The sequence below is a fragment of the Streptomyces sp. NPDC058086 genome, assembly GCF_042885015.1.
In the GTDB taxonomy this organism is placed as follows: domain Bacteria; phylum Actinomycetota; class Actinomycetes; order Streptomycetales; family Streptomycetaceae; genus Streptomyces.
On sequence record NZ_JBHVST010000007.1, the window covers coordinates 56,362 to 111,971 of the forward strand.

Annotated in this window: 49 protein-coding genes and 3 tRNA genes; 21 read left to right on the plus strand and 31 right to left on the minus strand. The window is 71.4% G+C overall.

Annotated elements, in window-relative coordinates; genetic code table 11:
- Positions 1–261: 261 nt before the first annotated feature.
- On the plus strand, positions 262–1,434 hold the full coding sequence (locus ACFVWD_RS07595) for a saccharopine dehydrogenase family protein (protein ID WP_389594410.1): 1,173 nt from the start codon (positions 262–264) through the stop codon (positions 1,432–1,434).
- A 19-nt stretch (positions 1,435–1,453) separates the two neighbouring features.
- Here ACFVWD_RS07595 and mmpA read toward each other — a convergent pair whose 3' ends face one another.
- From mmpA to ACFVWD_RS07615, 4 genes are all read right to left on the minus strand, one after another.
- Positions 1,454–1,600: a morphogenic membrane protein MmpA gene (gene mmpA, locus ACFVWD_RS07600; RefSeq protein ID WP_162489330.1), complete on the minus strand. Its 147-nt coding sequence runs from the start codon at positions 1,598–1,600 to the stop codon at positions 1,454–1,456.
- 88 nt (positions 1,601–1,688) lie between these two features.
- Entirely contained in the window at positions 1,689–2,423 is a 735-nt protein-coding gene (locus ACFVWD_RS07605) for an endonuclease V (protein WP_389594411.1), read from the minus strand.
- Between the two features lie 49 nt (positions 2,424–2,472).
- Positions 2,473–2,799, minus strand: coding sequence for a plasmid stabilization protein (locus ACFVWD_RS07610; RefSeq protein ID WP_389594412.1), 327 nt, complete (start codon positions 2,797–2,799; stop codon positions 2,473–2,475).
- An 86-nt stretch (positions 2,800–2,885) separates the two neighbouring features.
- Positions 2,886–3,974, minus strand: a complete 1,089-nt coding sequence (locus ACFVWD_RS07615; protein WP_389594413.1) for a WD40/YVTN/BNR-like repeat-containing protein — start codon at positions 3,972–3,974, stop codon at positions 2,886–2,888.
- Positions 3,975–4,232: 258 nt separating this feature from the next.
- Here ACFVWD_RS07615 and ACFVWD_RS07620 point away from each other — a divergent pair, with 258 nt between their 5' ends.
- Positions 4,233–4,649: an SsgA family sporulation/cell division regulator gene (locus ACFVWD_RS07620; protein WP_384914978.1), complete on the plus strand. Its 417-nt coding sequence runs from the start codon at positions 4,233–4,235 to the stop codon at positions 4,647–4,649.
- A 15-nt stretch (positions 4,650–4,664) separates the two neighbouring features.
- Here the strand turns inward: ACFVWD_RS07620 and ACFVWD_RS07625 are convergent, their stop codons facing one another.
- Together ACFVWD_RS07625 and ACFVWD_RS07630 are read right to left on the minus strand one after the other, a co-directional pair.
- Positions 4,665–5,525, minus strand: a complete 861-nt coding sequence (locus ACFVWD_RS07625; protein ID WP_389594414.1) for an isocitrate lyase/phosphoenolpyruvate mutase family protein — start codon at positions 5,523–5,525, stop codon at positions 4,665–4,667.
- Positions 5,526–5,659: 134 nt separating this feature from the next.
- Positions 5,660–6,340: a GPP34 family phosphoprotein gene (locus ACFVWD_RS07630; protein WP_075030391.1), complete on the minus strand. Its 681-nt coding sequence runs from the start codon at positions 6,338–6,340 to the stop codon at positions 5,660–5,662.
- A 303-nt stretch (positions 6,341–6,643) separates the two neighbouring features.
- Here ACFVWD_RS07630 and ACFVWD_RS07635 point away from each other — a divergent pair, with 303 nt between their 5' ends.
- From ACFVWD_RS07635 to ACFVWD_RS07645, 3 genes are all read left to right on the plus strand, one after another.
- Positions 6,644–8,278: an ABC-F family ATP-binding cassette domain-containing protein gene (locus tag ACFVWD_RS07635; protein WP_389594415.1), complete on the plus strand. Its 1,635-nt coding sequence runs from the start codon at positions 6,644–6,646 to the stop codon at positions 8,276–8,278.
- Positions 8,279–8,449: 171 nt separating this feature from the next.
- Positions 8,450–9,226 (plus strand): dimethylargininase, encoded by a 777-nt coding sequence (gene ddaH / locus ACFVWD_RS07640; protein WP_389594416.1) that lies wholly within the window; start codon positions 8,450–8,452, stop codon positions 9,224–9,226.
- Between the two features lie 235 nt (positions 9,227–9,461).
- A complete protein-coding gene (locus ACFVWD_RS07645) occupies positions 9,462–10,439 on the plus strand; it encodes an acyl-ACP desaturase (RefSeq protein ID WP_389594417.1) in 978 nt (325 codons plus the stop codon).
- A 21-nt stretch (positions 10,440–10,460) separates the two neighbouring features.
- On the opposite strand, the gene ACFVWD_RS07650 is transcribed toward ACFVWD_RS07645, so the two are convergent.
- The 7 genes from ACFVWD_RS07650 to ACFVWD_RS07680 all read right to left on the minus strand — a co-directional run bounded on the left by ACFVWD_RS07650 (position 10,461) and on the right by ACFVWD_RS07680 (position 17,163).
- The gene (locus ACFVWD_RS07650; RefSeq protein ID WP_389594418.1) at positions 10,461–13,829 is read right to left on the minus strand and encodes a hypothetical protein; all 3,369 of its coding nucleotides are present in this window, start codon (positions 13,827–13,829) and stop codon (positions 10,461–10,463) included.
- 94 nt (positions 13,830–13,923) lie between these two features.
- Positions 13,924–14,000: transfer RNA gene (locus tag ACFVWD_RS07655), tRNA-Trp, on the minus strand.
- A gap of 9 nt (positions 14,001–14,009) precedes the next feature.
- The gene (locus ACFVWD_RS07660; RefSeq protein WP_389594419.1) at positions 14,010–15,212 is read right to left on the minus strand and encodes a ribonuclease inhibitor; all 1,203 of its coding nucleotides are present in this window, start codon (positions 15,210–15,212) and stop codon (positions 14,010–14,012) included.
- Positions 15,206–16,540 (minus strand): SDR family NAD(P)-dependent oxidoreductase, encoded by a 1,335-nt coding sequence (locus ACFVWD_RS07665; protein ID WP_389594420.1) that lies wholly within the window; start codon positions 16,538–16,540, stop codon positions 15,206–15,208. The genes ACFVWD_RS07660 and ACFVWD_RS07665 overlap by 7 nt, the downstream gene beginning before the upstream one ends.
- A 28-nt stretch (positions 16,541–16,568) precedes the next feature.
- Positions 16,569–16,640: transfer RNA gene (locus ACFVWD_RS07670), tRNA-Glu, on the minus strand.
- 31 nt (positions 16,641–16,671) lie between these two features.
- Positions 16,672–16,743, minus strand: a tRNA-Ala gene (locus ACFVWD_RS07675).
- A 171-nt stretch (positions 16,744–16,914) separates the two neighbouring features.
- Positions 16,915–17,163 (minus strand): WhiB family transcriptional regulator, encoded by a 249-nt coding sequence (locus ACFVWD_RS07680; RefSeq protein WP_179436804.1) that lies wholly within the window; start codon positions 17,161–17,163, stop codon positions 16,915–16,917.
- A 233-nt stretch (positions 17,164–17,396) separates the two neighbouring features.
- Between ACFVWD_RS07680 and ACFVWD_RS07685 the strand changes: the two genes are divergently transcribed.
- Together ACFVWD_RS07685 and ACFVWD_RS07690 are read left to right on the plus strand one after the other, a co-directional pair.
- On the plus strand, positions 17,397–18,188 hold the full coding sequence (locus tag ACFVWD_RS07685; protein ID WP_389594421.1) for a VOC family protein: 792 nt from the start codon (positions 17,397–17,399) through the stop codon (positions 18,186–18,188).
- A 222-nt stretch (positions 18,189–18,410) separates the two neighbouring features.
- Positions 18,411–19,079 carry a TetR/AcrR family transcriptional regulator gene (locus ACFVWD_RS07690; protein WP_389594422.1) on the plus strand — a complete coding sequence of 223 codons (669 nt, stop codon included), beginning with the start codon at positions 18,411–18,413 and terminating at the stop codon, positions 19,077–19,079.
- 52 nt (positions 19,080–19,131) lie between these two features.
- On the opposite strand, the gene ACFVWD_RS07695 is transcribed toward ACFVWD_RS07690, so the two are convergent.
- A complete protein-coding gene (locus ACFVWD_RS07695; RefSeq protein WP_389594423.1) occupies positions 19,132–20,169 on the minus strand; it encodes a LacI family DNA-binding transcriptional regulator in 1,038 nt (345 codons plus the stop codon).
- A gap of 156 nt (positions 20,170–20,325) precedes the next feature.
- Positions 20,326–21,348 carry a non-homologous end-joining DNA ligase gene (gene ligD, locus ACFVWD_RS07700; RefSeq protein ID WP_389594424.1) on the minus strand — a complete coding sequence of 341 codons (1,023 nt, stop codon included), beginning with the start codon at positions 21,346–21,348 and terminating at the stop codon, positions 20,326–20,328.
- A gap of 74 nt (positions 21,349–21,422) precedes the next feature.
- On the opposite strand from ligD, the gene ACFVWD_RS07705 reads away from it, so the two are divergent.
- Together ACFVWD_RS07705 and ACFVWD_RS07710 are read left to right on the plus strand one after the other, a co-directional pair.
- Positions 21,423–22,493: an ATP-dependent DNA ligase gene (locus ACFVWD_RS07705; RefSeq protein WP_385380970.1), complete on the plus strand. Its 1,071-nt coding sequence runs from the start codon at positions 21,423–21,425 to the stop codon at positions 22,491–22,493.
- 155 nt (positions 22,494–22,648) lie between these two features.
- Positions 22,649–23,650 (plus strand): DUF3048 domain-containing protein, encoded by a 1,002-nt coding sequence (locus ACFVWD_RS07710; RefSeq protein WP_389594541.1) that lies wholly within the window; start codon positions 22,649–22,651, stop codon positions 23,648–23,650.
- Between the two features lie 86 nt (positions 23,651–23,736).
- On the opposite strand, the gene ACFVWD_RS07715 is transcribed toward ACFVWD_RS07710, so the two are convergent.
- The 4 genes from ACFVWD_RS07715 to ACFVWD_RS07730 form a co-directional block, all read right to left on the minus strand.
- On the minus strand, positions 23,737–24,981 hold the full coding sequence (locus ACFVWD_RS07715) for a VWA-like domain-containing protein (protein WP_389594425.1): 1,245 nt from the start codon (positions 24,979–24,981) through the stop codon (positions 23,737–23,739).
- Positions 24,978–26,240, minus strand: coding sequence for an AAA family ATPase (locus ACFVWD_RS07720; protein WP_389594426.1), 1,263 nt, complete (start codon positions 26,238–26,240; stop codon positions 24,978–24,980). Before ACFVWD_RS07720 ends, ACFVWD_RS07715 begins: the two co-directional genes overlap by 4 nt.
- Positions 26,241–26,347: 107 nt before the next feature.
- A complete protein-coding gene (locus ACFVWD_RS07725; RefSeq protein ID WP_389594427.1) occupies positions 26,348–27,862 on the minus strand; it encodes a hypothetical protein in 1,515 nt (504 codons plus the stop codon).
- Positions 27,863–27,990: 128 nt separating this feature from the next.
- The gene (locus tag ACFVWD_RS07730) at positions 27,991–28,455 is read right to left on the minus strand and encodes a MarR family winged helix-turn-helix transcriptional regulator (protein WP_389594428.1); all 465 of its coding nucleotides are present in this window, start codon (positions 28,453–28,455) and stop codon (positions 27,991–27,993) included.
- Positions 28,456–28,676: 221 nt separating this feature from the next.
- Here ACFVWD_RS07730 and ACFVWD_RS07735 point away from each other — a divergent pair, with 221 nt between their 5' ends.
- The 7 genes from ACFVWD_RS07735 to pcaD are packed head-to-tail and all read left to right on the plus strand — an operon-like array spanning position 28,677 to position 35,101.
- Positions 28,677–29,432 carry a CoA transferase subunit A gene (locus ACFVWD_RS07735; RefSeq protein WP_389594429.1) on the plus strand — a complete coding sequence of 252 codons (756 nt, stop codon included), beginning with the start codon at positions 28,677–28,679 and terminating at the stop codon, positions 29,430–29,432.
- The gene (locus ACFVWD_RS07740; RefSeq protein ID WP_389594430.1) at positions 29,432–30,076 is read left to right on the plus strand and encodes a CoA transferase subunit B; all 645 of its coding nucleotides are present in this window, start codon (positions 29,432–29,434) and stop codon (positions 30,074–30,076) included. The genes ACFVWD_RS07735 and ACFVWD_RS07740 overlap by 1 nt, the downstream gene beginning before the upstream one ends.
- Positions 30,073–31,275 (plus strand): thiolase family protein, encoded by a 1,203-nt coding sequence (locus tag ACFVWD_RS07745; protein WP_389594431.1) that lies wholly within the window; start codon positions 30,073–30,075, stop codon positions 31,273–31,275. The genes ACFVWD_RS07740 and ACFVWD_RS07745 overlap by 4 nt, the downstream gene beginning before the upstream one ends.
- 10 nt (positions 31,276–31,285) lie before the next feature.
- Complete coding sequence (pcaH, locus tag ACFVWD_RS07750; protein ID WP_389594432.1) at positions 31,286–32,056, plus strand: protocatechuate 3,4-dioxygenase subunit beta; 771 nt, start codon at positions 31,286–31,288, stop codon at positions 32,054–32,056.
- Between the two features lie 2 nt (positions 32,057–32,058).
- The gene (pcaG, locus tag ACFVWD_RS07755) at positions 32,059–32,622 is read left to right on the plus strand and encodes a protocatechuate 3,4-dioxygenase subunit alpha (protein WP_385380990.1); all 564 of its coding nucleotides are present in this window, start codon (positions 32,059–32,061) and stop codon (positions 32,620–32,622) included.
- Positions 32,619–33,968, plus strand: a complete 1,350-nt coding sequence (gene pcaB / locus ACFVWD_RS07760) for a 3-carboxy-cis,cis-muconate cycloisomerase (RefSeq protein WP_389594433.1) — start codon at positions 32,619–32,621, stop codon at positions 33,966–33,968. The genes pcaG and pcaB overlap by 4 nt, the downstream gene beginning before the upstream one ends.
- Positions 33,965–35,101 carry a 3-oxoadipate enol-lactonase gene (pcaD, locus tag ACFVWD_RS07765; protein WP_389594434.1) on the plus strand — a complete coding sequence of 379 codons (1,137 nt, stop codon included), beginning with the start codon at positions 33,965–33,967 and terminating at the stop codon, positions 35,099–35,101. Before pcaB ends, pcaD begins: the two co-directional genes overlap by 4 nt.
- Positions 35,102–35,149: 48 nt before the next feature.
- Here pcaD and ACFVWD_RS07770 read toward each other — a convergent pair whose 3' ends face one another.
- Complete coding sequence (locus ACFVWD_RS07770) at positions 35,150–37,831, minus strand: ATP-binding protein (RefSeq protein ID WP_389594435.1); 2,682 nt, start codon at positions 37,829–37,831, stop codon at positions 35,150–35,152.
- A gap of 222 nt (positions 37,832–38,053) precedes the next feature.
- On the opposite strand from ACFVWD_RS07770, the gene ACFVWD_RS07775 reads away from it, so the two are divergent.
- From ACFVWD_RS07775 to ACFVWD_RS07785, 3 genes are all read left to right on the plus strand, one after another.
- Entirely contained in the window at positions 38,054–39,346 is a 1,293-nt protein-coding gene (locus ACFVWD_RS07775) for an MFS transporter (protein WP_389594436.1), read from the plus strand.
- A gap of 4 nt (positions 39,347–39,350) precedes the next feature.
- Complete coding sequence (locus tag ACFVWD_RS07780) at positions 39,351–40,505, plus strand: anhydro-N-acetylmuramic acid kinase (RefSeq protein WP_385381005.1); 1,155 nt, start codon at positions 39,351–39,353, stop codon at positions 40,503–40,505.
- Positions 40,506–40,614: 109 nt separating this feature from the next.
- On the plus strand, positions 40,615–41,628 hold the full coding sequence (locus tag ACFVWD_RS07785; protein ID WP_389594437.1) for a DUF2510 domain-containing protein: 1,014 nt from the start codon (positions 40,615–40,617) through the stop codon (positions 41,626–41,628).
- Positions 41,629–41,782: 154 nt separating this feature from the next.
- On the opposite strand, the gene ACFVWD_RS07790 is transcribed toward ACFVWD_RS07785, so the two are convergent.
- Entirely contained in the window at positions 41,783–42,397 is a 615-nt protein-coding gene (locus tag ACFVWD_RS07790) for a TetR/AcrR family transcriptional regulator (protein ID WP_054236092.1), read from the minus strand.
- Positions 42,398–42,656: 259 nt separating this feature from the next.
- Between ACFVWD_RS07790 and ACFVWD_RS07795 the strand changes: the two genes are divergently transcribed.
- Together ACFVWD_RS07795 and ACFVWD_RS07800 are read left to right on the plus strand one after the other, a co-directional pair.
- Positions 42,657–43,553 carry a phosphatase PAP2 family protein gene (locus tag ACFVWD_RS07795; RefSeq protein ID WP_389594438.1) on the plus strand — a complete coding sequence of 299 codons (897 nt, stop codon included), beginning with the start codon at positions 42,657–42,659 and terminating at the stop codon, positions 43,551–43,553.
- A complete protein-coding gene (locus ACFVWD_RS07800) occupies positions 43,550–44,503 on the plus strand; it encodes a DMT family transporter (RefSeq protein WP_389594439.1) in 954 nt (317 codons plus the stop codon). Before ACFVWD_RS07795 ends, ACFVWD_RS07800 begins: the two co-directional genes overlap by 4 nt.
- An 85-nt stretch (positions 44,504–44,588) precedes the next feature.
- On the opposite strand, the gene ACFVWD_RS07805 is transcribed toward ACFVWD_RS07800, so the two are convergent.
- From ACFVWD_RS07805 to ACFVWD_RS07850, 10 genes are all read right to left on the minus strand, one after another.
- Positions 44,589–45,434 carry a phospholipid scramblase-related protein gene (locus tag ACFVWD_RS07805; RefSeq protein ID WP_385367709.1) on the minus strand — a complete coding sequence of 282 codons (846 nt, stop codon included), beginning with the start codon at positions 45,432–45,434 and terminating at the stop codon, positions 44,589–44,591.
- A gap of 52 nt (positions 45,435–45,486) precedes the next feature.
- Positions 45,487–47,538: a phosphocholine-specific phospholipase C gene (locus tag ACFVWD_RS07810; protein WP_389594440.1), complete on the minus strand. Its 2,052-nt coding sequence runs from the start codon at positions 47,536–47,538 to the stop codon at positions 45,487–45,489.
- Positions 47,539–47,803: 265 nt separating this feature from the next.
- On the minus strand, positions 47,804–48,232 hold the full coding sequence (locus tag ACFVWD_RS07815) for a hypothetical protein (RefSeq protein ID WP_389594441.1): 429 nt from the start codon (positions 48,230–48,232) through the stop codon (positions 47,804–47,806).
- 79 nt (positions 48,233–48,311) lie between these two features.
- Positions 48,312–49,130, minus strand: a complete 819-nt coding sequence (locus tag ACFVWD_RS07820) for an ABC transporter permease (protein WP_389594442.1) — start codon at positions 49,128–49,130, stop codon at positions 48,312–48,314.
- Complete coding sequence (locus ACFVWD_RS07825; RefSeq protein ID WP_385367726.1) at positions 49,127–49,873, minus strand: ABC transporter ATP-binding protein; 747 nt, start codon at positions 49,871–49,873, stop codon at positions 49,127–49,129. The genes ACFVWD_RS07820 and ACFVWD_RS07825 overlap by 4 nt, the downstream gene beginning before the upstream one ends.
- A complete protein-coding gene (locus ACFVWD_RS07830; protein WP_389594443.1) occupies positions 49,866–51,221 on the minus strand; it encodes an LLM class flavin-dependent oxidoreductase in 1,356 nt (451 codons plus the stop codon). The genes ACFVWD_RS07825 and ACFVWD_RS07830 overlap by 8 nt, the downstream gene beginning before the upstream one ends.
- 33 nt (positions 51,222–51,254) lie before the next feature.
- Positions 51,255–52,307 carry an aliphatic sulfonate ABC transporter substrate-binding protein gene (locus ACFVWD_RS07835; protein WP_389594444.1) on the minus strand — a complete coding sequence of 351 codons (1,053 nt, stop codon included), beginning with the start codon at positions 52,305–52,307 and terminating at the stop codon, positions 51,255–51,257.
- Positions 52,308–52,393: 86 nt separating this feature from the next.
- Complete coding sequence (locus ACFVWD_RS07840; protein WP_389594445.1) at positions 52,394–53,134, minus strand: ABC transporter ATP-binding protein; 741 nt, start codon at positions 53,132–53,134, stop codon at positions 52,394–52,396.
- Complete coding sequence (locus ACFVWD_RS07845) at positions 53,131–54,021, minus strand: ABC transporter permease (RefSeq protein ID WP_389594446.1); 891 nt, start codon at positions 54,019–54,021, stop codon at positions 53,131–53,133. The genes ACFVWD_RS07840 and ACFVWD_RS07845 overlap by 4 nt, the downstream gene beginning before the upstream one ends.
- Complete coding sequence (locus ACFVWD_RS07850) at positions 54,018–54,917, minus strand: TauD/TfdA dioxygenase family protein (protein ID WP_389594447.1); 900 nt, start codon at positions 54,915–54,917, stop codon at positions 54,018–54,020. Before ACFVWD_RS07850 ends, ACFVWD_RS07845 begins: the two co-directional genes overlap by 4 nt.
- Positions 54,918–55,610: the final 693 nt, after the last annotated feature.

Consider the following 55,610-nt stretch of genomic DNA (forward strand, 5'->3'; position numbering starts at 1 on the left):
TCAGTGATGTTATGAACGTGTTCCACGCCGGGCAAGCCCCCAGCGAGCAAGCGCTTAGTTAAATCCCGGGTGGCGGATCAAGCCAAAAGGCCATGAAGCAGGGCACGTCAGCGGCGTATGCCGCCGCATGGCCGACGCGCGTTCCCCTGCACGGCCACGGCCACCTCCGGCCTCTATGTCGACCTCGTCGTTCGGCCGCTCGGACCTCACGCTAGCCTCAGCCACCGACAACGGCGCTTCGCGCACGACAGATGGGGTGTCATGAGCAGGCTGAACGGGACGGGTCGCACGTACGACATCGTGCTCTTCGGAGCCACTGGGTTCGTCGGGACCCTCACCGCGGAGTACCTCGCCGCACACGCGCCCGAGGGGCTGCGCTGGGCGATCGCGGGCCGCGACGAGGGGAAGCTGGCGCGGCTGCGGGAGCGGCTGTCCGGCGCTCCCGACGTGCTCTTGGCGGATGTCGCCGATCCGGCGTCGCTGCGCGAACTCGCCCGCGGCGCACGCGTGGTGGCGACGACCGTCGGGCCGTACATCCTGCACGGCGAGGAACTGGTCGCCGCCTGCGCCGACGCGGGCACCGACTATCTGGACCTCACCGGCGAGCCCGAGTTCGTGGACCTGATGTACGTCCGGCACGACGCACGCGCGCGGGAGACCGGGGCTCGCCTGGTGCACGCCTGCGGTTTCGACTCGATTCCGCACGACCTGGGCGCCTACTTCACGGTGCGGCAACTGCCCGAGGACGTGCCGCTGCGGGTCGACGGTTTCGTCCGCGCCCAGGCGATGTTCTCGGGCGGCACCTTCGCCTCCGCGCTCACCCAGTTCGCGCGCGGGCGGCACATCCTGGCCGCGGCGCGGGATCGCGGGCGGCACGAACCACGGCTGGTCGGGCGGCGGGCACACGCGCCGCTGAGCACGCCGCGGTTCGCCAAGGAGGTCGGGGCATGGGCGCTGCCGCTGCCCACCATCGACGCCCAGATCGTGCAGCGTTCGGCGCGGGTGCTGGAGCGCTACGGGCCCGACTTCCGCTACCGCCACTACGCGGCCGTCGAACGACTGCCGATCGCGCTGGGCGGGGTCACTGCCGTCGGCGCGGTGTTCGCGGCGGCCCAGGTGCCGCCCGCGCGGCGCTGGCTGTCCGACCGGATCAAGCCGGGCGAGGGGCCCAGTGCCTCGCGGCGGGCGAAGAGCTGGTTCTCGGTGCGGTTCGTGGGCGAGGGCGGCGGGCGCCGCGTGTTCACGGAGGTCTCGGGCGGCGACCCCGGCTACGGCGAGACCGCCAAGATGTTCGCGGAGTCCGCGCTGTCGCTCGCCTTCGACGACCTGCCGGAAACGGCCGGACAGGTCACGACGGCGGTGGCGATGGGCGACGCGCTCATAGACCGGCTGCGCGGGGCGGGGATCACCTTCCGGGTGGCCGCGTCCCGGTAGGACCCGTCCGGAAGGTCCCCTAGAGCGGCCAGCCCAGCACCGTGTAGATCATCCCGCCGATCCAGCCGACCCCGGCGAGGACGGAGAGGACCAGCGCGGCCATCACGGTGCGCTCGACGGGCTGGGTGGCGCCGGTGGCGGGCTTCGGGGAACGGTGCGTCGTCATGGGACACAGCCTGCCGATCATGACGGCGCCCCCACATCCGTACAGGTACTCAGAACACGTACTCAGGGCACTTACTCAGGGCATTTATTCAGTCAACGGGCGAGGCTCCTGAGGGCGTTGTCTCCTTCAGGGCCCGTCGGCACAGGGAGTCCGCGCTTCGGGTGGTCTCCGGGAGGCGGTACTTCGGGGTGAGCGCGAGGGTGTGCGCGCAGGCGTTGTCGAGGCTCACCCGGTGGCCGACCGAGACGAAGACAGGCTTGACACCGTCCTGGGTGCGCAGTGCCCGACCGACCTCCTCCGGGCCCGTCGGTTCGCCCACGAGCAGCGGGGAGGCGCTGCCGCGCCGGACGCCGGGCTCCTCGTAGGAGAAGGTGAACGGGTTCTTGGCCACCCCGATCGTGGGGAGCCCGGTGAGTACTCCGAGGTGGCTGGCGAGGCCGAAACGGCGGGGGTGGGCGAGCCCATAGCCGTCGCAGACCACAAGACCCGGCGCGCACGGCAGCGCGTCGAGCACGGCCAGCACGGTCGGGATCTCGCGGAAGGCGAGCAGCCCGGGGACGTAGGGGAAGGAGACCTGTCCGACGGCGGTGGCCTCGGCGACGACGGCGAGGGTCGCCGCGTCGAGCACGACGGCCGCGGCCACGACGACGTCCCGCTCGTCGTCGTACGCCACGTCCACGCCCGTCACCCTGCCGGTGCCGGGCGGCGGCCCGGGCTCGTCGAGCACCACGCGCCCTCGCAGTTCGTCCTGCACGGCGCGGGCCTGCTCCTCGGTCGCGGGCCAACCCGCGGGAATCGGTACGGTGTTCAACGAGGTGTTCATGGTGCCGACGAGCCTAAGCCCACAGCGCCGGAGGAAGTCCTGAGGGCGGTCACTTGCCGCCCAGCGCGTGCCTCAGCTCCTCCTTGTTCATGTCCGAACGGCCGTGGATGTCACGGCGCTTGGCCTCCTCGTACAGCTGGTCGTACGTGGGTCCCTGAGCGCCCTGGTGGGACCGCAGGCCGCCGCGCCTGCCGGAGGAGATGTCCTGGGTGGACGTGCGGCTCGCGGTCTTCGACTCGCCGGACCGGGCCCGCTCCTTGTTCACGGTGCGCGCGGCGATCTCCTCGGCGCGCTCCCTGCTCTCTCCCCGGTCGAGAGCGCTCTCCTTGATGTGCTCGTACTGGCGCTCGCGCTTGGGGCTGGAGCCACGGGGCATGGCGGCTCACTTCCTTCCGTGTCGCCGATCGCTTGCTTGCGCGTCGGCGACACGGGTACCCCACTCGCCACGGGGCACGCGGCGAGTCAACGCTCCAGACGTGCCACCCGGCCCTTCTCCCCGGACGCCCAGCAGCCCAGGTCGGGGGTGCAGTCCACGGTGTCGTACGAGCCGGTGTCCAGGGTGCGCCAGGTGCGGCCGCCGTCGGTCGTGAGGTCGGTGCCGGTCGGGCCGACCGCGAGCGCGGAGGTACGGCTGTGCGGGAGCCAGGCGACACCGGAGCGGTAGGCGGGCGGCGGCTGGGCGGCGGGGGTCCAGGTGCGCCCGCCGTCGGGGGTGGCCGCGGCCGCCTGGGGCGATGCCTGGTCGGCGCGGTAGTCGCCGCCGACCGCGAGGCCGTGGGCGCGGTCCCGGAAGGCTAGGGCGAAGACGCCACGCGCCGGGTCGCCCGCGGGGATCGGCGTCTCAGCCGCCTTCCAGGTCAGTCCGCGGTCGGTGGAATGCAGCACACGCGCGTGTGCGCCCCCGCCGGTGGCCAGCCACGCATCGTGCGATCCCGCGCTCACGAGGCACTGTCCACTTGCGGCGAAGCCCGCCTCGCCGTCCTGCGCGGCGGGCATGCCGTCGCTGGGCAGCACCTTCCAGGACCGTCCGCCGTCGCTGGTGGACAGGATGCGGAACCTGCCGTCCACGGGGTCGCTCATCGCGAGGCCGTGGCGCCGGTCGAAGAAGGTCAGGCAGTCGTAGAAGGCCTTCGCGTCGGTGTTGCGGAAGGACTCGGTCCAGGTCGCGCCGCCGTCGTCGGTCCTGAAGACCCGGGAGGCCTCGCCCTCACCGATGGCGAGGACCACCGCGCGCCGCGCATCGAACGCCTCGATGTCGCGGAACTCCAGGTCGGCGACGCCGGGCGGCGAGACGTTCTGCCAGCTCGCGCCGCCGTCGGTGGTCCGCAGGACGGTGCCCTTGGCGCCGGCCACCCAGGCGGTGTCCCGGCTGACGGCCGACAGTCCGCGGAAGCGAACGTCGCTGCCGCTGTCCTTGAGCGCCCAGTGGGCCGCCTTCCCCGCCTCGTGTGCCTGCGCGGGCGCAGCCGTCAGCGCGGCGGCGAACGCCGCCGCGCACAGTCCCACGGTGACCGCCCGACTCGTACGTCTCGACTTCCCCAAGCCCCTCATGGCGGGCGAAGCTAGCCCACTCCCCCGGCGCCGTCCAGATGGCCTCGGCGGGAACCCGGGGGCCGCGGTTGGTGTCCTCTCCGGTATCGCGGGCATGTCGGAACGAGAAATGGATCACTACGCGTCACCGAGGTGAATGAACTCGGTGACAGAGGTCACTTGGGCTTCAGGTGCACTGAATGGCTCATTCCGTCGTCTCATACATTGCCCGGCCTCATCCGCCCGGAGTTCGTCCAGCCGTCACAAGGGAGCAAGGCGTTGTCCACCGTCATCGAGCAGCCCGTAGAGGCCCGCCTCGTCGCCGCCGCCCCGCGGATGCCGAGCATTCCCGCAACGCTCCACTACGACCGGAGCGACCCCTTCGCCGTCCGTATGACCTTCCCCGCCCCGGCCACGCTGGAGGGCGTGGAGGTCTGCTGGACGTTCGCGCGCGAGCTGCTCACGTCCGGCATGGAAGACTCCGTGGGGTACGGCGACGTACGGGTGCGACCGTACGGCTACGACCGCACCGTTCTGGAGTTCCACGCCCCCGAGGGCACCGCCGTGGTGCATGTGCGCTCGGGCGAGGTGCGGAAGTTCCTCCAGCGCACGACCGAGCTCGTGCCCGTCGGACTCGAGCATCTCCAGGTCGACCTGGACCATGACCTGGAGGAGCTGATGCGGGGCACCTGCTGAGCGGCGCCCCCGCCCTCAGCGAGCGCCGCCCAGCACGGAGTTGAGCTCGGCGTAGTCGAGCCCACCGGTCAGCGAGTCGTAGGTCCCCGCGCTCAGCAGTTCCCGCGCGGCACGGCGGACCACCGCGTGTGCGGCCTGCGCGATGCTCGAGCCCGCGCTGATCCGGGCGACCCCGAGCGCGGCCAGCTCGGCGACGGACGGTGCGCCGGGACCGACCAGCACATTGAGCGGGCCCTCGACACCCGCCACGAGCGACTTCACCGTCCCCGGGTCGACGGCCCCGGGAACGAAGATCCCGTCGGCTCCGGCGGCGAGGAAGGCGGCGGCTCGCTCCAGGGTCTCCCCGACCCCTCCCGCGCCCCTCAGAACGGTGTCGATACGCGCGTTGATGAACAGCGGGACACCTTCCCGATCGGCTGCGGCACGGGCCGCGGCGATGCGTTCCGCCTGCTCGGCGACCGGGCGCAGCGGGCCACGGCCGCCGTCGTCCCCCTCGCCCCCTTCGCCGTCGTAGAGCGCGTCCTCGATGTTCACGCCCACGGCGCCGGCCGCGAGCACCGCGCGGATCGTGTCCCCGACGCCCGCGGCGTCCTTCGCGTAGCCGCTCTCGATGTCCGCGCTCACCGGGACCCGGACCGCGGCGGCGACGCGTGCGACCGCGCCGAGGGCCCGGTCCCTGTCCAGCCGGTCCCCGTCGGCCGTTCCCAGGTCCCAGGCGAGCCCCGCGCTGGTCGTCGCCACGGCGCTGGCGCCCGCCTCCTCGACCAGGCGCGCACTCGCCGTGTTCCAGGCGTTCGGGAGGACGAGTGGGCGGCCGGGGGTGTGCAGGGCGCGGAAGGCGAGGGCGGTTTCGTGGGTGGGGTTCTGGTTCGTCATGGGGACGATCCCATCACCGGGGGCGGGGTGGAGGCTGGCAGGAATGCGACATGTGCGTGGGGGCCGGGAAGCACCACCGGGTGCGGGCTGCCGGGGGTTGCTCGCGGAGTTCCCCGCGCCCCTTCCTGGGCGCGTCAGCCCCCCGTTGCCGCGCCCGAGGTCGATGCCGCCGTGGCCGCCACGACGATCGCGGTGCGCACCTCCTGGATGACCTTCTTCAGCGCCGGGGCCGCCGCTCCGCTGCGGTCGGTCAGCTCCTCGATGCGCTGCTTGTACAGCTTGCGGTCCTTGCCGGACGCCAGCGTGCGCAGTTCGGCCGCGGCGGCGAGGGCGACGAGCGCCGCGTCGCGGTCGGAGACGTCCTCGACGGGCACGGGCCCTTGCAACACGGTCCGTGCCTCCTCCCGCAGCGCCTCCACCGCGGACACCCGCTCCAGCTCGTACTCCACGGACGGGAAGAGCCCGAGCACCCGTTTCTTCTCGGCCCGCAGGTATCCCTCGGCGGCGAGCTGGGCGCGGACCGCGTCCAGGGTGACGCGCGCCCGCAGGGTCACCCACGCCTTCCACTTCCGGGGCCGGGACTCCTCCACCAGTTCCAGGAGCCCGTCGAGGACGAGGTCCCCCGTATGGGCGTCGGCGTCGACCGGTGTGGCGATGCCGTCCACGTCGGCGAGCAGTCCGCGCTGGGCGAGCTCCGTGAGGGCGCCGGCGCGCACCAGGTGGTGGAGGTGGGTCGCCCCCGTGACCTTGAGCCTCGTGGTGTCCCAGGCCAGCAGATAGAGCCGGGCGGGCAGCGACAGCGAGCCGTTGGGCACGGCGTCTCCTTCGGGGTCGAGGTCGGGGCCACGTTAATGCGTTGACAGCGTTCAGGGCTGTTCCTACGGTGTACAGCGGTTCTGTTGCCGTCGATCGGAGAAGGACGTTGCTCGTCTGAGGTCTGAGACACCGCGTCACACAGTGGGCTCTCGTCGCCCCCGTGTGCGCAGCGTGCGACCTCGGCGTATGAGCCGTCCTCCGGTTTCACGGGGCCTTCTTTCCGCCCTCCTGACTGGATCGTCGTCACCTCGCGGTGTCCCGAACGCGTGCCCCTGACCGCACCCAGTAATCGCGAGGCCCTCATGTCTACTTTCCCCACCTCCCTCAGCTGTACCTCCCTCTCCTTCGCCTGGCCGGACGGGACCACCGTCTTCGACGACCTCCAGGTCGCCTTCGGCCCCGGCAGGACCGGGCTCGTCGGCGTCAACGGATCAGGGAAGTCCACCCTGTTGAAGCTGATCGCGGGTGAACTGACCCCGACGGACGGCACGATCCGCGTCACCGGCGAGGTCGGCTACCTGCCGCAGAACGTCACGCTCGACACCGCCCTGCGGGTCGACGAGGCGCTCGGCATCGCCGCCACGCGTGCCGCGCTGCACGCCATCGAGGCGGGCGACGCGGCCGAGGAGCACTTCGACGTCGTCGGCGACGACTGGGACGTCGAGGAGCGGGCGCTCGCCATGCTCGGCGAACTCGGACTCGGACACGTCGAGCTGGACCGCACCATCGGCGAGGTCTCGGGCGGCGAGTCGGTACTGCTGCGCCTGGCCGCGCTGCTGCTGCGCCGGCCGGACATCCTGCTGCTGGACGAGCCCACCAACAACCTCGACCTGTACGCGCGCCGACGGCTGTACGCGGCCGTCGAGGCCTGGTCCGGGGTCATGGTCGTGGTCAGCCACGACCGCGAGCTGCTGGACCTGGTCGACCAGATCGCCGATCTGCGGTCGGGCGAGGTCACCTGGTACGGGGGCAACTTCTCCGCGTACGAGGAGGTCCTCGCCGGCGAGCAGGAGGCGGCGGAGCGCATGGTGCGCGTGGCCGAGGCCGATCTGAAGAAGCAGAAGCGCGAGCTGGTCGACGCGCAGGTCAAGCTCGCCCGTCGCAAGCGCTACGGCCAGAAGATGTTCGAGCAGAAGCGCGAGCCGAAGATCGTCATGGGTGCGCGCAAACGGGCCGCCCAGGAGTCGGCGGGCAAGCACCGCATCATGCACGAGGAGAAGCTCGCGGAGGCGAAGGACCGGCTCGACGACGCGGTGGAGGCCGTACGGGACGATGACGAGATCCGTGTCGACCTGCCCTACACGGCCGTACCGCCGGGCCGCACCGTCCTCACACTGGAGAACCTGGAGCTGAGGTACGGCGCGCGCGTGGACGGTGTGTTCGATCTGCGCGGGCCCGAGCGGGTCGCGCTGATCGGGCGCAACGGAGCGGGCAAGACGACGCTGCTGCGGACGATCGCCGGGGAGCTGGAGTCCGTGTCCGGCCATGCCCTGGCCCATGTGCCGCTGCGGTTCTTGCCCCAGCGGCTCGATGTGCTCGACGGGGAGCTGACCGTGGCCGAGAACGTGGCCCGTTTCGCGCCCGCGGCCACCAACAACCGGGTCCGGGCGCGGCTCGCCCGCTTCCTGTTCAAGGGAGCGAAGGCCGACCAGCGGGCGGCGACGCTCTCCGGCGGCGAACGCTTCCGGGCGGCGCTCGCGGCGCTGATGCTCGCCGAGCCCGCGCCGCAGCTCCTGATGCTCGACGAGCCGACCAACAACCTCGACCTGGCGAGCGTCCGTCAGCTCACCACGGCGCTGGAGTCCTACGAGGGCGCGCTGATCGTCGCCAGCCATGACCTGCCGTTCCTGGAGTCGATCGGAATCACACGCCGGCTGCTGCTGGAAGGAGGAGAACTGAAAGAAACCACGGCGGAAGCTGTCGGGTATCCGACATAGCGCCGGTGCCCGGAGGCTGACTAACGTCAGCTTTCGGGCACCGCCCCGCGTCAGGTTCGGACGCGGGTCCGCCCGCCGTCCGGTCCGGGGGTGCCGTGTCGGGGGCTGTTGTGCGCGCGAACGGCGCTGCATGATGTGCGCCGATGCACCCTGCCGATTCGGAGACCGCACGTGCCCAGCCAGAAAGCCCTCATCCGCAGGCCCAGTCCCCGTCTCGCCGAGGGACTGGTGACGCACATCGAGCGCGAGAAGGTGGACGTCGACCTGGCCGTCGAACAGTGGGAGGCGTACGCCGAGGCGCTGCGCACGCACGGCTGGGAGACCGTCGAGGTCGATCCGGCCGACGACTGCCCCGACTCGGTCTTCGTCGAGGACGCCGTGGTCGTCTTCCGTAATGTCGCGGTGATCTCCCGCCCCGGCGCCGAGTCCCGGCGCGCCGAGACCGCCGGGGTAGAGGAGGCCGTGGCCCGGCTGGGCTGCTCGGTGAACTGGATCTGGGAGCCGGGGACCCTGGACGGCGGCGACGTCCTGAAGGTCGGCGACACGGTGTACGTGGGCCGCGGCGGGCGCACCGACGCGGCCGGGGTCCAGCAGCTGCGGGCGGCCCTCGAACCGCTCGGGGCACGGGTCGTGGCCGTACCCGTGACCAAGGTGCTGCATCTGAAGTCGGCGGTCACCGCGCTGCCCGACGGGACGGTGATCGGCCATGAGCCCCTGGTGGACACACCCTCGCTGTTCCCGCGCTTCCTGCCGGTGCCGGAGGAGTCCGGGGCGCATGTCGTGCTGCTCGGCGGCGGGAAGCTGCTGATGGCGGCGAGCGCCCCGAAGACGGCGGAGCTGCTCACGGGCCTCGGTCACGAACCGGTTCTCGTGGACATCAGCGAGTTCGAGAAGCTCGAAGGGTGTGTGACATGCCTCTCGGTACGACTTCGGGAGCTGTACGTCTGAGCACGCCCGCTTCCTGCTGGGACCCCCACTGATCAGGCACTCTTTACAGCAAACTTAACCTACGGTTTCGTAACCTACGGATACGTAGCCTACGATGCCGTAGGTTTCGTCTCCCGCTCGGTCACCCGCCGGGCAACTCGCCCGGCAACTCGCCCGGCAACTCGCCCGGCAACACGCTCAGTAACACTCGCTCAGTAACTCGCTCAGTACTTTTTCACGTCCCCCTGGAGCACCCGTGACGATCACTTCTCCTCACCTTGGCAGCCCGTCCGCCGCCTGGACCGACGCTCGGCTGCTGTACGCGCTGGAAGAAGTGGTCGAGACCGAGCTCAACCGCCACCTCAAGGTGGCCAAGGACTGGATGCCGCACGAGTACGTGCCGTTCAGCGACGCCCGCAACTTCCCCGGCTTCTTCGAGGACGGCGAGGCCTGGGGCAAGGAGCAGTCCAAGGTCACGGAGATCGGCCGGATCGCGCTGGTCGTCAACCTGCTCACCGAGGACAACCTGCCGAGCTACCACCACGAGATCGCCGCGCTCTTCGGCCGTGACGGCGCCTGGGGCACCTGGGTGCACCGCTGGACCGCGGAGGAGGGCCGGCACGGCATCGTGATGCGCGACTACCTGCTCGCTTCCCGCGCCGTCGACCCCGACAAGCTCGAGGCGTTCCGTATGGCGCACATGAACGAGGGCTTCGAGTCGGACAACCGCCACTCGATGCTGCACACGGTCGCGTACGTCGCCTTCCAGGAGCTCGCGACCCGCGTCTCGCACCGCAACACCGGTCACCAGTCGGGCGACCCGGTCTGCGACCGCATGCTGGCGCGCATCGCGACCGACGAGAACCTGCACATGGTCTTCTACCGGAACCTGCTCAAGGCCGCGTTCGAGCTGGCCCCCGACCTGACCATGCAGTCCGTGCGCGACGTCATCGTCAACTTCCGGATGCCCGGACACGGCATGCCCGGCTTCGAGCGTGCCGCCGCGCAGATGGCCATCGGCGAGGTCTACAACATGCGCATCCACCACGACGACGTGCTGCAGCCGGTCCTGCGCCACCTGAAGGTCCTGGAGATGGACGGCTTCGGCCCCGAGGGCCTGCAGGCCCAGGAGGAGCTCGGCTTCTTCATGGGCGGCCTGGACGCGGAGGCCTCGAAGTTCGACGAGAAGCTCGCGGCCCGCAAGGCGCGGATGGCCGCGCGCGCCGCCGGCTGACCCTCTCCGGTCGAAGCTGCCTCACTCGTACGCCGTCACCTGGTCAAGCGCCGCGTCCCGCACGTCGGCCACCGGGTGGCGGCGCAGTGCTCTCAGCCGCTCCCGCCAGGGCGCGGCCCAGCCCGTGCGGGCGCCGATCGCCCCGGTGACGGCCGCCGCGAGCAGCCCCTCGCCGTGTCCGCCGTGCGCGCCCAGCCGCCGCGCCACCTCCAGCAGGACGTCGGGATCCCCCTCGTGTGCCCGCCGCCGCAGTCGCTCCCCGAGTTCCTGGGCCGTCCGTGCGGCCAGCGCCGGGCGTCCCTCGGTGAGGGCGGCCAGGCGCTCCAGGTCCCCCGGTTCCCCGTCCAGGTCCAGGTGGAACGCCGTGATCGCGGCCGCCTGCGGTACGAAGGCGTCGTACCCGGCGAGCAGTTCGCCGGCGGCGAGAGCCGACGGCCGGATGGGTCCCGGGGCCGTTCTGGCCCGCTGGGCGAGGCGCACGACGAGGTAGTCGACGCGCCGCCTGGCCGGTCGGTCGCGTCGCTCGTCGGCATCGGCGCGGCCTGTCTCCTCGGTCGCGGCGGCCGTCTCCGCCTCCGCCAATGTCCGCAGCGCCCGCTGAAGGCCCCGGCCGCCGCGTGGTGAGCCCGCCGCCGCCGTCACCAGACCATCGGCCGCCGCGCGCCAGCTGATGCGTCCCGTCAGATCGGTGACGGCGTCGGCGAGGACCGTCGGGGACTCGGGGGACCAGGGCGCCCAGCGGGCCAGAGCGTCGAAGGCGAGGGTGGCGGTCTCGGGGTCTTCGGTGGACGACACCTCGCGAACCAGCCCGGCGTACCGCTCGCGTTGGGGCTCGGGCAGGTCCAGCGGGGTGACGCGCAGGATCGCGGTGCGCAGTACCGGCTCGGCGCCCGCGGCGTCGCGCAGCATGCCCCAGACCGGTTCCTCGGTGAGCAGACCGCCCGCGAAGGCCACGATGGCGGCGCGGACGTCGACATGGGTGCCCGGCGCCGCATACGCCTCGGTCAGCAGTGCCGCAGCCCGTGGCATCGGGAGCCGTACGGCGGCGAGCCGCGCGGCCTCCTTGCGGCTGGTCACCTTGGCGCGCGGCGCAAAGAGCACCGCACGCAGCTGCGCAGCCAGGAGCGAGGGTGCCGCGTACCGGGAGGCCTGGGTGGCCGCATAGACGGCGACCCGGGCCCGCTCGTCATCCGTGTGCGCCAGCAGCTCGGGCAGCGCGTCGGCGGGCCGGTCCGTTCGGGCGAGTGCGGCGAGCGCCGCCTCGGCGAGCAGCACGTCCGCGGACCCGGTCCAGTGGCGTACGAGATCGGTGCCGCGGCCCGGGACGAGGGCGGCCTGCGCGACGGCTGCGGCACGCTCGAAGAGCGGCAGCGCGACGTCCTCGGCCTGGTCCGCCAACTGTCGTGCCACCTCGCGCTGTTGGCGTGGTACCCAGCGCCGTATGTCACGGACCACCGGCACGGTCCATGGGGTGCCCTTGGTCAGGAAGCGGCCGTACGGAGGAGTCTCGGCGAGCAGCGGGTCGAGCAGGTCGGTGCGGCGCCGGGTGACAATCCCCAGGACCGGCCACAGCGCGCCCGCGGACGGTTCGAACGCGAGGACGCGGGCCACCCGTTCGTCGCGGGTCGCGGCCGGCTCCAGCCACAGTTCGACCGCGTGGCGCATGGTCGCGTCATTGCCGTACCGGATGGCCTGCCAGAGGAGTTCCTGAAGTTCGGGCATGCCGGCGGCGCGCCGCCCGACCGCGCGGGCGAGCGTGAAGGCGAGGCTGTAGTCGGCCTTTTCGGCGCCCGCCTCGATCCAGGGGCGCAGGGCCTCGTACACCTGGTGCTCCTGGCCGCGCCGCAGGGCCGTGTCGAGACGGCCGAGGTCGGCGCGACCGGTGTTGCCGGATATCCGGACCAGGGTGCGCAGGGCCCAGTTCACCAACTCCCGCCGCCCGCCCGCCGCGTGCTCGCGCAGTACGGACAGGGCGAGGTCGCTGAGATTCTGCCGGGTGGCGGGCGAGGAGTCGCGGGCCTCGACGGCGTCCGCGGTGATGCGGTCGAGGTGCGGCTCGGCGTCCTCGGTGAACAGCGCGGGCCGCACCCCGGACAGTGCGCCGAGCGCGGCCGAGCGCACCGGGTCGTGTTCGTTGCGCAGCCGGGCCATCTCCTCCAGGACGGAGGTGACGGCCGCGTGGTCGCCGGAGCGGGCGGCGTTGCGGATGAGCAACGGCCAGGCTTCGGCTCGGTCTTCGGCGGCCGGGCGGCGGGTGGCCTCGACGAGCCGTTCGCGTGCTTCCGCGACGGGCAGGAAGGACTCGGCGAGCAGCAGGGAGTTCCAGAGGGCGCCGTGCTCGCGTGCGACGGCCGCCATGCGTCGGGCCTCTTCGGCGACACAGCTGCGTGGCAGCACCGCGAGGATGAACACGTCGATGGTGACGTGTCCGGCTCCTCGGCCTTCCAGCGCGGCCCGGTAGAAGGCGTGGCGTCGCGCCGGCGGAAGCGCCTTGACGAGCGGCGCGAGATCACCCCAGTCGGCCAGGACCCTGCTGAACGCGGGGAGTTCGGGCGCGTCGGAACGGGCCAGCCTGCGCAGCACGGTGGGCCTCAGGGCCCTATAGCGGCGCGCGGCGAATCCGGTGGGGGTGAGCAGCAGGCGCAGCAGCCGGCTCGGGTCGGCCGCCGCGAACCGCGGGAAGTGGTCGTGCAGTTGGAGGGGCAGGGTGGTGGGCCCGAAGCGTTCGAGTAGGTCGAGCACGCGCAGGGGCTCCGTCGCGACGGTGGCGGCCACGCCCGGGGCGTACCGGCCCCACCAGGTGTCCCGCAGGGCCTCGGGGAGCGCCGCCAGCTCGCCTTCGGCGACATCGAGAAGGGCGCCGGGATGCCGCTTGGCGAGGGTCTTCCAGCCGGTGACGGCGTGGAAGAGTTCGGGCAGCAGCCGGGCGACCGTCTCCGGCGCGCAGCCCGGCAGCAGACGGGCCGCCTCGGCGTCGCCCCAGTCCCGCCGCAGCCCCGGCAGCAGCCGGTCGGCCAGTGCCGTGCGCCGTCCCACGACGATCGCGCGCAACAGCTCCCTGCGGACCGCCTCCGGGGCGTCGGCGAGCGCCGACTCGTAGGCGGAGTCGGGCACTTGGAGGCTGTCCGCGACCCGGAGGGCGTGTCCGCGCACGAAGGCGTCCGGGTCGGCGATGCGGTCCGCGATCCACTCGGCGTCGCCGCCTGCGGCGGCCGCGACGACGGCGATCCCCCGTTCGTACGGTCCGCGGGATTCGAGTTCTTCCAGCACGGGCCGCAGCGTGGCCTGCTCCTTCACCCGCAGGGCGAGTTCGCGCATGCGCTGGGGGAAGGGCAGCGGGTCGAGGGCGTTGAGCAGACTTTCGGCGTGCCGCTGCGGGGTGCGATCCATGCGGGGATTGTGCCTGCTGAAGTACGCGCGGCGTACTGGTTTCCCGGTGCGCTCCGGCGGGCCGGGGCCATCGTCCGAAACCCTGGGGGAAGGGGGCGGGGCGGCTGGATTCGAACCAGCGTGTTCCGGTTTTGGAGACCAGGTGCGCCTGCCTCTGCGCTACGGCCCCGCCCTTGAGGCCTAGCGTAGCGGCGCCGTGCGGTGGACGCTGCGTACGGCGGCGACGTCGGCGGGGACCGACGGCATCGGGATGTGCGCGCTGAGCGCGTCCAGGCGCCGCTTCACACTGGTCGCGATGGACTGCCCCAGCACGAACCGGGTCGCGGTCGCGGCGCGCGGGGCGGTGTCGAGAAGACGGTGGGCCTCGCGGCTGCGCATGCCGGTGTGGGCGAGGACGAGGTGGGTGAGGCGGTGTTCGGCGCTCGCGAGGGTGTGTGCGATGTCGGTGGCCGCCGTGAGGTCGACGCGGTTGTCGGCGGCGCCGAGCACCGCCGCCGCCCGCACCCGCCCGAGGTCGAGCAGGGCGACCCCCGCCGCGGTCGCCGCCGCCACCATCCGGGCGGCGGCGTTCGGCCCGATGCCGTTGCTGGCGACGGAGAGCCGGGCGAGCCGACCGTGCGGTGCCCGTGCCAGCGCGTCGGCGAGACGCAGCGCGCCCGCGTCACCCAACTGTGCCGCGGATACGTAGAGTTCATCGACCGCGCCCTCGGCGATCAGCGCGGACAGCGGCACCGCACCCGCCGCGCCCAGCGGATTGCCTCCCACGAACAGCCGCTCGATACGGCGGCCGTTCTCCGCCGCGGCGAGGAGGGCGTCGGCGAGGACGACGGCGCCCGTCGCGTCGAGCCCGGTCTGCACGAGGTCGAGCGTGCGCAACGACCGTGCGGCCTCCACTAGTTCGGCCGCGGCACGCCCTCCCCCGCTGCCGAGCGGGTTGCGTTTGAGCCAGACGCCCGTGACGACCCGCGGTGAGGCGCGGAGGTTGTCGGCGATGCGGCAGGCGCCGCCCGCGGTGATCCCGTTGCAGCCGAGGTACAGCGTCTCGACCTCGGCACGCGCGGAGACCGCGGCAGCACCCTCGTCGCCGAGCCCGTCGGTGCCGAGCAGCAAGTGCCGTACGGGAGAGGGTCCGTCCGAGACGGTGGTCATCTCGGAGAGGGCCTCGGCAACCAGCGCCGCGCCCCGCGCTCCGAGTCCCTGCTTGCACAGGTCGAGGCGCCCGTCGGGCAGCGCCGTACCGGCCGTGAAGTCCAGCCGCTCGCCGGCCGGGCGCCCGTCACGCAACCAGTCGAGCAGCGGGGCGAGTTCGGTCGAAGGGCGCGGTACGACCGCCGGTACGCCCGCGAACCGCGGGTCCGGCCTCCGCTCCGGCTCGCTCACCATTCCGCCTCCTGGTAGTCCTTGAGGAACACCCCGGACACGGGTGTTCCCGCCTCGCCCCGCACGATCGGGTCGTACACCCGGGCCGCTCCGTCCACGATGTCGAGGGGGGTGCGGAACCCCGCGCCCGCCATCCGCTCCTTCTTGGGGGCAGGGTTCTCGTCGGTGATCCAGCCGGTGTCGACGGCGCACATGTGCACGCCCTGCTCGGCGAGTTCGGTGGCGCTGGTGCGTGTGAGCATGTTGAGGGCGGCCTTGGCCATGTTGGTGTGCGGATGGCCCGCCGTCTTGTTGCGTACGGCGAAGCGGCCCTCGACAGCGGTCACGTTGACGACATATCGCCGCGGGTGGGGCGAGGCGAGCAGGAGGGGCAGCAGCCGGTCGCAGAGCAGCGCCGGGGCGAGCGCGTTGACCAACTGGGTCTCCAGGACCTCGGCCGGGTCGAGTTCGCCCAGCCGCGCCGACCAGGAGTTCTCCGGAGAGGGATCGGGCAGCAGCCCGGCCTCGTCGGCCTCCCGCAACGCCGCGGGGAGCGCCGAGGGACCACTCGCCAGCGCCCGCATCGGCGTGAACCCCGGCGCCTCCCGAGCCCCTTCGGGCAGCCCCGCGCGCTCCCCGCCGGCCAGCAGCGCGTACGACTCGGCGGGCCGCCGCACCGTCTGCGCGGCGTTGTTGACCAGGATGTCGAGGGGCTCACCCTCCTGCCTCAGCTGCTCGCAGATCCCCAGTACCTGACGAGGATCACGGAGGTCCACCGCCAGCACCGTCAGCCGGTCCAGCCACTTCGCGCTGCCCGGTTCGGCGCGGAAGCGACGCATGGTGTCGTGCGGGAAGCGGCTGGTGACCAGGAGTTCGGCGCCGTCGCGCAGCATCATGAGGGCCAGCTGGAAGCCGATCTTGACCCGGCCTCCGGTGAGCAGCGCGCGACGGCCGCTCAGGTCGGTGCTGAGCGCACGCCGGTCGGTGTTGTCCGAGGCGCAGTCCGGGCACAGCCGATGGTAGAAGGCGTCGACCTGTCGATAGGGCGTCTTGCAGACATAGCACGAACGGGGCTTCACGAAGACGCCGCCGCCCCCGGGACGGTCGAGCGGTGCGTCCTCCCGCCGGTCGAGCGCTCCCGTCGCGGTCGCGGCCATCACGGCCGCGTCGGCGGCGGAGAGTTCGGCGCCGCGCACCTTGCGCCTGCGCACCCGCCCGTCCCGCGCGAAGGACGCGGCGACCTGTTCGGCGCGCAGCCTCACCGGGTCGTCGACGGGCAGCGCCCGCAGCTTGCCGACCGTGCGGTGGAATGCCGCCAGTTCGTCCTGCGTGATCGCGCCGCCGTCACCCATGTGTCCCCGCCCCGCGTGTGCGCCGCCGTGGTCCTGACCGGATTCGAACCGGCGTATCCGCCTTGAGAGGGCGGCGAGTCTGCCTCTGCTCTACAGGACCCTGCTGTCCCGGTCCGTCCGGCCGGACGCAGCCCGGACGACCGGATTCGAACCGGCGTATCCGCCTTGCCAAGGCGGCGAGTCTGCCTCTGCTCTACGCCCGGGTGCGCCACGGGGATCCTAACCACCGCCCACCGGATCGCCCCACCGAATTACGGCAGGGCACCGGACCGGGGCATGGCACCGGACCGGGGCAAGGCGCCGCCCGGACACGGCTGTTCACGGCGTCTGGCGCGGGGCCCCGCGTCGTAGGGGTCAGTTCGGCGTCGTAGGGGTCAGTTCTGGTCCGAGCGCCGGAGGCTGAGCCGTTCCTTCTCGGACAGGCCGCCCCAGACGCCGAAGCGTTCATCGTTGTTCAGCGCGTACTCGAGGCAGGCGGAGCGCATCTCGCACATCCCGCAGATGCGCTTTGCCTCACGCACCGAGCTGCCCGGCTCGGGAAAGAAGAAATCGGCCCCGGTCTGCGCGCACAACGCCTGCTCCTGCCAGGCGGAGTCGGCCGGGGTCATGGTGTCGGTGTGCATGACGAAGATCGTGCCGCGTGACGAAAAACGTTCGATCAACGCGGGATCAACGCCACGTTCCGAGGTGCCAGGCGGCTCGCCGCAAAGTATGAAAACAAAACAAACATAACCGATCACCCAGGGTAATCGCAATGGTCTCTCCCGCCCGCGGCGGGAGTCCCGGCAGCGATTGTCAGTGGGCGGTGCCAGACTCGGCAGTACAGGCAACGGGACCCCTCAAAGGAGGGCACAACATGCTCACCACCCGCTTTGTCACCGGCGCTCCGAACTGGCTCGATGTCGGCACCCCCGACATCGAAGGCGCCTCATCCTTCTATGGCGGCCTCTTCGGCTGGCAGTTCCAGTCGGCAGGGCCCGACGCCGGCGGCTACGGTTTCTTCCAGCTCGCCGGAAAGACCGCCGCGGGCGGTATGCAGACCACCGAGGAGCAGGGCCCGCCCTCCTGGACGGTGTACTTCCAGACCCCCGACGCGCAGGCCACGGCCAAGGCGGCCGAGCAGGCCGGCGGCAGTGTGATCGTCCAGCCCATGGATGTCATGGGCCAGGGCCACATGGCGATTCTCGGGGACGAGGCGGGTGTGCCCTTCGGAATCTGGCAGCCGGCCCTGACCAAGGGCATCGACGTGGCGGGTGACCCGGGTTCGCTGTGCTGGGTCGAGCTGTACACCCCGGACGAGCCGGCGGCCGCCGCGTTCTACAACTCCGTGTTCGGCTGGGAGACCTCGGCCGCCGCGTTCCCCGGGGGCACGTACACCTGTATCAACCCCGCCGGGGCGGAGGAGTCGGACATGTTCGGCGGTGTCGTCCCGCTGGCCGACGACCCGACTGAGGCTCAGTCGGGCGCGTACTGGTTGCCGTACTTCGAGGTCACCGACACGGACGCCGCCGTCAGCAAGGCCCAGGAGCTGGGTGGCACGGTCCGGATGCCCGCCACGGACCTGGAGGGCGTCGGCCGCATGGCGAAGCTCGCCGACCCGTACGGGGCACGCTTCGCGATCATCAAGAGCGCGACGCGGGAGAGCTGAACATACGGGCCGAGTCGGTGGGACCCCTGCGCTTGGGCCCCACCGGCCTCCTCATGACCGGAGCCGCCGGGTCCCCCGTCCGGGGAATGCGCCCTCGGCCCCCGCGCCGAGGGCCCCGCGCCCCCGGCGGCTCCGGCGGCTCCGACGAGCCCGACGAGCCCGACGAGCCCGACCGATATCATCAGTTCCGGGGAGTGCTCCCCGGTACTTTCGGGAGGCGACATGATGAAGGTCGACGTGAACGGGCCCGATCCGGTGCGGCGGCGCGACGCGCGGCGCAACCGTGAGCTGTTGGTCGAGGCGGCTCGCGAGGTGTTCGCCGCGCAGGGCCTGGACGCGCCGCTCGATGTGATCGCACGCCGGGCCGGTGTCGGAAACGCCACGCTCTACCGGCACTTCCCAAGCCGCGCCGCACTGGTCGACGCGGTCTTCCGCGACTCGCTCACGCAGACCATGGACGCAGGAGACCGGGCCCGGACCGCCGAGGACGCCTGGGCGGGTCTGCTGGGATACGTCGAAGAGGTCTTCGAGGGCCTCGCCGCCGACCGCGGCGCCAACGATCTGATGACCACCCACCTGGAGGGCGTCCACTCCCTCGACTCCGTGCACGCCCACAACCGGGAGACGGTGGAGGTGCTCCTGCGCCGCGGCCGTGAACAGGGCACGCTCCGCGACGATCTCACCACCGAGGATCTCCTCGTCGCGCTGGCCGTGCTCGGCCGCGCCGTCCCGGCCCTCACGAGCACGGCCCCGGACGCCTGGCGCCGCCCGCTCGCCCTCCTCCTCGACGGCCTGCGTGCCTCCCCCACCGCCGCCCCGCTGCCCGAGCCGTCGCTCACCGCGCCCCAACTCGGCGCGTTCCTGGGCAACTTGGGACCGCACCGAGACTGACGGAAGCGAACGAAGGCGCGCCAGGGCGGGCGGACCACGGGGAGCAACGGTCCTACGCGGAAAGCCGCCGTACCAACGTCGTCGGCAGCACCACACCGGCGGGGACACCGTCCGCCCCCTGCTTGCCCGCCCGGCGATCGAGGTCCCGCAGCAGCAGTCTGGCCATCAACCGGCCCATCTCCTCTATGTCCTGACGGACCGTCGTGAGCGGTGGGTCCGTCTGTTCGGCGACGGGCAGCATGTCGTCGAAGCCGATCACGGCGACGTCGTCCGGCACCCGCCGCCCCCGCTCGCGCAGCACCCGAAGGGCTCCCGAGGCCGTCAGATCGTTCGCCGCGAACACCGCGTCGACGTCCGGGCAGCGCTCCAGCAGCTCCCGCATCGCACGCTCGCCGCCCGCAGGCGTGAAGTCGCCCTCGACGACGAGCCGCGGATCGGCGTCGCCCATGACGTCCCGGAAGCCGTCGAGCCGGTCGACCGCGGACGTCTGGTCGAGGGCGCCGGTGATGTGCGCGATACGCGTGCGGCCGAGTCCGACGAGATGGCGTACGGCCTCGCGGGCGCCGCCCCGGTTGTCGCTGTCGACGTAGACGGCCCGCCTCGCGCCGTCGCCCCAGCCGGGTCGCCCGCCGAACACGGTCGGCACGCCCGCGCCGTGGATCAGCTCCGGCAACGGATCGTCGAGGTGCAGCGAGAAGACGAGCGCGCCGTCGACATGGCCGCCGGCGAGATAGCGGCCGACGCGCGCGTGGTCGTCGCGGCCCTCGGTGAGCAGCAGGACGAGCTGCGAGTCGTGCGCGGTCAGCTCCTTGCTGATGCCGCGGAGCTGGAGGGCGAAGAAGGGGTCGGCGAAGACCCTGGTCTCCGGTTCGGCGATGACGACGGCGACGGCGTCGTGGCGCCTGGTGACCAGGCTTCGGGCGGCCTGGTTGGGGACGTAGCCGAGCTCCTCGACGGCCCGCCTGACCCGCTCGACGAGCGGTTCGCGCACTCCGTCGCCGCCGTTGACGACGCGCGAGGCGGTGGCCCGTGAGACCCCGGCCCGCGCGGCCACGGCCTCCAGCGTGGGGCGCGACGCTGTCTCGGTCACCTCAGGGCTCCTCCTCGGCGGTTGCCAAGAAGGATAGCCCCGGGCGGCACGCGTTGAGAGCGCTCCCCTACCGACGTCCACCGCGGCACTGCGGAACTGCCGACCGACGTCCACCGCGCCGCCGAGGGACTGCCGACTTGATCCGCCGGACAGACCCTAGGCCCTGTCGTCCTCGCGCTTGGCTCGGCTCGGTTGTACCCGTTTGGGCTCGTCCGGCATCTTTGGGTATTCGGGGGGATATGGCAGGTCCCCGAGACCGTGGTCGTGTTCGTCGCGGTCGGCCAGCTCCAGGAGCGCTTCGAGGGAGAAGGCGTGGTCGTCCATGTCGGCGTGCACATCACCGAGTTCGGCGAAGCGTTTGGGCATGGTCGCCAGGTCGAAGTCCTGGGGATGCGCTTCGCCCACCTCGTCCCAGCGCAGGGGCGCGGAGACGGGGGCGTGCGGGCGGGGCCGTACCGAATAGGCGGAGGCGATCGTGCGGTCCCGCGCGGTCTGGTTGTAGTCGACGAAGATCTTCTCGCCGCGTTCCTCCTTCCACCAGGCGGTGGTCACCTGCTCAGGCATCCGGCGTTCGAGTTCGCGCCCGGCGGCGATCGCGGCCCGGCGGACCTGGGTGAAGGTCCAGCGCGGCGCGATCGGGACGAAGACGTGCAGCCCGCGACCACCGGAGGTCTTGGGCCAGCCGCGCAGATCGCCGTACTCGTGCAGGACCTCGCGCAGCTCATGGGCTGCGCGCACGGCGTCGTCGTAGTCCGTGCCGGGCTGTGGGTCGAGGTCGATGCGGAGTTCGTCGGGGTGGTCGACGTCGTCGCGGCGCACCGGCCACGGGTGGAAGGTGAGGGTGCCGTACTGCGCGGCCCACACCACGGCCGCGACCTCGGTGGGGCACATCTCGTCGGCGGTGCGCCGGCTGGGGAAGGTGATGTGCGCGGTCGGGATCCAGTCGGGCATGTTCTTGGGCGCCCGCTTCTGGAAGAAACTCTCGCCCGTGACGCCCTCCGGGTACCGCTCTAGGGTGGTGGGGCGGTTGCGCAGGGCGCGCAGGATGCCCTCGCCGACGGACAGGTAGTACTGGGCGAGGTCCAGCTTCGTGAAGCCGCGCTCCGGAAAGAAGATCTTGCCCGGGCTGGACAGACGTACGGTCCTCCCGGCTGCGTCGAGTTCCACCGCATCGGCCATGCGAGCCACGGTAGGCGCAGCGCGCACGCCTCGCACACCGGGCGAAAGGCATCGTGTCGCCGCAGAATCGAAGCATGGATCTGCCGGTGATGCCGCCCGTGAAGCCGATGCTTGCCAAGTCCGTGGCGAAGATCCCGCCGGATATGCAGTACGAGGCGAAGTGGGACGGGTTCCGTGCGATCGTGTTCCGCGACGGCGCCGAGGTCGAGCTCGGCAGTCGTACCGGCAAGACGCTGACCAGGTACTTCCCCGAGCTGGTGGCGGCGTTGCGGGAGCGGCTTCCGGAGCGCTGTGTGATGGACGGCGAGATCGTGATCGCCAGGGAGGGCCGGCTCGACTTCGACGCGCTCACCGAGCGCATCCATCCCGCGGACTCCCGGGTACGGATGCTGGCGGAGAGGACTCCCGCCTCCTTCGTGGCCTTCGATCTGCTGGCGCTGGCCGACGAGTCGCTGCTGGACGTGCCGCTCGGCGACCGGCGGGCCCTGCTGACGATGGCGCTGTCGGGGGTGACGGCCCCGGTTCACGTGGCACCGGCGACCACGGACCGCGAGGTGGCGGAGCGGTGGTTCGAGCAGTACGAGGGCGCGGGCCTCGACGGGGTCATCGCCAAGCCGCTCAACCTGCGCTACCGGCAGGACGAGCGGGCCATGTTCAAGATCAAGCACGAGCGCACCGCGGACGTCGTCGTCGCGGGGTACCGCCTCCACAAGAGCGGGCCCGTCGTCGGTTCCCTGCTGCTCGGTCTGTACGACGACGGGGGCACCCTCCAACACGTGGGAGTGAGCGCCGCCTTCCCGATGAAACAGCGGGCACAGCTGGTGGAGGAGCTGGAGCCGCTGCGCATGGAGGACGTCGAGCGGCATCCCTGGGCGGCCTGGTCGCAGGAGTCGGCGCACGAGTCCGCGCGGCTGCCGGGCGCGCCCAGCCGGTGGTCGACGAAGAAGGACTTCTCCTGGGTGCCGCTGCGGCCCGAACGGGTGGCGGAGGTGGCGTACGACCACATGGAGAACGGCGTGCGGTTCCGTCACACGGCCCGCTTCCGCCGCTGGCGCCCGGACCGGACCGCGGAGAGCTGCACGTACAGCCAGTTGGACGAGCCCGTCGGGTACGACCTCGCGGAGATCCTCGGCCCGCAGAACTGACTCCGTCACCCGCACAACCGACCCGCGTTCCGATCGGTCCAATAAGTGGGCTGATCGGCCCAACTCGGCGCGCGCGAACAGAAGTGAGCGGGTATGGCCACCGATGAACCTATGAGCGCACAATCCATGGCACGGGACAGGGTGGCACGTTGAGCATGCGACAGATGGCGCGGACGCGGTGCGGCGCGATGACGGCGGCGCTGCTGACCGTCGCCGCGGTCGGCTCTTTGATGACGGGCTGCTCCTCGGGCAGTAGCGCCACCGACGACGGACGCGCCCCGGGACCGAACCGCAGCCAAGGGCAGGAGACGGGTCCGACCCAGAGCCCGTCGAGTACCGCCAGTGCCGGTCCCGTACTCGCCGTGAAGATCGACAATGTGGGTGCGGCGCGCCCTCAGACGGGTCTCGACGCGGCGGACGTCGTCTACGCGGAGCAGGTCGAGGGCGGTCTGAGCCGGCTGATGGCCATCTACGCGAGCAAGCTGCCCAAGACCGTCGGGCCGGTGCGCAGTGCGCGCGAGTCGGACCTGGAGCTGCTGCGCCAGTTCCACATGCCGACGCTCGCCTTCTCGGGTGCCCAGCACAAGCTGCTGCCGGTCATCGCCAAGGCGCCCCTGCACGCGGTGTCGGCCGACCAGGGCTCCAGCGCGTACTACCGCAGTGCCTCCAAGGTCGCCCCCCACAACCTCTTTCTGCACCCGGAGCAGCTCATGCGCTCCGCGCCGGGGGCCGCCGCCCTCACCACAGGGTTCCACTTCGGTGCCGCCCCGGCGGGCGGGAGCCCGGAGACCTCCCGCACGGTGCGCTTCCCCGCGGCCCGCTTCACCTTCGCCTGGTCGGCGAGCAAGCACCGCTGGCTGGTGTCGATGGACGGGACGCCGACGGTGACGACGGACGGGACGCGGGTGGCGCCCGCGACCGTCGTCGTGCAGTACGTGAAGGTGCGCGACTCCAAGTACCACGACGTCCTCGGCAACAACACGCCGTACACGGAGACGGTGGGCTCGGGCACGGCGAAAGTGCTGCGCGACGGCAAGGTCTTCGACGCCGACTGGAAGCGCCCGACCGCCGGCGACGGCACGGACTTCACGACCACCGACGGTGCGCCGATGAACTTCGCGAAGGGGCAGGTGTGGGTGGTCTTCGCCAAGGCATGACGACGAAGCCGTGACCGCGGTGGGCGACGGGACTTGTGGGGCTCATCGGGCTATCAGGCTCATCGGACCCATCGGACGATGGCGGCCTACCCGATGACCACCACTCGTGCCCACGCGGGCGGTGAGTCCGGTGTGTAGTCGGGATCGTCCTCGTCCCCCGACCCGGCCGCCGACGCCCGGGGGAACAGACCCACCACCGTCCGGCACGGTGGCCGGTCCGGCCACGGCGTCTGCCCGTCCGTCAGGACCACGACGACGTCCGGTCGGGGCTGCGCCCGGAGCGCCTTGGCGAAGCCCGTGCGCAGGTCCGTACCCCCGCCGCCCACCAGTGGTATTCCCTCGGCACGGCACAGCGGGTGCGCGATCGGGGCCGCCGCGTCGCAGGGCACCACGGTGACCAGGTCGCGGCGGCCGCCCACGGCGCGGGAGATGGCGGTGACCTCGAGGAGCGCGCTGCCCAGTTCGGCGTCACTGACCGACCCGGAGGTGTCGATGACCACGCAGACCCGCGGCGGCCTGCGCCGCAGGCTCGGCAGCACGGCGCCGGGCACCCCGGCCGAGCGCCGCGACGGCCGGCCGTACGTGTAGTCCTCCCCCACGCCGGAGGCCGAGGCCGCCGAGCGGACCGCCGCGCCCAGCAACTCGCGCCAGGGCTGCGGCGGGTGGAACGCTTCGTCCGCCCACCGCCGCCACCCGTTCGGGGTGTCTCCCGGACGGGCGGTGATGCCCTGCGCCACCCGGAACCGGACCGCGTCCTGTTCCTGCGGGCTGAGGCCGTGCGCGCCGTCCGGGCCGAGGTCCCACTCCCGTTCGAGTCCGTCGGCGCCGCTTCCGCAGTCCAGCCAGGCCAGGCTCTGGGTGAGCGCCCCGAGGTGGAACTGGCGCAGGTAGTCCTCCATGAGTTGTCCCTCGGGCAGCTTCAAGAACCCTGGCGTGACGACGCCTTCGGGCCGGAGCAGTCCGTCGCCGAACGCGTCGTCGTTGATCTCGCAGTCCGCGGCGATGTTCATCCGCAGCCGTTCCCCCGGGCCGGTCAGTCCGCGCTCTCGCGCGACCCTGTCCCCGCGCCCGTGATGGTCGCGCAGGAGGTGCGACACCTCGTGCACCCATACCCCGGCCAGTTCCTCCACCGGGGTCCGGTCCACGAACGCCGGCGAGACGTAGCAGCGCCAGTGCCGGTCGACGGCCATCGTCGGTACGCGCCGCGACTCCACCGTGTGCAGGGCGAACAGCGCCGTGGCCAGGTAGGGCCGGACCCGGGCGGCGTGCAGCCGGGCGGCGAAGAGCTTGTCGAGGTCCAGTGTCCCCGGTGCGGCCGCGGGCGCCGTCATCGGCCGGCCTTCGCGGCGGCCGCGGTCCGGACCGCCGCCCGGTCCGCCCGTCGGGACAGGGACACCGCTCCGGCAAGCCGCTCGATCGCTGCCGGAACGTCCCAGTCCTCCTGGCGCAGCGAGGCGAGTGTGGTCGCGGGGACGACCACGAGGTCCGGGGCTCCGGTCTCCAGCGCCCGCACCAGAAGCGCCCATGCCGCGTCCCAACGGGACTTCTCCGGACGCCCACGGACCGCGGCCACCACACCGTCGAGCACGGCTTGGCGGAGATCCCCCCGCTCGGGCAGGTCGGCACCCGCCGGGTCGGCGAGCAGCGTCTCGGGGTCCGGGAGGTCCATCCGGTCCAGGCTGGCCAGCAGTTCCAGCCCCGGACCGTCCCCCACTGTGCCCCTGACCAGCAGGGAAAGCACTTCCCGGGAGGAGCCGGCCGCGGTGGCGAAGGCGATGAGGCCCAGGGTCATCTCCCAGCTTCGGGGCGACGGCCAAGGGCCGCCCCGGCGCGTCTCGTTGCTGGGCAGCCGGTGCACGAGCCCAGGCCGGGCGGAGAGGAGCCCGCACACCGCGCGGCGGGCGAAGTCCACGGCCTCCGGCAACCGCTCCGGGTCGAGCCGGGGCAGTGTCGCCCGCGGCCACGTCCCACCGAGGCCGCGTACCACGACCTCGTGGTCGTGGGTCCACTGAAGATGCACGAACCGGTTGGCCAGCGGCGGACTCAGCTCCCAGCCGTCGGCAGCCGAGGACCGCGGATTGGCGGCAGCCACGATCCGGACCTCGGGCGGCAGTTGCAGGGCGCCGATCCGCCGCTCCAGGACGAGACGGAGCAGGGCGGCCTGGACGGCCGGTGGCGCGGTGGACAGCTCGTCCAGGAACAGCAGCCCTCGGCCCGCCCGTACCAGTCGCACGGCCCAGTCCGGCGGGGCCATCGGGACACCCTGCTGCGCGGGATCGTCTCCGACGATGGGCAGTCCGGAGAAGTCGGACGGTTCGTGCACGCTGGCGATCACGGTGGTCAGCGGAAGGTCCAGGGCCGCGGCGAGCTGTGTCAGTGCCGCGGTCTTGCCGATCCCCGGCTCACCCCACAGGAGCACGGGCAGATCGGCGGCCACGGCCAGCGTCAGTGCCTCCAGCTGGATGTCGGGGCGCGGTTCGGTGCCGGCGTCACGCAGCAGGGCCAGCAACGCGCCGGCGACGTCCATCTGAGAGGCGGGGGCCGGGTCGGACGGAGTGCCGGTCACAACGAACGGTGTACATGTGGGCATATTTCATCACCTTTGGGTCGTGGTGGAACAGGCGGGTGGGTGCTTGGCGGGTGGCCGGTCGATGCTCGGCGGCCGGGTCGGCCCAGGAGGGGGCGGAGGTCCCTGGGTCAGCGAGAGGTCGTGTGGCGCGGGTGCGCTCGGTGCCCGCGAGGGCGGTCGGGGCCGGGGAGCAGGCGGCCGGATCCGGGGCCGGGGCCGGTCATGCCCGCCCTGAACAGGCCGTACGTGATCCGCCGTAGCGCGGCCGCCTCGAGCTCGTCCCGTAGAGGGCCGCTGCGCAGCACCGCGTCCGGGCCCAGCAGGCCCTCGACGACGTCCAGCGCACCGGCGGTGTCGCCATGGATCAGCCGTTCGCGGACACCGGTGAGACAGTCCGGACGACGGTGCGCCTCGTCGATGGCCCGCAGGCAGGGCAGCGGCGTCCCGGTCAGAGCGACCAGCAGTTCCTCCCGGCGGATCTCGGCCGGGTCGTGGTCCAGCGGCGCCAGCACCCCGTCGACCAGGCCGATACGGTGCCGGGCTCCCCGGCACTCCACCAGACGCGGCTGCCCGGCCCGGTCCGATGCCCGGGAGGAGGCCGTCGGCGAATGATCCGGTACCAGTGCCGAGGCGACCAGCGGATGCAGCCGACCGACCTCGATCGAACCGGTGCGGATCAGTTCCAGATCGGGCAGCAGCCAGGTGGCCGCGTCGGGCAGGACGGGCAGCGCGGAGACGTTGCCGTCCCTGGGCGCCGCCGCGATCCGCACAGCCGGCGGTCCGACGCCGTCCCTGTCCGCGACCACGTCCAGGACCAGCCGGTCCCGCGCCCCGAGCCGCACGGTGACGGTACCGGCCGTCCGCCCCTCGGCGTGGAGCAGAATCCTCGCCTCGGCCGCCCACCGATCCACGGCACACCCGCGCCCCCGCGGCACGAACCCCAGCGGATCCGGGTTCTCGGGGCGGCCGTCGGCGGGCCGCCGGTCTGCCCCGGACCGTGTCCGCAGTTCATCGGTCCTGCGCGCGTCCCACAGATGGCGGTGCAGGTCGAGACGGAACCGGCGGCTGGGATGGGGGTGCGGATGCCGGCGGACACCGGCCTCGAAGTGGGATCGGCCGTGAGATCCGTCGTGCGGTCCGTCGCAGGGTCCTTCGCGGGGTCCGTCGCGAGGTCCGTCGCGGGATCCGTCGCGGGGTCCGTCGCGGGGTCCGTCGTGCGGTGCGGCCCACAGGGCGAGGCTGATCCGCTGGCCGCCGTCCGCCCAGGCCGGCGGAGTGCGGACCACGAGGTGCACCGGACCTACGCCGTCACGGCCTTGGGCGTCGTACCGAGCCAGGGCGATGGTCAGCCCCGGACGCAGCAACCCGTGCGGAGCGATCCTCGGCATGTGCCAGCGCAGCAGGTCAGGAGCCAGATGGCGGAGATCGGCACGGACCCGAGCGGCGAGGTCGTGGCCGTGAGTACGCGCCACGGAACGCAGGTTGAGATCGACATCGATGCCTGCGGCGGCGCACGCCCCCGCCCAGTCCCCGGCACGGCGGCGGGCGGTCGCAGTCTCGATCATGGCGGGCGGCACGGCGAACTCTCGCACGGGCAGCCAGAAGGAAAGGCGGGAATCCCCATTCGCGGTCTGAGTGAGCATCAGCACTCACCTTGCGCGGATGGGACCCCCATTCTGCCGACAGAGTGAGTCATCATCGCGGGGAGCCTAGCGCTCCTGACCGTGATCTGTCAGATGTTTTCGCCTGGCACCTCCTGGTGAGGGAACGCCTAGCGTTTCCCAGTGAGGGGCTCCGTCGGGTTGCGCAGCCCCTCCGCGGCGTCCGAGACACGCTGGATGAGGTCGAAGAAGACGGTCTGCTCCTCGGCGGAGAGCGGGGCCAGGAAGACCTGGTTCATACGCGCCGTACGCACGGTCAGCTTGCGGTGTGTACGCGTCCCCTCGTCGGTGAGGCGCAGCAGGAAGCGCCGGCCGTCCTGCGGATCGCGCACCTTGTCGAGCAGGCCCCGGCGGCTGAGCCGGCTGATGACCTCGGCGATGGTCGACCGGTCCAGGCCCACCCGCTCCCCCACCGTGCGCTGATCCAGTCCCGGCTCCGCGACCAGCGCGTTCAGGACAGCGAACTGCGGCGAGGTGATCTCCTCGGAGACCATCGTGTTCCACAGCAGATAGTGGGCCTGCTGGAGTCGCCGGGCGAGGTGCCCGGGGTGGGTGGTGAGGTCCACCGCGGCCATGTGCGCTCCCCCTGGGTGAGTCCGTCATTTCATTGGTGCACTGAACGATACCGTGCATCACCCGGATGCGTACCAGCGTGTTCATGGCCGTCCACCCGCCGATCTCCTGGAGGTCTTGACGGCTCGGGCCGCTGATGGCAGCGTGAGTGAAACCTCGCAGAAATAATCAGTGCCCTGAGTAATTGAGGGTCTGGACGCTTGGAAGAGATGGGGCTTCACGGATGGACAAGGTGGTCGCCACAGCCCTGGAGGCGGTGGCCGATGTGCCGGAAGGCGCGACCCTCGCGGTCGGCGGTTTCGGGCTGAGCGGTGTGCCGAACGTACTGATCGAGGCGCTGTACGAGCGCGGGGTCGGCGGCCTGGGCGTGGTCTCCAACAACTGCGGGGCGATGGAGTCCGGGCTCGCGGTACTGCTGTCCGCCGGGCGGATCGCGCGGGTGACCGGCTCCTACATCGGGGCGAACAAGGAGTTCGCGCGGCAGTATCTGGCGGGTGAGCTGGAGGTGGAGATGATCCCGCAGGGCACGCTCGCGGAGCGATTGCGGGCGGGCGGTGCGGGGATCCCGGCCTTCTACACCCCGGCCGGGGTCGGCACCCAGGTCGCGGACGGCGGCCTGCCCTGGCGCTACGACGGCTCCGGCGGCGTGGCGCTGGCGTCGCCGCCGAAGGAGGTGCGCGAGTTCGACGGCACCGAGTACGTGCTGGAGCGCGGCATCCGCACCGATTTCGCGCTGGTCCGGGCGGCGAAGGGCGACCGGCACGGCAACCTCGTCTTCAGCAGGTCCACCCGGAACTTCAACCCCCTCGCGGCGATGGCGGGCAGGGTGACGATCGCCGAGGTGGAGGAGCTGGTCGAGCCCGGCGCGATCGACCCGGACGCCGTGCATCTGCCGGGGATCTTCGTGCAGCGGGTCGTCGCGCTGACTCCGGAGCAGGCCGCCGCGAAGATGATCGAGAAGAGGACGGTGAGCGGCTGATGGCGTGGACACGCGAGGAGATGGCGGCCCGTGCGGCACGCGAACTCCAGGACGGCCAGTACGTCAATCTCGGCATCGGACTGCCGACGCTGATCCCCAACCACCTCCCGGCCGGCGTCGAGGTGATCCTCGAGTCGGAGAACGGAATCCTCGGCACCGGCCCCTACCCCACCGAGGACCAGGTCGACCCGGACCTCATCAACGCCGGCAAGGAGACCGTGACGGTCCTGCCGGGCGCCTCCTTCTTCGACTCGGCGCTGTCGTTCTCGATGATCCGGGGCGGGCACATCGACGTGGCCGTGCTCGGCGCGATGCAGGTGTCCGCGGGCGGCGATCTGGCGAACTGGGCCGTCCCGGGGAAGATGATCACCGGGATCGGCGGCGCGATGGACCTGGTCCACGGTGCCCGCACCGTCATCGTCGTCATGACCCACACCGCCAAGGACGGCACCGCGAAGATCCTTCAGGAGTGCGCGCTGCCGCTCACCGGCAAGGCGTGCGTCAACCGGATCATCACCGACCTCGGCGTCCTCGATGTCACCGACGAGGGCCTGGTGCTCATCGAGACCGCGCCCGGCGTCACGGCCGGAGAGATCATCGCCAAAACCGACGCCGAGCTGACCGTCGCGGAGGGCCTGCAGTGAAAACCGTGTACATCGTCGACGCCGTACGCACCCCCATCGGCCGCTACAACGGCGCCCTGGCGAGCGTGCGCCCGGACGACCTCGCCGCCCACGCCATCCGGGAACTCCTGGCGCGCACCCCGGACCTGGACCCCGCCCGGATCGAGGACGTCTACCTCGGCAACGCCAACGGCGCCGGTGAGGAGAACCGCAACGTCGCCCGCATGGCCGCGCTGCTCGCGGGCCTGCCCACCTCGGTACCGGGTGTGACGGTCAACCGGCTGTGCGCCTCCGGTCTGGAGGCGGTCATTCAGGCGGCCCGGGCCATCGCGGTCGGAGACGCCTCCATCGCCGTGGCCGGTGGTGTGGAGTCGATGACCCGCGCTCCGTACGTCCTGCCCAAGAGTGACCGGCCCTTCCCCGCCGGACACACCGAGCTGTACTCCACCACCCTCGGCTGGCGCATGGTCAACCCGAAGATGGACCCCCAGTGGACCATCCCCCTCGGCGAGTCCGCCGAACTCATCGCAGACAAACACAAGATCGGCCGCGAGCAGCAGGACGAATACGCCCTGGGCAGCCACCGCAAGGCAGCGAAGGCCCAGCAGGAGGGCCTGTTCGACCGCGAGATCACCCCCGTGCCGATCCCCCAGCGCAAGGGCGACCCGGTCGTCTTCACCGCCGATGAATCCGTCCGCCCCGACGCCTCCCCCACCGCCATGGCCAGGCTCAAGCCGTCCTTCCGCACCAGCGACGGCACGGTCACCGCGGGCAACGCCTCCCCCCTCAACGACGGCGCCGCCGCCCTCCTCCTGACCGACGAGGAAGGGCTGAAGGCCACCGGCCGTGAGCCCCTCGCCCGCATCAGTGCGAGCGGCGTGTCCGCGACCGACCCCCAGTACTTCGGACTCGCCCCCGTCGAGGCAGTCACCCGCGCCCTGGCCAAAGCCGGCAAGACCTTCGCGGACCTGTCCGTCCTCGAACTGAACGAGGCCTTCGCCGCCCAGGTCCTCGGCTGCCTCGCCGAATGGCCCGAGTTCGACCCCGCGATCCTCAACCCCCAGGGCGGCGCGATCGCCCTCGGCCACCCCCTGGGCGCATCCGGCGCCCGCCTCGCCGGCACCGTCGCCCACCAGCTCGCCCGTCAGGGCACCGGCACCGGCGTCGCCACCCTCTGCATCGGCGTCGGCCAGGGCCTCGCCCTCGTCCTCGAACGATAGGAAGTCGACCATGGCCCTCACCCAGTCGGACATCGACGTCGAGATCAAGGATCTCCAGGACGCGTACGACAAGGCGGTCGCCGGCGGAGCGCCGGTTCGAAACCACCCGTCGCGCGACTACCCCCCGTACCGCAGCTCCCTGCTGCGCCACCCCAAGCAGCCGCTGGTCGCCGTCGACGGCGGCGACCCGGAGACGGTCGAGCTGTCGGGTCCGGTGTTCGGCGTCACCGACATCACCGAGCACGACAGCGACCTGACCATCCAGCACCGGGGCGAGCCGATCGGCGAGCGCATGACCGTCTCGGGCCGGCTGCTCGACCGCGACGGGCGTCCCGTGCGCGGTCAGCTCATCGAGATCTGGCAGGCCAACGCCGCCGGTCGTTACGCCCATCTGCGCGAGCAGCACCCGGCGCCACTGGACCCCAACTTCACCGGTGTCGGGCGTACTCTGACGGATGATCAGGGCCGGTACAGGTTCACCACGATCAAGCCGGGCCCCTACCCGTGGGGCAACCACACGAACGCGTGGCGGCCCGCACACATCCATTTCTCGGTCTTCGGTACGGCGTTCACCCAGCGGCTGATCACCCAGATGTACTTCCCGAGCGACCCGCTGTTCCGTTACGACCCGATCCTGCAGTCCGTGACGGACCAGGCGGCGCGCGACCGTCTGATCGCCGCCTACCGGCACGATCTCTCCCAGCCCGAGTTCTCCATGGGCTACGAGTGGGACATCGTCCTCGACGGTCCCTCCGCCACCTGGATCGAGGAAGGTCGTTGACCATGACCGAGCGGTTGCTCCCCACCCCGTCCCACACCATCGGCCCCTTCTACGGCTACGCGCTGCCCTTTCCCGGCGGCGGTCAGGTCGCGCCGCAGGGCCACCCCGAGGCGATCACCCTGCACGGGTACGTGCTCGACGGCGCGGGCAAGGTGATCCCGGACGCCCTCCTGGACTTCTGGCAGGCGGCGCCCGACGGCTCCCTCAAGGGTGCCCCCGGCTCGATGCGCCGCGACCCGTCGACGGGCGGCTTCCTCGGCCGCAGTGGCGTCGACTTCACGGGCTTCGGCCGGGTCGCCACGGACGCCGACGGTCAGTACGCGCTGCACACCCTGCCGCCGGGCAATGCCGGACTTCCGTACATCAGCGTGTGTGTGTTCGCGCGCGGTCTGGTGCACCACCTCTTCACCCGCGCGTACCTCGCCGACGGCGCCGACCCGCTGCTCGACTCGCTCCCGGCCGACCGGCGCGCCACGCTGATCGCGGCCGAGGGCGCGAACCGGACGTACCGTTTCGACATCCGCCTTCAGGGCGAAGGCGAAACGGTCTTCCTGGAGTTCCAGTGACAGCTGCCGGCCCGGTCCGTTCCGAGTCCGATGGCGACGCCGACGCCGGGCTGCTCGCCCCCGGGTGGGCGGGCTCCCCCGCGGCGTCCGTGACCACGGACGGCGCGTTTCTGGGGGCGCTCCTCGACGCGGAGGCGGCGCTGGCCCGCGCTCAGGCGGGGCTGGGGCTCGCGCCGGACGCGGCGGCGTCGGCGGTGTCCGCCGTGGCCGTGGCGGACCTCGATGTCAGGTCGATCGCGCTGCGCGCCCGAGGCGGCGGCAATCCGGTGATTCCGCTGGTGGCGGATCTGACGGCGGCGGTCGGCAAGGAGTACGGTCCCTACGTCCACCGGGGCGCGACCAGCCAGGACATCCTGGACACGGCGCTGATGCTGGTCGCCCGTCGCACGCTGGACCTGGTCCTGGCGGATCTGGAGCGGACGGCGCGGGCCCTGGGCCGACTCGCCGCCGCGCACCGGGACACGGTGATGCCGGGGCGGACCCTCACTCAACACGCCGTACCGACGACCTTCGGGCTGAAGGCGGCGGGGTGGCGGTCGCTGGTGCTGGACGCGCGGGACCGGCTCGCGGTTCTCCGGCTTCCCGTCCAACTGGGCGGGGCCGCAGGGACGTTGGCCGCCTTCGCGGCGTTCGGCGCCGTGGATCCGGGCGCGCTCGTGACGGCGTACGCCGGTGAACTCGGCCTCGCGGAACCGGCGTTGCCCTGGCACACCCTGCGGACTCCGATCGCTGACCTGGCCGGCGGCCTGGCCTTCACGGCCGGGGCCCTCGGCAAGATGGCGGCCGATGTGCTCACCCTCTCCCGCACGGAGATCGCCGAGGTCTCGGAGGGGAGCGGTGGCGGGTCGTCCGCGATGCCGCACAAGGCCAACCCGGTGGCGGCCACCGTGATCGCCGCCGCCGCGCGGCGCGCGCCGGGACTCGCCGCCACGCTCTTCGGGTCGATGGTCGCCGAGGACGAGCGGCCGGCCGGTGCCTGGCACGCCGAGTGGGAGCCGTTGCGCGAACTGCTGAGGCTGGTCGGAGGCGCCGCCCACAACGCCGTCGAGCTGGTCGAAGGGCTCCGGGTGAACGCGGACGCCATGCGCGAACACCTCGGTCTCACCCATGGGTTGATCGTCTCGGAACGCCTGGCCGTCGAACTCGCCCCGGTGCTGGGGCGGGCCCGCGCCAAGGAGCTGCTGACCCGGGCCGCCGAACGGGCCGTCGCCGAGCGGCGGCCCCTCGTGGACGTACTCGGTGAGGAGGCGGAGCTCAAGGAGCTCGACCTCGTGGAACTCACCGACCCCACCCGCTACACGGGCTCCGCGGGAGCCCTCACCGACCGTGCTCTGGAGCGAACGTGACCCGCAAGCTGCTCAACCACCTCGCCGAGGGCCCCGAGACCGCTCCCCCCTTGCTCCTCGGGCCCTCGCTGGGCACGTCCTACGCCCTGTGGGACGAAGTCGCGCCCGAGCTGTCCGCCACCCACCGGGTGGTGCGCTGGGATCTGCCGGGACACGGGGGGTCGGCGCCGGACCTGATCGGGCCGGGAGCCACCGTCGGGGACCTCGCCGCCCTGGTCCTCGACCTCGCCGACTCGCTCGGCGTCGACCGCTTCGCCTACGCGGGCGTCTCGCTCGGCGGCGCGGTCGGTCTGCACCTCGCCGTCCACCACCCGGAGCGTGTGTCGTCCCTCGCCGTCCTCTGCTCCTCGGCGCACTTCAACGGCTCCAAGCCGTGGGAGGAGCGTGCGGAGCTGGTACGCCGGGAGGGGCTGGCCGCGCTCGCCGAGAACGCGAACTCCCGTTGGTTCACACCCGGTTTCACCGTGCCGCGGTTGATCGAGGACCACCGCGACGCGGACCCGGAGGCGTACGCCGCCTGCTGTGACGCGCTCGCCGCCTTCGACCTGCGCGACCGGCTCCCCGAGATCTCCGCGCCCACCCTGCTGATCGCGGGCCGCCAGGACCCGGCGACGCCGCCCGCCCATCTGCGGGAGATCGCGGACGCGGTGGCGAGCGCCACGCTCCTCGAGCTCCCTGGAGCCTCGCACCTGGCGCCCGCGCAGTGTCCGACGGCGGTGCTCACGGCGCTGCGGGCCCACTTCGACGGGGGCGCCAAACGGGGCATGGACGTGCGGCGTGAGGTGCTGGGCGACGCCCATGTGGACCGGGCGCAGGCCCGGCAGACCCCCTTCACCGCCCGCTTCCAGGACTTCATCTCGCGCTACGCCTGGGGCGAGATCTGGACCGATCCGACGCTCTCGCGCCGCGAACGCAGCATGATCACCCTGACCGCGCTGGTCGCGCACGGTCACTACGACGAGCTGGCCATGCACGTCCGGGCGGCGCGCCGCAACGGGCTGACCCCGGAGGAGATCGGCGCCGTACTGCTGCAGACGGCCGTGTACTGCGGTGTCCCGGCGGCGAACTCGGCGTTCGCGACGGCTCAGCGGGTGCTCGCCGAGGAGGAGGGCGACGACGGCGCCGCAGGCTGAGCCTGCCCGTCCGCCGCGGACACCTCGTCCTCGCACACGGCCTGGCGACTACCTCAGCCCTCTCCCCGTCGCCAGGACCTCCTCCGCCCTCGCCGCCAGCCCGTCCGCCCCGCACGAGCGCGCCAGCGTCAGGCCCTTGCCCAGCTCCGAGACCGAGCGCGCCGCGATGCCGTACTCGACGCGGGCCGCCGCGTGTTCGTACTGGCAGGGCGAGGCCTCCAGGTAGGTGACCGCCTGGGCGGCCAGGCGTACCGCGCGCTGGCCCGATTCGAGGGCCGCCGCGCAGCGCAGTGCCTCGCCGATCGCGGTGTCCGTGCCGAAGCGCTCGGCCTGGCGGCGGGCGTCGGTGGCCAGTGCGCCGGCGCGGGCCGGGTCGTCCGAGGCGAGCGCGCGGGCGAGGTCGAGCGCCCAGGGCGCCATCACCGTGTTGTGGTGGCCGCGCGCGGCGGCGGCCTTCTCGGCGGCCTCGAGTTCGTTGATGCCGTCCTTGACGCGGCCGACGGCGAGCAGCAGCCGGCCGCGTACGGACCGGGTGTCGGGCAGCACGATGGTGGACGGGTACGGGGGTGCGAAGCCGTACTGCTCGGCGATCGCCCAGGCCTCCTGGACGTCGCCGCGGGCGAGCAGCGTGTCGACGAGGCCGCAGGTGGCGGACCAGTACAGGGGCAGCCCTCGCCCGACCCGCTCGGCGATGCGCAGCGACTCGCGCAGGGTGGTCTCGGCGTCCCTGAGGCGGCCCCGCCTGCGGTGGGCGAGACCGAGGAAGGCGTGTGCCAGGGCGAGGTGGCCGCCGCTCCATCCGGCGCTCGTGTAGGAGCGCAGCGCCTCGGAGAAGAGGCTCTCGGCCCGGTCGAGCCGGTCCGCGTAGGCGTACGAACTGCCCAGCATCATGAGGAGTTCGATGCCCCACTCGGTGTCGGTCCAGCCGAGTCCGGGCGCGAGGCGGCCGTTGACGAGAGCGCGGTCGCAGAGTTCCACGACCTCCTCCGCGCTCTCGCCACGGGTCATCGCGTCGAAGCCGCGCAGTATCAGCAGGGCGCGCTCGGAGTTGTCGCGTCCCGTGCAGGTCTTGACGAGATCGGCGAGGCTTCGGGAGCGTCCCGGAACGTGGTCCTCACCCGCGTGGATGCCCTCCCACATGTAGTGGACGGCCTGAAGCCGCATCCGGGCGGGGCCCGGGTCGAGCCGGGCGGCCTCCGTGTCGACCGTGCGGACGGCCTCGTCCAGCTGGTCGTTGTGGACCAGGGCCTGGGAGAGGCGGAAGACGGCGTTCACCCGCAGATCGCCGTCGAGGCCGGACTGGTCGAGCGCGGTGCGCAGATGGCGGATCGTGGTGGCGGGAGCGGTCAGGAGGGTGGCGCAGCCCAGTTCGTAGAGCACACCCGCGTGGACCTCCGGAAGCGGGGGTTCCGCCAGGGCGCGCTCCAGACAGCGCCTGGCCGCGTCGGGCGCGCCGACGGCGAGGTGTTCGCGGGCGGCCTCGCGCATCTGCTCGACGAGTTCGGGGTCGTCGTCCGGGTGTACTTCGAGGAGGTGGCGGGAGGCGGCAGCGGCGCCGCGGCCCGATTCATTGACCGCCCAGGCGGCCTGGCCGTGCATCGCGGTGCGCAGCGCGTCGGGGATCGAGCGGTAGACGGCGCTGGCGATGAGGGGGTGTACGAACTCCAGTTCGCCGCCGGTCAGTTCGCGGCTCGCGGGTTCGGTCGCGGCGAGGATACGGGCCGCGCCGAGCAGTTCGGCGCAGCGCACGGCCTCGTCGCGCTGCATCCCGGCGAGCTGGGCGGCGAGGTCGAGGGAGATCCCGGTGCCGAGGATCGCGGCCGCCCAGGCGAAGCGGGTGGCGTCGATGCCGAGCCCTTCGAGGCGGGCGACGAGTCCGCGGCCGCGTGCCGAGCGGTTCAGGGCGCGCAGTTCGGCGGCCGAGGCCTCGACCGGTTCCAGCTCGCTGTCCTGCACCTTGGCGAGCAGTTCGACGGTCTCGTACGGGTTGCCGCCGGTGACTGCCCACACTTCGCGGCAGAACGGGGCGTCCGCGTGCTCGCCGACCGTGGCGCGGGTCAGCCCCGCGGTGGCCTCGGGGGTCAGCGCGCTGAGCGTGCGGACCGGGCGGGCCGCGGCGGCGACGGCCTCCAGCTGGCGGACCCGCTCACCGCTGACGTCACCCGGCCTGCGGGCGACCACGACGAGGACGGGCAGGTCGTCGAGGCGCTCGGCGAACGCGACCAGCCACTGCAGGGTCTCCTGGTCGGCCCAGTGCGAGTCGTCGACGATCAGGACGAGGGGCCACTCGCGCTTGGCCAGCCGCCGCACCGCGACGACCAGTCCGTCGCACACGCCCTGCGGGTCGGCCTGGCGCTCGCCGGGTTCGGCGATGCCGAGCGCGGGTCCGGCGATGTCGTACCAGTCGCCCAGGTATTCGCGGGCCTCTTCGGGCATCAGCGAGACGATGGCGGGCTGGAGGAGTTGCCGTATGACGTTGAAGGGAACGGAGGTGACGGTCTCGCCGCCGCGGGCCGACCACACCGTGCAGCCGTGGGCCTCCGCGATCCGGCGTGCCTCGGCGAGCAGCGCGGTCTTGCCGATGCCCGCCTCACCGCTGAACACCAGCAGGCTGCCGGAGGACGCGGCGTCGGCGCGCAGGGCCCTGACGGCCTCCACGACGTCGGCGATCTCCGCCTCGCGCTCCCACAGGGAGGACGAGGAGGCCGGTTCCGGCCATGCCTCCGTCATGCCGCTACCTCCGCAGGTCGCCCGTACGACGTACAGACATTGAGCCTAGCCGTCCGGAAGCCGATGTGGAGGCGGGTCGGGGCACCTGTTGCCGAGACGGGTGACAAGAGGTGTCCGCAGGCGACGCGGTGGGGCGCCGACCAGCCGTGGTGAAAGTCATCGACAGTCAAAAGCCCCGAAAATGACGCTTACTTTCCCATGGACAACGAGGAGGAGGGACCCATGAGCGGCGCCCGCGTGCACGACTCCGTCCCGCACACCGCCCGTCCCCCGCGCCAGCGGCGCGGGGCCCTGCTGGCGGGCTCGGTCGGCAACTTCGTCGAGTGGTACGAGTTCGGGGTCTACGGCTACTTCGCGACCGTCGTCGCGGCGCGGTTCTTCACCCCGGAGGGCAGCAGCGAGACCGAGGGTCTGGTGAGGACGTACGCGTCCTTCGCTCTGGCGTTCTTCTTCCGGCCGGTGGGCGCTGCGCTGTTCGGACGGCTGGGGGACCGCATCGGGCGCCGCCCGGTGCTGATCCTGGTGATCGCGCTGATGACGGGCGCCACGACGCTCATCGGCGTGCTGCCCACCTACGCCACGGCCGGCGCCCTCGCACCATGGCTGCTGACCTTCCTCCGGGTGGTCCAAGGGCTGTCCGCGGGCGGGGAGTTCGGGGGCGCGGTCTCGGTCATGACGGAGTTCGCGCCGCCGGGCAGGCGGGGGCTGTACGGGTCGTGGCAGTCGTTCACGGTGGCTCTGGGGCTGCTCGGTGGTGCGGGCGTGGCGGCGCTGCTGGCGACGGTGCTGACCGAGGGGCAGTTGAACGACTGGGGCTGGCGGCTGCCGTTCCTGCTGACACTGCCGCTGGGGCTGGTCGCGCTCCGGCTGCGGCTGCGGCTGGAGGAGACACCGGCCTTCCGGCACGAGGGGAAGCGGGAGCACCCGCCCGGGCGCGAGGTCGCGCGGACCGTCGTTCTCGGAGCGGGGCGCGTGATGGGCTGGTCGGCGGCCGGCTACACCTTCCTGGTCGTACTCCCCTCGTACCTCCAGAACACCCTCCACACCGGCTTCCGGCAGGCGCTGCTCACCACGGTCCTCGCCAACCTCGGCTTCGCGGCCACGATCGTCCCGGCGGGCCTGCTCAGCGACCGGATCGGGCGGCGCCCGGTGCTGCTCACCGGCGCAGGACTGGTCGTGGTCCTGTCCGTTCCACTGCTCAACCTCCTTCAGAACACGGGGACGTCGAACGCCGTGAAGGGTGTCGCCGTGTGCGGGGCGGGTGCCGTCGTCGGGCTGATGGCGGGACCGGGGCCCGCCATGCTCTCCGAGATGTTCCCCACGAGCGTCCGCCACACCGGCCTGGGACTCGCCTACGCCCTGTCCAATGCTGTGTTCTCGGGCTGCGCGGGCCTCATCATCACCGAGACGATGAAGCGGACCGGAAGCGTGGACATTCCCGCGTACTACGCGGCGGCGACGTGCGCCGTCAGTGCGCTCGCCCTGGCCACGCTCCCCGACAACCGAGGGAGTTGAGCACGTGCGGGTGATCGGCCTGATGTCCGGGACGTCGTACGACGCGATCGACGCGGCGGCGGCGGAACTGACCCTCGAAGGCGAGGACCTCGCCCTGCGGCCGCTCGGGATGGTCGGTGAGCCGTACGACGGCGCACTGCGCCAGGCGCTCGCTGCCGCGCTGCCCCCGGCGGCCACGACGCTGGCCGAGGTGTGCCGCCTGGACACCCTGATCGGGCAGGCGTTCGCCGCGGCGGCGGTCCGGGCCGACCGTGAACTGTGCGACGGCGGAGCCGAGTTGATCGCCTCGCACGGGCAGACTGTCTACCACTGGGTCGAGGACGGGCGGGTGCACGGCACGCTCCAACTCGGTCAGCCCGCCTGGATCGCCGAGGCGACCGGGCTGCCGGTGGTCGCCGACTTCCGCCCCAGGGACATCGCCGCCGGTGGTCAGGGCGCGCCCCTGGTGAGCCTGGTCGACCTGCTGTGGCTGCGCGGCAGGGCGGGAACTCCGGTGGCGCTGAACGTCGGAGGCATCGCCAACCTCACCGCGCCGGACGGCACCGCCTTCGACTCCGGGCCCGGGTGCGCCCTCGTCGACGTGGCCGTGCAGGGGTTGACCGGGGGACGTCTGCACTACGACGTGGACGGCGCCCTCGCCGCCCGCGGCACCGTGCACGAGCCGTTGCTGGAACGCCTGCTCGCGGAGCCGTACTACGCGCTGCCCGCGCCCAAGACCACCGGCAAGGAACTGTTCCACCTCGGTCATCTGCGCGACGCGCTGACCGGGTTCGGCACGCTCACCGCCGAGGACGTCATCGCGACTCTCACCCGGCTCACCGCCCGTACGGTCGCCGACGCGGTGCGCTCGGTGGATGCCACGGAGGTGATCGCGTCCGGCGGCGGCACCCGCAATCCGGCGCTGATGGCGATGCTGGGCGCGGAGTTGCCGGGAGTGCCCGTGCGCACGTCCGACGCTCTGGGCCTGCCCGCGGCCGCCAAGGAGGCGTACGCCTTCGCCGTGCTGGGTTTCCTGACCCTGCACGGGCTCACGGGCACCGATCCGGTGAGCACCGGGGCCCGGCATCCGAGTGTGCTCGGCTCGATCACGCCGGGGCGCGGCGGGCTGCGGCTGCCGCCGAGGGCGGGAGCGGCGCCGGTGCGACTGGTCCTGGCATGACATCCGCCGGTCGTGACGCGACACCCGGCGGCGCTTCCGAGGCGTTCTTGAAACGAATCTTCCGGATCCCTCTCATCCGCCTTTCACCCACGGCTCATACGGTGGGTCCATGACGCAGGTGACTCCTCCCGGTTGGTATCCCGACCCGGGGCAGACAAGTGACAGTCCCGCCACCGAACGCTGGTGGGACGGCAAGACATGGACGGACCAGACCCGCCCCGTCGGGTCCGCCGCCGCGTGGGGTCCCCCGACGCACCCGCCGGCCGCCGGACCGTATCCGGCGCTCGCTCCGGGCGCCCCGCGACGCGGACTGCGCACCGGCATAGCCGTCGCCGCCGCGATCGCGGTCCTCGCGGGCATCGGGGGCGGGGTGTACGCCCTGACCAAGAGCGACGGCAACGGCGGGAACAGCGCCACTTCACAGGCCCCCGGCGGGCAGAACGGCGGCCAGGGCGGATTCGGCGGGCAGGGCGGCGGCAACGGGGGCCTTGAGGGCGGAACGGGCGGCGTTCCCGGAGGCTCCGGAGGCTCGGGCGGTTCCGGGGGCCAGACTCCGGCACCGGGCCAGTCCGGGCAGCCGCAGCTCGAGGACGGCTACGCCACCGATCTGATCAGCGGCATCAGCATGCCCGTGCCCGACAACTGGACAGGCGGGAGCACCACGAAGGGTGCCGTGCTGTTGACCAAGGACACCTACAAGTGCCCCGGCGACACCTCGCAGGACTGTCAGCGCGGCGGCGCCTACTCGGCAACCGCCGCGGCACAGAAACTGAAGTCCACCACGGCGGAGGCGGCGGCCAAGGAGGACATCTCCAAGAACGCCACCGAGTCGTACGGCAAGGGCTACGGCACGATCACCTCGCACACGGAGCTCGCCTCCAAGGCGGTCACCGTGGCCGGCGAGAAGGGCTACCTCGTCCGCTGGAAGGTCGTCACCAGCAAGGGTGACGACGGCTACGTCGAGTCGCTCGTCTTCCCGTCCCCCGCCGACTCCAAGTCACTGATCGTCGTCCGCTTCGGCATCGACGTCAGCTCCAAGGCGCCCAAGGAGTCCGTGATCGACGACATCACCAAGGGCATCAAGGTGGCCTCCGGCGTGAGCGGCAACGGGCAGAACGTCTAGCCCGTAAGTCCAGCCCCGGACATGGATCGGCCGGGTGGGGTGCCCCTCCGCTCAAGAGGAACCCCACCCGGCCGGGGGTGCGCGCCGCCCCCGTCCCCACGGTGCGGCGCGAGCAGGCCGACGTCCGGTCATCCCGCGGACGGCGACCTGAGTCTCAGGTCAGGCCGAGGGCCGGAATCACGACGGCCTCGACGAATTGTGTGAGATACGCCGCATCGGCGTTCCGCCCTTCCAGCACGGGACGAACCCGCACCACACCGAACAGCTGCGCCGGGATGAACTCCAGCGCCGGGTGGTCCGCGGCGACCTCGCCCCGGGCGACCCCGCGGGCCAGGATCTCCTTGACCGCGCCGATCTCGGGCTCGACGAGCGCGTCGCGCAGCGCCTCCTGCAGTTCCTTGTCCTGGAACACGGCGTGGCCGAGCGCCTGGTGCAGCTGGCTGTCGCGGCCCGACCAGTTCCCCGCGGCCTGCGCCATCGCGCGCAGGTCCCCGGCGAGCGTGCCGGTGTCGATGCCCGAGAAGCGCGGACAGCTGTTGGCCCGCAGGGCGGCGGCCACGAACTGCGGCTTCGTCTTCCACTGGCGATAGAGCGTGGACTTGCTGCACCGGGTGCTCGCGGCCACGCCCTCCATGGTGAGCGAGTCATAGCCGCACTCGCGGATCTGCTCGAGCACGGCGTCGTAGAACTCCTGCTCACGCTCGGGCGTGATCTTGGAGCGGCGCGAGGCGACGACCGTCTCCGGTCCGTCCGCGGCCTGCGACGTCATGGCTCATCTCCTCGCTCGTGTGGATGGCTCGCCTGGTGTTCCGCTTCACACAGTGTATATCGATACGCCACTGTACCGGTACGCGTCCGTATCGGTACAGTGGCGTATCGGTACACCTTCGTATCGGTACACTTCCGTATCGATGAGTCTTGGACAGGACCCACTCCGCTGTCGAGTGAATCTCGAGTGATCGAGTGGATTCTGTCCTGGGCTCACCGCGCACCACCCCAAGCAACACCGTCAGCAAAGGGGCCGGGGGATGGAATCCCGAACCGAGCCTGCGGAAGCAGAACCAGAGCCGGCCGCGGCGATACGGCGGCCGTCGCCGCACAGCACCGCGGCACGGCCACCTCTCGTACGTGAGCTCCTGCTCGTCGTAGGGCTCTTCGTCGTCTACAAGGTCGGCAGGCAACTGGCCGACGGCCACACCGCCGAGGCCTTCCGCAACGCGAACCGCGTGTGGGACTGGGAGCGGACGCTCCACCTGCCGGGCGAAGGCTCTGTACAGGGCGCGCTGCTGCACAGCGACACCCTGGTGCACCTCGCGAACACCTACTACGCGACCGTGCACTTCCCGGCCACCGTGGCCTTCCTGGTCTGGATGTACCTGCGGCGCCCGGTCCACTACGTGTGGGCCCGCCGGGTCCTGGCCGCGGTCACCGCCGCCGCCCTGGCGCTGCACCTCACCTTCCCGCTCGCCCCGCCCCGACTGCTGGCCACCGCGGGCCTGGTGGACACCGGACAGGTGTACGGGCCCACCGTGTACGGGGCGCACCCGGCGACCGACGAGATGGCGAACCAGTTCGCGGCGATGCCCTCGCTCCACTTCGGCTGGGCCCTGATGGTGGCGATCGGCCTGATCGCCGCGACCCGCTCCCGCCTGCGCTGGCTGTGGCTGCTGCATCCGCTGCTCACCCTGCTGGTGATCGTCGGTACGGCGAACCACTACTGGCTCGACGCGATCGTGGCGACCGCGCTGCTCGGCATCGCGCTGGCCGTGATCCGTCTGCCGCGCGGGGCCGGGGCGACCGAGGCGCACGGCCTTGTCGCCGCCGAAGCGTCCGAGGAAGCCGACGCAGAAGCCGGGAATTCCGGCGGGGCCGGCGGTGCTGGCGAAAAGGAATCCGTACCGGAGCTCGTGGGGGCAAGACGATGAACGCCACACTCGCCGCCGTGGTCCTCTCGCTCTTCTCGGCCGTGGCGTACGCCGCCGCGGCCGTGGCCCAGGAGCGGCTGGCCTCCCGGACGACCGACTCGGGCATGCTGCGGCTGCTGGGCAGCGGGGCCTGGTGGTGGACCGTCGTACTGAACGCCTCCGCCGCGCTGCTGCACGTCGCCGCGCTGAAGTACGGCACGCTCACGCTGGTACAGCCGCTCGGCGCGCTCACGCTGGTGGCCGCGGTGCCGCTCGGCGCACGGGTCGCCGGACGGCGGGTCAGCGCGGTCGAGTGGCGCGGTACCGCGCTCACCCTGATCGGACTGTCCGCGCTGCTGGTCACGGCGTCCGGGCCCGCGCCCGACGATGTGCTCAGCGTGCCGCAGGCGCTGGGCGTGGCCGCCACGACGGCCGCCCTGATCGGCATCCTGTCGCGGCCCGGCGCCCGGCCGGGGCTGCGGCACGCGACCGCCTCCGGGTTCGCCTCGGGTGTCGCCTCCGCGCTCACGCAGACGGTGACCGTGGCCGTGACGGACCGCTCCGGCCCGCTGCTCAGCGCCCAGGTGATCGTGGTGGCCCTGCTCGTCGCCGCCTTCGCGGCGGGCGGACTGCTCCTGTCGCAGACCGCCTACCGGGGTGGTCTCGGCGCCCCGCTCGCCGTCGTGACGCTCGCCAACCCGGTCGCCGCCGGGGCGATAGGCCTCTTCCTGCTCGGGGAGCAGTTGCAGGGCGGCCCGGCCGGCCTGCTGCTGGCGGCCATGGGCGCGGGCGTGGCGGCGTGGGGTGTGGTGACGCTGTCCCGCTCGGTGCCGGAGCTGCCCGAACCTCTGGGGGGCGCCACGGACGAGCACCCCGTCGCCGCGGTACTGGCGTTGGAGCCAGGATCGGCGGCGTACGAACCCTCGTTGCTGCCGAAGCAGTCCGACTCGGGTCAGCTGACGCCCCTGTAGGACTCCTGGAGGGCTCCGGGGAAACGCACGACAAGAAGGGTGGGCGCGGAGATTTCCGCGGCCACCCGTGTTGTAGGGCGCCGGTTCAGCCCAGCCCGCGGGCGTCCTGCTTGAGCGCCGTGTCGACGGTGAGCGCCGTCGCGACGACGAGGCTCAGCAGGGGCTCGGGAAGCTGGTAGTGGATCTGGAGGACGTAGTTGTCCGCCGTGGTGAACATCGTCTTGGCGAGGCCTTCCCAGGTCTTGGTGATCCGGGCGACCTCGTTGTCCGTGTGGTCGACGATGGCGAAGTTCCAGGCGCGCCAGTTCTCCGCCTTGATCGCGCCGACCTGCTGACCGTTGACGTTGATCGCGAAGTTGATCTTCCCGATCATGTTCTGCTGCACGATCTCGCCGACGGGCTGCCCGTCCGGACGCTCCACGACCACCCGCGACTTGATGAACTTCGCGGGACGCGTGAGCCGCAGCACCGGCTGCCCGTAGGCGTCACGGATCTCCAGCTTGTGCGTCATGTACTGGTCGAGGCTGGAGACGAAGCGGAGCGCCTTCTTCAGACCGCTCTGGCCGACCTCGACGACCGCGCCGAGCAGGTTGCCCTGCTGATCCATGACCTTGTACTCGTTGGTCAGCTCGATCAGCTTGGCCTTCTGGTTCACCACCAGGACCGGCTCGGTGAACAGGGTGCCACCGCCGGCACCACCACCCGCGACACCCGCCTGCTGCTGCACCTGCTTCTGCACGCGAGGGTCGGGACCGGCCGACGGCTGTCCGTACGGCTGCTGGGCCTGCTGCGGAACCGTCGGCCCCGCCGGGGCCGCCTGGTCCGCGTTGGTGTGCTCGGTCCACTGCGAGCCGTCCCAGTAACGCAACGTCTGGGGCGCCCCGTGCGGATCGGGATACCAACCTGCAGGTGTGTTCGAATGCGTGGTCACCGGGGCACACTACCGTGAGTTGGCCGGAATTTGACCAGAGGCGAGATATCCATCAGACGGTGACGATCGCCGGGTCGCTCACACCCGCGTGGCCGTTCTCGACATGTCCTGCGAACCGCCGCAAGAACCCCGCGTCCACCGTGGACACGACGGTCAGGTCGTACCAGCGCCGACTCGCCCGCAGGTCCACCGTGTGCCGCACGGTCGCGCCCGCCCGCACCTTGAACGAACTCGGCCGCCCTCCGTAGCCGTTGGTGAGCTTGAGCTCGGCCGTGCCGGACCCCTTGTTGGTGAAGGTCAGTTCCACGTTCCCGTCGACGTGGCGCGCGGTGACCTCGGGTCCCGCGGTCTTGCCGGGGCCCTTGAAGACGCGCAGGAAGCCGTTGGGGCCGTGCACCGTCAGGTCGTACGAGCCGCCGGAGTACGCCGAGTTCCAGGTGTCCGAGACGGTCTTGCCGGCCTCGGTCGTGTACGTCCAGGGGCCGTCGGTGCGGTTGCCCGAGGTGATGAAGAAGGCGGCGCCGGCCTTGGCACCCGAACCGAAGGTGAGCGTGAACTTCCCGGCCGCCGCGTCCGCCGAACCGTCCACGAGGGGCGCGTACTTGAGCGGGCGGGCCGGGCGCGAGCCGCGCTCCTGCCGGGGCAGGACGGGGTTCGCGGGCGGTGTCGGCACATAGTCGGGGTGCCGGTCGTGGTCCGGCGGCTGGTAGCCGTCGGTGTCCGGCAGCGCGACCGGCTTGGTGTCCTTGCACGAGAAGTCGAAGGCGGCGGTGAGGTCGCCGCTGATCGCGCGCCGCCAGGGCGAGATGTTGGGCTCGTGCACGCCGAAGCGGCGCTCCATGAACCGGATGATCGAGGTGTGGTCGAGGGTCTCGGAGCAGACGAAACCGCCCTTGCTCCAGGGCGAGACGACAAGCATCGGCACCCGCTGGCCGAGTCCGTACGGTCCGGCGGCACGGCTCGCGTCGCCCTTGTAGAGGTCCGGGCCGACGTCGACCGTGGACTTGCCCTGCGCGGCCGACTGCGGCGCGAACGGCGGCACGAGGTGGTCGAAGAAGCCGTCGTTCTCGTCGTAGGTGATGAACAGGGCCGTCTTCGCCCACACCTCGGGGTCGGAGGTCAGCGCGTCAAGGACCTGAGCGATGTACCAGGCCCCGTAGTTCGCGGGCCAGTTGGGGTGCTCGGTGAACGCCTCGGGTGCGACGATCCAGGAGATCTTGGGCAGCTTCTTGCCCTTGACGTCGGCCTTCAGCTGGTCGAAGAAGCCCTCGCCCTTGCGGGCGTCGGTGCCGGTGCGAGCCTTGTCGTAGAGCGGATCGCCGGGCTTTGCATTGCGGTACTGGTTGAAGTAGAGCAGCGAGTTGTCGCCGTAGTTGCCGCGGTAGGCGTCCGGGATCCAGCCCCAGGAGCCGTTCGCGTCGAGGCCGTCACCGACGTCCTGGTAGATCTTCCAGGAGACCCCGGCCGCCTCCAGTCGCTCCGGGTACGTCGTCCAGTCGTAGCCCACCTCGTCGTTGCCGAGGACCGGGCCGCCACCCTTGCCGTCGTTGCCCGTGTAGCCCGTCCACATGTAGTAGCGGTTCGGGTCGGTGGAGCCGATGAACGAACAGTGGTACGCGTCGCAGATGGTGAACGCGTCGGCGAGCGCGTAGTGGAACGGTATGTCCTCGCGCGTCAGGTACGCCATCGTCGTCGACGACTTGGCGGGCACCCACTTGTCGTACTTGCCCGCGTTGAACGCGGTGTGCCCGTCGCTCCAGCCGTGCGGGAGGTCCTGGATGAACTGCAGGCCCAGGTTGTCGGCGGTGGGCCGGAAGGGCAGCACCTCCTTGGTGCCGTCCGACTGGTGCCAGACCGACTTGCCGCTGGGCAGCGTGGACGGGCGAGGGTCACCGAAACCGCGGACGCCTCTGAGCGAGCCGAAGTAGTGGTCGAAGGACCGGTTCTCCTGCATCAGCACGACGATGTGCTCGACGTCGTCGATCGTGCCGTTCCCGTGGTGCGCGGGCAGCGCGGCGGCGCGCTCGACGCTGTTCGACAGCGCGGTGAACGCCGCGGTGCCACCGGCGAGTTGGAGGAAGCGGCGTCGGTTCACTTGAGGCATGACTGGGTGACCTCTTGTCCTGACGTGGTGCTGTGGATGGGACCTGCGCGGGGGGAGTGTTCCAAGAGGAACGAATGTCGGGGAAGACCCCGTGGCGGTGGTGTGACGCACAGGGGTCTGCGACGCGAACACCAGCGTGCGTGCTTTCCGCGCCGATGCGCGGTCTCAGGCGCCCTTGCGGAGCAGGGCGGCCCGGGTCACGGATTCAGGCACCCTCGCGGTCCAAGACAGCACCGCGTCACGGCTTCAGGCACCCTTGTCGGCTTCAGGCTCCCTTGCACAGCAGGGCGGTGATCTCCAGGCCGGTTTCCCGGTCCAGCCTGCCCGGGCAGTCCACGCCCAGCGCGAGGGCCAGGTCGCGGCCGTGGAGGTCCACCGCGGACTCGACCAGCTCGGCGAAGGCGTCCATCGCCGCCCTGCCCCGGCGCACTCCGACCATCGCCAGGCCCAGCGCGATCAGGGCGGACGGCCACCACCAGACGGCGGCCAGCAGGTACGGCAGGCTCCAGGCGGTGAGACCGACGGCGTCGTCATAGGCCTCCCGCGCGGTGCGCAGTTCGGTGCGGGTGTCGGCGGACAGGACGAGCCAGAGCCGGGACCAGGCCGAGTCGAGGTCGAGCCGGTAGGCCTGGTGGACGCGCAGGTCGAGGGCGCGGACGCGGTCGCCGGTCCAGCAGGGGTGGGCGGGCTCCACCAGGGAGATCCGGTTCCGTGGACAGGGTCTGTTCGGAATCGGTGCTCGTCATGGCATGCGTTCCTTCCCGGGGCGGGGATCAGGGCTTGAGGCGGCCGGTGGCGAACATCGCGGCGGACCACGCCGAGAGCGCGGCGGCGAGGGCCCAGACCACGAGAAGGGCCCATCCCGCGCCGACGTCGCCCCGGCCGAGGAAGCCGATCCGCTCGACCTGGACCAGCCAGAAGACCGGGTCGAGGTGGCTCAGAACGCCCCAGACCGGGGGCAGCTGCCGGACCGAGTAGAAGACGCCGCCGAGGAAGCCCAGCGGCAGCAGAACGATCGACTCCATGGAGTAGACGTGGTCGAGCGACCTGGCGAGGCTGCCCGCGATCACGCCCACCTGTGCGGCGACCAGCAGCACACCGAGCGTGCCGAACAGCAGGACGAGGGGGCGGGCGACGCTCCCGCCGCCGGTGAGCGGGAGAGCCACCGCCAGCACTCCCCCACCTACGAAGGCGCCTCGGGCGACACCACCGCTCACCAGTGCCGCGTTGATCTCCCACCAGCGCAGCGGGCTGGCGAACACGTCGTGGATGTACCGGTCGCGCCGGGCCTCGAACAGGCTGGTCGTCCCGTTGAAGAAGCCGACGTTGACGATCGCCTGGGCGAAGAGACCAGGCACGATGAACCTGCCGTAGGAGACGCCGTCGATCGTGTCGACGTGCCGTCCGAGAGCCGACCCGAAGACGACGACGAACAGAACGGTCGACAGCACCGGACCGACGACGCTGTAGCGCCAGATGGTCAGGAACCGCAGGACCTCGCGCTCCAAGAGCCACAGGAACGGCGACCGTTCGGGATGGAAGGGCTCGTCGTACGACGGGAGAGCCGGCGGGGCGTCGGTGCTGCTCGTCACGCCACCTCCTCCCCGGTGATCACCCGGTCGTAGACCTCGGAGATGTCCCGGGCCTCGTAGCGGTCCCGCAGCAAGGCCGCGGAGCCGCGGTCGATGATCCGGCCCGCGCGCAGCAGCGCTATCTCGTCGCACAACGTCTCCGCCTCCTCGAGGTAGTGCGTCGTCAGCAGGACGGTGGTGCCCGCCGCATTGAGGCCCTTGACAAGCCTCCAGATCTCCGCGCGCAGCTCGACGTCGACACCGGCGGTCGGCTCGTCGAGGATGAGCAGGCGGGGACGGTGCATGAGCGCCCGTGCGAGAACGAGACGCCGCTGCATACCCCCGGACAGCTCATAGGCGCGTGCGGTGGCCTTGCTGCCGAGGCGGAACACCTCTAGCAGCTCGTCCGCACGCCGGACGGCCGCCTTTCGGCCGATGCCGTGGTACCCGGCGTGGTAGATCAGGATCTGCCGGATCGACAGGAACCGGTCGACGTTGATCTCCTGCTCGGCCAGGCCCAGCAGCCGTCGGGCCGCACGGCTTCGGTGGTCGTGACCGAAGACGGTGAGCGTGCCGGTGGTGGGACGGACGATGTTGCAGACCGAGCCGATCAGCGTGGTCTTCCCCGCGCCGTTGGGGCCGAGCAGCCCGAAGAAAGCGCCGTCGGGGATCTCCAGGTCCAAAGCGGCGACCGCGGTGAAGCCGTCCCCGTACGTCTTGCTGAGCCCTTGGACGAGCAGAGCCGGCGGCTTGCTGTCAGTCACCGGATGCATGGGGCTCTTCCGGGTGGAACTGGTTGGCCGGCACCGGCAGCCCGTAGTGTTCGCGAAGGGTCGTGCCTTCGTACTCCTCACGGAACAGGCCCTTGCCGCGAAGGATCGGCAGAACGTGCTCGATGAAGCTCTCCAGGCCCGACGGCAGGGCCGGCGCCATGATGTTGAACCCGTCGGCGGCACCACCCTCGAACCAGGTGATCATCGTGTCCGCCACCTGTTCGGGCGTGCCGATGAACTCGAAGTGGCCGCGGCCGCCGCCGAGCCGCGAGATGATCTGGCGGACCGTCAGCTTCTCGCGTACGGCGAGCTCGATGATCAGGTCGGATCGGCTCTGCGTGCCCTCCAGCTTCGGTCTCGCGAGGATGAAGTCCGGCAGTGGCTCATCGAGTTCGAACACCGACGGCTCGGTTTCGAAGACCGCGGCCAGCTGACGCAGTCCGTACTCCGGGACGCGCAGGTCGTCGAACCGCTTGGCCAGCGCCCGGGCCTGCGACTCCGTCGACCCGATGTACGGGACGATGCCCGGCAGCACGATCACGCCGTCCGGGTCACGCCCCGCGGCCCTGGTCCTGGCCTTGATGTCGGCGTAGAAGCCGGCCGCACGCTCGTACGTCTGGTGGGCGGTGAAGATCGCCTCGGCGTGGCGTGCCGCGAAGTCCTTGCCGTCCTCGGAGGAGCCGGCCTGCACGAGCAGGGGGTAACCCTGGGGCGGGCGCTCGACGTTGAGCGGGCCGGCCACCGAGAAGTGCGTGCCCCGGTGGTCGAGCGTGTGGAGCCGGGCGGGGTCGGCGTAGCGCCCCGTGGCCTTGTCGGCGACGACGGCCTCGGACTCCCAGCTGTCCCACAGCGCCTTGGCGATGTGCAGGAACTCGTCGGCCCGAGCGTAGCGTTCGGCGTGGTCGGGACGGTTGACGAGGCCGAAGTTGGCCGCCTCGTCGGCGCCCGCCGAGGTGACGATGTTCCAGCCGGCGCGACCACCGCTGACATGGTCGACCGACGCGAGGCGACGGGCGAGGTTGTAGGGCTCGTTGTACGTGGACGACACGGTCGCGATGAGTCCGATCCTGCTGGTCGCCTGCGACAGCGCGGTCAGCAGGGTGAGGGGCTCGAGCTGGCCCGGCGGCCGGAACTCGCCCGTGCCGGTGATCGCCGGGCCGTCCGCGAGGAACAGCGAGTCGAACTTGGCGCTCTCCGCCAGCTGGGCCAGTTCGATCCAGTGCCGCAGGTCGAAGTCCGCCCGCGGGTCGCTGTGCGGGAGCCGCCAGGCAGCCTCGTGGTGGCCCGCCTCCATGAGGAAGGCGTTGAGGTGGAGCCGGCGTCCTGTCTGATCGCTCACGACTGCTCTCCAGTCCGTTCGTGGTGCCCGGGCTCAGCCGACCGACAGCTTCGAGCTGTCGTAGCCGACCGGCAGGAGGTTGTCGGTGATCGACGAGACGTCGACCTTCTTGGTGATCTGGCCCGCCTCCAGGAAGGCGTCGGCGAGCTTCTGCTCCGCTGCGATGTCCGACTTCTCCACCGGGGTCACCCGGGTCTCGAAGGCCGTCAGGGACGCCTTGGCATCGTCCAGGGGTATGCCCTCCTCCTTGGAGATCGCCTCGGCGTACTTGTCCTCGTGCTTGATCGCCCATGCGAACTCGTGGGCCAGCCGCTGCAGGACGTCGGTGAGAGCCGCCCGCTTCGTCTTGTCGTTCAGCGAACTCGCACTCGCGACGTAGTAACTGCTTGTCTGGTCGATCGGCGGGAGACCCTTCGCCAGGATCCGCGCACCGTTCTTGACCGCGATCGCCGACTGCGGGTTCCAGATCGCCCAGGCGTCCACCTTGCCGGTGTTGAACGCCGTGGCGCCGGCCGCCGGGTCGAGGAAGGCCAGCTTCACGTCGTTGGGGGTGAGGCCCACGCTCTTGAGCGCGTTCAGCGCCAGACCGTGCGCCGAACTGCCCTGCGGCACAGCGATCTTCTTGCCCTTGAGGTCCGCGAGCGTCTTCAGCGTCGAGCCCTTCGGAACGATGATGTTCTCGTTCGCCTGGGTGGGCCTGAGGGAACGATTGACGGCGACGACCTTGAAGCCGTACTCCTTCGCTGCGCCGGTGATCGGCGGTACGTCGCCGACGCTGCCCAGGTCGATGTCGCCCGACGCGGCCGCCTGTACGAGCGGCGGGCCGTAGGTGAAGCGGGCGAACTTCACCTTGTAGGGCGCGTTGTCGAACACGCCGGTGATCTTCGCCAGCTCCTGGCTGCCGTCACCGCCGTTGTCACCGATGGTGAAGGTGTACTTCTTCCACTCGGCATGGCTGCCGGCGCCCGATCCGCTCGCGTCGCTCAGCGGTGCTGCCGTCTCCGACTCCGATCCGCAGGCGACGAGGGTGCCCGCCAGGGCGAGCAGACCGACGGCGGCGACGATTCGGGAGGACCTTCTGGACATGGGTTCTCACGTGCTTTCTGTGCTGTGGTGTGGTGGGAGAAGTCAGTGGGCGGGGTGGAGGAGGTCAGTGGGCGGGGTGGGGGAAGTCAGTGCTGGTTGGCCAGACCGAGGTCGTACAGGAGCGCGGAGCGCAGCTCCTCTCGCGCGATGCTCCCCTCGCGGTCCGCGGCCGACAGCTCGACGAGGTGAGAGGTGCCGATGCGTCCGTTGCTCATGACGACGACGCGGTCGGCCAGCGCGATCGCCTCGTCGACGTCGTGGGTGACGAGCAGCATGGCCGCGTGGTGCTTGCTCCGCAGCGCTCGCACCAGGTCGTGCATGCGCAGCCGCGTGATCGCGTCGAGCGCCCCGAACGGTTCGTCGAGCAGCACGAGTTCGGGCTCCGAGACCAGCGCCCGTGCCAGCGACACCCGCTGGGCCTCGCCGCCGGAGAGCTCCTTGGGCCACGCCTTCTCACGGCCCGAGAGTCCGACCTCTGCGAGCACGTCGAGGGCCCGCTGGTCGGCGTCCGGTCCGTGCAGGCCGAGGGTGACGTTGCGCAGCACCCGCTGCCACGGCAGCAGACGGTCGGCCTGGAACACGATCGCGCGCTTCGCCGGAACCTCCACCCGCCCGCCGTCGGGCCGGTCAAGACCGGCCAGCAACCTGAGGAGGGTGCTCTTGCCGCAGCCGGAGGGGCCCAGCAGGACCACCAGTTCCTCGTCGGCGATGGTGAGGTCCAGGTGGTCGAGGACGACTCGGTCCCCGAACCGGCGGACGACGCTCTCGACGACGGCGCCGGCCTGTCGGCGGGGCTGTGCGCTTTGCGTAGCAACTGTGGTGCTCATGCCGCCTCATAACTGGGGCGCCACCGCAGCAGCACCCGCTCGAGAACCCGGACGAACTGGTCGGCGAGCAGACCGAGGAGCGAGTAGATCACCAGCCCCACGAAGACCTGGCCGGTCTGCAGGTAGGTCTGCCCCTGGGTGATGAGGAAGCCGAGACCCTTGTCGGCGTTGACCGTCTCGGCGGCCACGAGACCCAGGACGCTGTAGGCGAGGGAGAAGCGGAGACCGACCAGGAACCCCGGCAGGGCTCCGGGCACCAGCACCCGCGTCACGAGGCGCCAGGTGCCGGCGCCCGTCGTCCGCGTCATCTCGATCAACCGCTGGTCGACACCCCGGATCGCGGCGAACAGGTTGAGATACATCGGGACGCCCGCACCGAACGAGATCAGCAGCACCTTCGTGAGCTCGTCGATGCCGAACCACACGATCATCAGCGGCAGCACCGCCAGCAGCGGGATCGTGTTCAGGATCTGCACGACCCCGTTGAACAGATACTCGCCGCTGCGCAGCAGCCCGCCGAGCACCCCGCTGACGATGCCCACCGTCAGACCGATCGCGAGACCGATGCCGGCCCGTTGCAGCGAGATGGCCAAGTCCGGCCCGAGGACGCCCTGTTGCCACAGATCGACGGCGGACTTGACGATGGAGGTCGGTGCCGGAGCGTAGGTCTTCTTCAGCACTCCGGCCCTGGCCAGGATCTCCCAGGCGATGAGGATCACGACCGGAGTCGTGTAGATCCCCAGCGGCCAGCGCAGGCGCTCGCGGAGTGCGCGGAGCGAGGTCTGGCGGCGGGCGTCGCGCGGCAGGAAGACCTCGCGCCCCGGCGCACTCGTCGTCTCGACAGCCGCCGAGCCGACAGCCGGCCTCTCGAGGCTGATCTCGGTCATCGGGCAGCCACCTCCAGCACTTTGCTGTAGTGCAAGGCGTCACCGACGAGCGGCTCGCTGCGGCGTCCGTCGACGCCCACCGGCACGTCTCCAGCGACCGTCACCCGGTTGAGGCGTCGCGGGTGGCCGTCGTAGTTGTCCACCCCGTAGTGCTGGGTGATCCGGTTGTCGAAGATCAGCAGCTGGTCGGGGGACCAGGTCCAGCGCAGGATGTTCTCCGGACGGGTCACGTACGACTGGAAGATGCGCAGCAGATCGGCCGACTCACTGCTCGACAGGCCGACGATCCGCTTGGCGAACCCGCCGATGAACAGGCCGCGTTCGCCCGTCAGCGGATGCACCCGCACGAGAGCGTGCTCTGTCTCGTACGGCGTGGAGACGAAGACCCGGTCGTACTCCTCCCACTGTGCCGTCGTGGCCTGAGGGCGCGCGTAGTCGTACTGGTTGGTGTGCACGACGCGCAGTGAGTCCGCAAGAGCGCGGAGCGGCTCGGGCAGGTCGAGGTAGGCCGCGGCCGCGTTCGCGACGAGCGTCTCGCCGCCGTACGGCGTCGTCACGATCGACCGGAGCGTGGTGAGCTGCGGTGGGTTGACCAAGAAGGTGACGTCCGTGTGCCATTCGTTCGCCTTGGACGTCTCGCTGTCTACGGCGAGCACGTTCGTCGTACCGTCGGTGGGCGGCACGTTCGGGTGGGCGGTTGTCAGGTCGCCGAACCACCCGGCCACACGCTCCTGACCGGCGTTGTCGAGGTTCACGTTGTCGAACACGATCGCCTTGTGCTCGTCGATGGCATGACGGAGTGTCGTGATCGTCGAGGGCTCGGGGCGCGCCGCGAAGTCGACGCCCTCGACGAGCGCGCCGATGCGGCCCGTGAGCTTGCGGATGGACAGAGACATGGGAGGTCCCTCTCAAGGAATTCGGGAGCACTGCCGCGTGCTGAGAGTCGGAGTGAACGGGTGATGGGCAGGGGTGAACGACCGCGAAGCCAGTACTCGGTCTGGGCGTCACGCGAGGGACCGACGACTGCATGAGGAGTGCCGGATGAAGGTCATGCTCGTGTGATGGAGGTCGCGCGACCGCTGACTGACGGCACGTCAACCGTCGATCTGGAGCTGTGTCGCACGTACTTCTCCCCAGCGGGAGAGGAGCGGCGGAGAGAGGATCAGGAGAAGGGGACGGTCACGCGGTGCGTACCGCGGTCCCTCGAGGAGGCACCGATGTGGCGGCGGCTTCGCACCGTCCCACCCGGAGGTACGCCTTCGGCGCACATCGATCGCTGCAGGGGCCGCTTTGTGGATCAGCGACGCGCTTTCCGGCTCAGCGACACGCTCTCCGGATCAACGGCAACAGAACGCGCTGGAGACGTGCGCCAGGTCGATGTGGCGCCTCCGAGTCAAATCCACGCGCGGGGTCATGGAACGTGAGTTGAGCAGACGTCCACCCCCTCGGTCAATAGGTTCCGGACAGGTCTCACATTGCGGAAACGTGGAACTTCTCCGCCCCTTCAGAACGACGCCGTGGCGCCTTCCGGGACCCGTCAGTTCGAACGGTGGGGTGGTCGGGGCGGACCGGCGTGATGTGTAGCGGCA

What these genes read in the sequence shown, in the direction of transcription:
- ACFVWD_RS07710 (WP_389594541.1), top strand. Translation starts at nt 22,649, where the DNA reads ATGCGACAGATGGCGCGGACGCGGTGCGGCGCGATGACGGCGGCGCTG.
- pcaG (WP_385380990.1), top strand. Translation starts at nt 32,059, where the DNA reads ATGACCGAGCGGTTGCTCCCCACCCCGTCCCACACCATCGGCCCCTTC.
- ACFVWD_RS07810 (WP_389594440.1), bottom strand. Translation starts at nt 47,538, where the DNA reads ATGCCTCAAGTGAACCGACGCCGCTTCCTCCAACTCGCCGGTGGCACC.
- ACFVWD_RS07795 (WP_389594438.1), top strand. Translation starts at nt 42,657, where the DNA reads ATGGAATCCCGAACCGAGCCTGCGGAAGCAGAACCAGAGCCGGCCGCG.
- ACFVWD_RS07770 (WP_389594435.1), bottom strand. Translation starts at nt 37,831, where the DNA reads ATGACGGAGGCATGGCCGGAACCGGCCTCCTCGTCCTCCCTGTGGGAG.
- ACFVWD_RS07735 (WP_389594429.1), top strand. Translation starts at nt 28,677, where the DNA reads ATGGACAAGGTGGTCGCCACAGCCCTGGAGGCGGTGGCCGATGTGCCG.
- pcaH (WP_389594432.1), top strand. Translation starts at nt 31,286, where the DNA reads ATGGCCCTCACCCAGTCGGACATCGACGTCGAGATCAAGGATCTCCAG.
- ACFVWD_RS07595 (WP_389594410.1), top strand. Translation starts at nt 262, where the DNA reads ATGAGCAGGCTGAACGGGACGGGTCGCACGTACGACATCGTGCTCTTC.
- ligD (WP_389594424.1), bottom strand. Translation starts at nt 21,348, where the DNA reads ATGGCCGATGCGGTGGAACTCGACGCAGCCGGGAGGACCGTACGTCTG.
- ACFVWD_RS07740 (WP_389594430.1), top strand. Translation starts at nt 29,432, where the DNA reads ATGGCGTGGACACGCGAGGAGATGGCGGCCCGTGCGGCACGCGAACTC.
- ACFVWD_RS07705 (WP_385380970.1), top strand. Translation starts at nt 21,423, where the DNA reads ATGGATCTGCCGGTGATGCCGCCCGTGAAGCCGATGCTTGCCAAGTCC.
- ACFVWD_RS07650 (WP_389594418.1), bottom strand. Translation starts at nt 13,829, where the DNA reads ATGGATCGCACCCCGCAGCGGCACGCCGAAAGTCTGCTCAACGCCCTC.
- ACFVWD_RS07615 (WP_389594413.1), bottom strand. Translation starts at nt 3,974, where the DNA reads ATGAGGGGCTTGGGGAAGTCGAGACGTACGAGTCGGGCGGTCACCGTG.
- ACFVWD_RS07835 (WP_389594444.1), bottom strand. Translation starts at nt 52,307, where the DNA reads ATGTCCAGAAGGTCCTCCCGAATCGTCGCCGCCGTCGGTCTGCTCGCC.
- ACFVWD_RS07840 (WP_389594445.1), bottom strand. Translation starts at nt 53,134, where the DNA reads ATGAGCACCACAGTTGCTACGCAAAGCGCACAGCCCCGCCGACAGGCC.
- ACFVWD_RS07800 (WP_389594439.1), top strand. Translation starts at nt 43,550, where the DNA reads ATGAACGCCACACTCGCCGCCGTGGTCCTCTCGCTCTTCTCGGCCGTG.
- ACFVWD_RS07680 (WP_179436804.1), bottom strand. Translation starts at nt 17,163, where the DNA reads ATGCACACCGACACCATGACCCCGGCCGACTCCGCCTGGCAGGAGCAG.
- ACFVWD_RS07690 (WP_389594422.1), top strand. Translation starts at nt 18,411, where the DNA reads ATGATGAAGGTCGACGTGAACGGGCCCGATCCGGTGCGGCGGCGCGAC.
- ACFVWD_RS07845 (WP_389594446.1), bottom strand. Translation starts at nt 54,021, where the DNA reads ATGACCGAGATCAGCCTCGAGAGGCCGGCTGTCGGCTCGGCGGCTGTC.
- ACFVWD_RS07850 (WP_389594447.1), bottom strand. Translation starts at nt 54,917, where the DNA reads ATGTCTCTGTCCATCCGCAAGCTCACGGGCCGCATCGGCGCGCTCGTC.
- ACFVWD_RS07720 (WP_389594426.1), bottom strand. Translation starts at nt 26,240, where the DNA reads ATGCCCACATGTACACCGTTCGTTGTGACCGGCACTCCGTCCGACCCG.
- ACFVWD_RS07610 (WP_389594412.1), bottom strand. Translation starts at nt 2,799, where the DNA reads ATGCCCCGTGGCTCCAGCCCCAAGCGCGAGCGCCAGTACGAGCACATC.
- ACFVWD_RS07790 (WP_054236092.1), bottom strand. Translation starts at nt 42,397, where the DNA reads ATGACGTCGCAGGCCGCGGACGGACCGGAGACGGTCGTCGCCTCGCGC.
- ACFVWD_RS07660 (WP_389594419.1), bottom strand. Translation starts at nt 15,212, where the DNA reads ATGGTGAGCGAGCCGGAGCGGAGGCCGGACCCGCGGTTCGCGGGCGTA.
- ACFVWD_RS07625 (WP_389594414.1), bottom strand. Translation starts at nt 5,525, where the DNA reads ATGACGAACCAGAACCCCACCCACGAAACCGCCCTCGCCTTCCGCGCC.
- ACFVWD_RS07685 (WP_389594421.1), top strand. Translation starts at nt 17,397, where the DNA reads ATGCTCACCACCCGCTTTGTCACCGGCGCTCCGAACTGGCTCGATGTC.
- ACFVWD_RS07605 (WP_389594411.1), bottom strand. Translation starts at nt 2,423, where the DNA reads ATGAACACCTCGTTGAACACCGTACCGATTCCCGCGGGTTGGCCCGCG.
- ACFVWD_RS07730 (WP_389594428.1), bottom strand. Translation starts at nt 28,455, where the DNA reads ATGGCCGCGGTGGACCTCACCACCCACCCCGGGCACCTCGCCCGGCGA.
- ACFVWD_RS07715 (WP_389594425.1), bottom strand. Translation starts at nt 24,981, where the DNA reads ATGACGGCGCCCGCGGCCGCACCGGGGACACTGGACCTCGACAAGCTC.
- ACFVWD_RS07665 (WP_389594420.1), bottom strand. Translation starts at nt 16,540, where the DNA reads ATGGGTGACGGCGGCGCGATCACGCAGGACGAACTGGCGGCATTCCAC.
- ACFVWD_RS07635 (WP_389594415.1), top strand. Translation starts at nt 6,644, where the DNA reads ATGTCTACTTTCCCCACCTCCCTCAGCTGTACCTCCCTCTCCTTCGCC.
- ACFVWD_RS07725 (WP_389594427.1), bottom strand. Translation starts at nt 27,862, where the DNA reads ATGCTCACTCAGACCGCGAATGGGGATTCCCGCCTTTCCTTCTGGCTG.
- ACFVWD_RS07785 (WP_389594437.1), top strand. Translation starts at nt 40,615, where the DNA reads ATGACGCAGGTGACTCCTCCCGGTTGGTATCCCGACCCGGGGCAGACA.
- ACFVWD_RS07775 (WP_389594436.1), top strand. Translation starts at nt 38,054, where the DNA reads ATGAGCGGCGCCCGCGTGCACGACTCCGTCCCGCACACCGCCCGTCCC.
- mmpA (WP_162489330.1), bottom strand. Translation starts at nt 1,600, where the DNA reads ATGACGACGCACCGTTCCCCGAAGCCCGCCACCGGCGCCACCCAGCCC.